At 61.1% G+C, this 57,671-nt stretch carries 48 protein-coding genes (1 of these 48 running past the window's edge); 24 read left to right on the top strand and 24 right to left on the bottom strand.

From position 1 onward, the window contains the following. The 3 genes in view from gspD to gspF are tightly spaced (at most 1 nt apart) and all read left to right on the top strand, a layout consistent with a single transcriptional unit that may run on beyond the window. On the top strand, positions 1–641 hold the 3' end of the coding sequence (gene gspD / locus DVS29_RS29220; protein WP_118184019.1) for a type II secretion system secretin GspD. Its footprint begins 1,762 nt before the window's first position; the window shows 641 of its 2,403 coding nt (coding positions 1,763–2,403); its start codon lies off the left edge, out of view; the stop codon is at positions 639–641. Then, complete coding sequence (gene gspE / locus DVS29_RS29215) at positions 638–2,125, top strand: type II secretion system ATPase GspE (RefSeq protein WP_118184018.1); 1,488 nt, start codon at positions 638–640, stop codon at positions 2,123–2,125. The genes gspD and gspE overlap by 4 nt, the downstream gene beginning before the upstream one ends. A 1-nt stretch (position 2,126) precedes the next feature. Next, positions 2,127–3,344 carry a type II secretion system inner membrane protein GspF gene (gene gspF / locus DVS29_RS29210; RefSeq protein WP_118184017.1) on the top strand — a complete coding sequence of 406 codons (1,218 nt, stop codon included), beginning with the start codon at positions 2,127–2,129 and terminating at the stop codon, positions 3,342–3,344. Positions 3,345–3,365: 21 nt separating this feature from the next. Here gspF and DVS29_RS29205 read toward each other — a convergent pair whose 3' ends face one another. After that, positions 3,366–3,788: a general secretion pathway protein GspC gene (locus DVS29_RS29205; protein ID WP_205962536.1), complete on the bottom strand. Its 423-nt coding sequence runs from the start codon at positions 3,786–3,788 to the stop codon at positions 3,366–3,368. Between the two features lie 183 nt (positions 3,789–3,971). On the opposite strand from DVS29_RS29205, the gene gspG reads away from it, so the two are divergent. The 8 genes from gspG to DVS29_RS29165 all read left to right on the top strand — a co-directional run bounded on the left by gspG (position 3,972) and on the right by DVS29_RS29165 (position 10,233). Then, positions 3,972–4,433 (top strand): type II secretion system major pseudopilin GspG, encoded by a 462-nt coding sequence (gspG, locus tag DVS29_RS29200; protein WP_118184016.1) that lies wholly within the window; start codon positions 3,972–3,974, stop codon positions 4,431–4,433. Between the two features lie 86 nt (positions 4,434–4,519). After that, positions 4,520–5,104 (top strand): GspH/FimT family pseudopilin, encoded by a 585-nt coding sequence (locus tag DVS29_RS29195; protein ID WP_118184015.1) that lies wholly within the window; start codon positions 4,520–4,522, stop codon positions 5,102–5,104. A gap of 1 nt (position 5,105) precedes the next feature. Beyond that, positions 5,106–5,501 carry a type II secretion system minor pseudopilin GspI gene (gene gspI / locus DVS29_RS29190; protein ID WP_118184014.1) on the top strand — a complete coding sequence of 132 codons (396 nt, stop codon included), beginning with the start codon at positions 5,106–5,108 and terminating at the stop codon, positions 5,499–5,501. Continuing rightward, the gene (locus tag DVS29_RS29185) at positions 5,479–6,234 is read left to right on the top strand and encodes a PulJ/GspJ family protein (RefSeq protein WP_118184013.1); all 756 of its coding nucleotides are present in this window, start codon (positions 5,479–5,481) and stop codon (positions 6,232–6,234) included. The genes gspI and DVS29_RS29185 overlap by 23 nt, the downstream gene beginning before the upstream one ends. A 183-nt stretch (positions 6,235–6,417) precedes the next feature. Beyond that, complete coding sequence (gene gspK / locus DVS29_RS29180) at positions 6,418–7,527, top strand: type II secretion system minor pseudopilin GspK (RefSeq protein ID WP_118184027.1); 1,110 nt, start codon at positions 6,418–6,420, stop codon at positions 7,525–7,527. A gap of 27 nt (positions 7,528–7,554) precedes the next feature. After that, positions 7,555–8,925, top strand: coding sequence for a type II secretion system protein GspL (gene gspL, locus DVS29_RS29175; RefSeq protein ID WP_118184012.1), 1,371 nt, complete (start codon positions 7,555–7,557; stop codon positions 8,923–8,925). Beyond that, a complete protein-coding gene (gspM, locus tag DVS29_RS29170; RefSeq protein WP_118184011.1) occupies positions 8,922–9,428 on the top strand; it encodes a type II secretion system protein GspM in 507 nt (168 codons plus the stop codon). Before gspL ends, gspM begins: the two co-directional genes overlap by 4 nt. 25 nt (positions 9,429–9,453) lie before the next feature. Next, on the top strand, positions 9,454–10,233 hold the full coding sequence (locus tag DVS29_RS29165; protein WP_118184010.1) for a type II secretion system protein N: 780 nt from the start codon (positions 9,454–9,456) through the stop codon (positions 10,231–10,233). Positions 10,234–10,245: 12 nt separating this feature from the next. Here DVS29_RS29165 and DVS29_RS29160 read toward each other — a convergent pair whose 3' ends face one another. Both DVS29_RS29160 and DVS29_RS29155 read right to left on the bottom strand, forming a co-directional pair. Next, positions 10,246–11,892 carry an efflux transporter outer membrane subunit gene (locus DVS29_RS29160; protein ID WP_118184009.1) on the bottom strand — a complete coding sequence of 549 codons (1,647 nt, stop codon included), beginning with the start codon at positions 11,890–11,892 and terminating at the stop codon, positions 10,246–10,248. A gap of 182 nt (positions 11,893–12,074) precedes the next feature. Beyond that, positions 12,075–12,332, bottom strand: coding sequence for a hypothetical protein (locus DVS29_RS29155; protein ID WP_118184008.1), 258 nt, complete (start codon positions 12,330–12,332; stop codon positions 12,075–12,077). A 290-nt stretch (positions 12,333–12,622) separates the two neighbouring features. Between DVS29_RS29155 and DVS29_RS29150 the strand changes: the two genes are divergently transcribed. Next, positions 12,623–13,147, top strand: coding sequence for a MarR family winged helix-turn-helix transcriptional regulator (locus DVS29_RS29150; RefSeq protein ID WP_118184007.1), 525 nt, complete (start codon positions 12,623–12,625; stop codon positions 13,145–13,147). Positions 13,148–13,314: 167 nt separating this feature from the next. Continuing rightward, positions 13,315–14,919 (top strand): DHA2 family efflux MFS transporter permease subunit, encoded by a 1,605-nt coding sequence (locus DVS29_RS29145; RefSeq protein ID WP_118184006.1) that lies wholly within the window; start codon positions 13,315–13,317, stop codon positions 14,917–14,919. Between the two features lie 42 nt (positions 14,920–14,961). Here DVS29_RS29145 and DVS29_RS29140 read toward each other — a convergent pair whose 3' ends face one another. The 5 genes from DVS29_RS29140 to ada all read right to left on the bottom strand — a co-directional run bounded on the left by DVS29_RS29140 (position 14,962) and on the right by ada (position 20,394). Continuing rightward, the gene (locus tag DVS29_RS29140) at positions 14,962–15,669 is read right to left on the bottom strand and encodes an OmpA family protein (protein ID WP_118184005.1); all 708 of its coding nucleotides are present in this window, start codon (positions 15,667–15,669) and stop codon (positions 14,962–14,964) included. A gap of 130 nt (positions 15,670–15,799) precedes the next feature. Further along, complete coding sequence (locus DVS29_RS29135) at positions 15,800–16,270, bottom strand: hypothetical protein (protein ID WP_118184004.1); 471 nt, start codon at positions 16,268–16,270, stop codon at positions 15,800–15,802. A gap of 196 nt (positions 16,271–16,466) precedes the next feature. Beyond that, positions 16,467–18,083, bottom strand: a complete 1,617-nt coding sequence (gene gshA, locus DVS29_RS29130) for a glutamate--cysteine ligase (RefSeq protein ID WP_118184003.1) — start codon at positions 18,081–18,083, stop codon at positions 16,467–16,469. A 260-nt stretch (positions 18,084–18,343) separates the two neighbouring features. Continuing rightward, a complete protein-coding gene (locus DVS29_RS29125; RefSeq protein WP_118184002.1) occupies positions 18,344–19,270 on the bottom strand; it encodes a DNA-3-methyladenine glycosylase family protein in 927 nt (308 codons plus the stop codon). Continuing rightward, positions 19,267–20,394 (bottom strand): bifunctional DNA-binding transcriptional regulator/O6-methylguanine-DNA methyltransferase Ada, encoded by a 1,128-nt coding sequence (gene ada / locus DVS29_RS29120; protein ID WP_118184001.1) that lies wholly within the window; start codon positions 20,392–20,394, stop codon positions 19,267–19,269. The genes DVS29_RS29125 and ada overlap by 4 nt, the downstream gene beginning before the upstream one ends. Before the next feature lie 443 nt (positions 20,395–20,837). On the opposite strand from ada, the gene DVS29_RS29115 reads away from it, so the two are divergent. Continuing rightward, positions 20,838–21,263, top strand: a complete 426-nt coding sequence (locus DVS29_RS29115; protein ID WP_118184000.1) for a VOC family protein — start codon at positions 20,838–20,840, stop codon at positions 21,261–21,263. A 70-nt stretch (positions 21,264–21,333) separates the two neighbouring features. Here DVS29_RS29115 and DVS29_RS29110 read toward each other — a convergent pair whose 3' ends face one another. Both DVS29_RS29110 and sap1 read right to left on the bottom strand, forming a co-directional pair. Further along, entirely contained in the window at positions 21,334–21,888 is a 555-nt protein-coding gene (locus tag DVS29_RS29110) for a YaeQ family protein (protein WP_118183999.1), read from the bottom strand. 354 nt (positions 21,889–22,242) lie between these two features. Continuing rightward, positions 22,243–22,584 (bottom strand): surface attachment protein Sap1, encoded by a 342-nt coding sequence (gene sap1, locus DVS29_RS29105; RefSeq protein ID WP_118183998.1) that lies wholly within the window; start codon positions 22,582–22,584, stop codon positions 22,243–22,245. A 522-nt stretch (positions 22,585–23,106) separates the two neighbouring features. Here sap1 and DVS29_RS37460 point away from each other — a divergent pair. Beyond that, complete coding sequence (locus tag DVS29_RS37460) at positions 23,107–23,277, top strand: hypothetical protein (protein WP_164708014.1); 171 nt, start codon at positions 23,107–23,109, stop codon at positions 23,275–23,277. A 196-nt stretch (positions 23,278–23,473) separates the two neighbouring features. Here the strand turns inward: DVS29_RS37460 and DVS29_RS29095 are convergent, their stop codons facing one another. Both DVS29_RS29095 and mnmE read right to left on the bottom strand, forming a co-directional pair. Continuing rightward, the gene (locus DVS29_RS29095; RefSeq protein WP_118183996.1) at positions 23,474–24,679 is read right to left on the bottom strand and encodes a tyrosine-type recombinase/integrase; all 1,206 of its coding nucleotides are present in this window, start codon (positions 24,677–24,679) and stop codon (positions 23,474–23,476) included. 162 nt (positions 24,680–24,841) lie between these two features. After that, the gene (mnmE, locus tag DVS29_RS29090; protein ID WP_118183995.1) at positions 24,842–26,248 is read right to left on the bottom strand and encodes a tRNA uridine-5-carboxymethylaminomethyl(34) synthesis GTPase MnmE; all 1,407 of its coding nucleotides are present in this window, start codon (positions 26,246–26,248) and stop codon (positions 24,842–24,844) included. Between the two features lie 364 nt (positions 26,249–26,612). On the opposite strand from mnmE, the gene DVS29_RS29085 reads away from it, so the two are divergent. Then, entirely contained in the window at positions 26,613–27,035 is a 423-nt protein-coding gene (locus DVS29_RS29085) for a transcriptional regulator (RefSeq protein ID WP_118184026.1), read from the top strand. 99 nt (positions 27,036–27,134) lie between these two features. Here the strand turns inward: DVS29_RS29085 and yidC are convergent, their stop codons facing one another. From yidC to rpmH, 4 genes are all read right to left on the bottom strand, one after another. Next, on the bottom strand, positions 27,135–28,808 hold the full coding sequence (gene yidC / locus DVS29_RS29080) for a membrane protein insertase YidC (protein ID WP_118183994.1): 1,674 nt from the start codon (positions 28,806–28,808) through the stop codon (positions 27,135–27,137). 30 nt (positions 28,809–28,838) lie between these two features. Continuing rightward, positions 28,839–29,069 (bottom strand): membrane protein insertion efficiency factor YidD, encoded by a 231-nt coding sequence (gene yidD, locus DVS29_RS29075; RefSeq protein ID WP_118184025.1) that lies wholly within the window; start codon positions 29,067–29,069, stop codon positions 28,839–28,841. 80 nt (positions 29,070–29,149) lie between these two features. After that, positions 29,150–29,629: a ribonuclease P protein component gene (rnpA, locus tag DVS29_RS29070; RefSeq protein WP_118183993.1), complete on the bottom strand. Its 480-nt coding sequence runs from the start codon at positions 29,627–29,629 to the stop codon at positions 29,150–29,152. 52 nt (positions 29,630–29,681) lie between these two features. Continuing rightward, positions 29,682–29,816, bottom strand: a complete 135-nt coding sequence (gene rpmH / locus DVS29_RS29065; protein ID WP_026120950.1) for a 50S ribosomal protein L34 — start codon at positions 29,814–29,816, stop codon at positions 29,682–29,684. A gap of 395 nt (positions 29,817–30,211) precedes the next feature. On the opposite strand from rpmH, the gene dnaA reads away from it, so the two are divergent. From dnaA to DVS29_RS37050, 7 genes are all read left to right on the top strand, one after another. Then, positions 30,212–31,810 carry a chromosomal replication initiator protein DnaA gene (dnaA, locus tag DVS29_RS29055; RefSeq protein WP_240655835.1) on the top strand — a complete coding sequence of 533 codons (1,599 nt, stop codon included), beginning with the start codon at positions 30,212–30,214 and terminating at the stop codon, positions 31,808–31,810. A gap of 324 nt (positions 31,811–32,134) precedes the next feature. Continuing rightward, complete coding sequence (dnaN, locus tag DVS29_RS29050; RefSeq protein ID WP_118183991.1) at positions 32,135–33,238, top strand: DNA polymerase III subunit beta; 1,104 nt, start codon at positions 32,135–32,137, stop codon at positions 33,236–33,238. A gap of 115 nt (positions 33,239–33,353) precedes the next feature. Then, positions 33,354–35,825 (top strand): DNA topoisomerase (ATP-hydrolyzing) subunit B, encoded by a 2,472-nt coding sequence (gene gyrB, locus DVS29_RS29045; RefSeq protein WP_118183990.1) that lies wholly within the window; start codon positions 33,354–33,356, stop codon positions 35,823–35,825. A gap of 1,242 nt (positions 35,826–37,067) precedes the next feature. After that, a complete protein-coding gene (locus tag DVS29_RS29040; RefSeq protein ID WP_118183989.1) occupies positions 37,068–37,877 on the top strand; it encodes a DNA adenine methylase in 810 nt (269 codons plus the stop codon). After that, positions 37,849–39,075, top strand: coding sequence for a metallophosphoesterase family protein (locus tag DVS29_RS29035; protein ID WP_164708013.1), 1,227 nt, complete (start codon positions 37,849–37,851; stop codon positions 39,073–39,075). Before DVS29_RS29040 ends, DVS29_RS29035 begins: the two co-directional genes overlap by 29 nt. Continuing rightward, on the top strand, positions 39,072–40,940 hold the full coding sequence (locus DVS29_RS29030; protein WP_124800729.1) for an ORC-CDC6 family AAA ATPase: 1,869 nt from the start codon (positions 39,072–39,074) through the stop codon (positions 40,938–40,940). Before DVS29_RS29035 ends, DVS29_RS29030 begins: the two co-directional genes overlap by 4 nt. Before the next feature lies 1 nt (position 40,941). Then, positions 40,942–41,904, top strand: coding sequence for a hypothetical protein (locus DVS29_RS37050; protein WP_124800728.1), 963 nt, complete (start codon positions 40,942–40,944; stop codon positions 41,902–41,904). Positions 41,905–42,346: 442 nt separating this feature from the next. On the opposite strand, the gene DVS29_RS29020 is transcribed toward DVS29_RS37050, so the two are convergent. From DVS29_RS29020 to DVS29_RS29010, 3 genes are all read right to left on the bottom strand, one after another. Further along, positions 42,347–43,510 (bottom strand): SIR2 family protein, encoded by a 1,164-nt coding sequence (locus DVS29_RS29020; RefSeq protein WP_118183985.1) that lies wholly within the window; start codon positions 43,508–43,510, stop codon positions 42,347–42,349. Positions 43,511–43,613: 103 nt separating this feature from the next. Continuing rightward, entirely contained in the window at positions 43,614–44,150 is a 537-nt protein-coding gene (locus DVS29_RS29015) for an H-NS family nucleoid-associated regulatory protein (RefSeq protein ID WP_338069350.1), read from the bottom strand. Positions 44,151–44,599: 449 nt separating this feature from the next. Beyond that, the gene (locus DVS29_RS29010) at positions 44,600–48,214 is read right to left on the bottom strand and encodes an NACHT domain-containing protein (RefSeq protein ID WP_164708012.1); all 3,615 of its coding nucleotides are present in this window, start codon (positions 48,212–48,214) and stop codon (positions 44,600–44,602) included. A gap of 729 nt (positions 48,215–48,943) precedes the next feature. Between DVS29_RS29010 and DVS29_RS38365 the strand changes: the two genes are divergently transcribed. Next, positions 48,944–49,402, top strand: a complete 459-nt coding sequence (locus DVS29_RS38365) for a RusA family crossover junction endodeoxyribonuclease (RefSeq protein WP_118183982.1) — start codon at positions 48,944–48,946, stop codon at positions 49,400–49,402. A 743-nt stretch (positions 49,403–50,145) separates the two neighbouring features. On the opposite strand, the gene DVS29_RS37045 is transcribed toward DVS29_RS38365, so the two are convergent. From DVS29_RS37045 to DVS29_RS37980, 5 genes are all read right to left on the bottom strand, one after another. Further along, on the bottom strand, positions 50,146–50,388 hold the full coding sequence (locus DVS29_RS37045; RefSeq protein ID WP_124800727.1) for a hypothetical protein: 243 nt from the start codon (positions 50,386–50,388) through the stop codon (positions 50,146–50,148). Between the two features lie 488 nt (positions 50,389–50,876). Continuing rightward, positions 50,877–54,263, bottom strand: a complete 3,387-nt coding sequence (locus DVS29_RS29000; protein WP_118183981.1) for a DEAD/DEAH box helicase family protein — start codon at positions 54,261–54,263, stop codon at positions 50,877–50,879. Continuing rightward, the gene (locus DVS29_RS28995; protein ID WP_118183980.1) at positions 54,260–55,465 is read right to left on the bottom strand and encodes a restriction endonuclease subunit S; all 1,206 of its coding nucleotides are present in this window, start codon (positions 55,463–55,465) and stop codon (positions 54,260–54,262) included. Before DVS29_RS28995 ends, DVS29_RS29000 begins: the two co-directional genes overlap by 4 nt. After that, a complete protein-coding gene (locus tag DVS29_RS28990) occupies positions 55,465–57,003 on the bottom strand; it encodes a type I restriction-modification system subunit M (RefSeq protein ID WP_118183979.1) in 1,539 nt (512 codons plus the stop codon). The genes DVS29_RS28995 and DVS29_RS28990 overlap by 1 nt, the downstream gene beginning before the upstream one ends. Continuing rightward, a complete protein-coding gene (locus DVS29_RS37980) occupies positions 56,997–57,194 on the bottom strand; it encodes a type I restriction-modification system subunit M N-terminal domain-containing protein (RefSeq protein WP_240655834.1) in 198 nt (65 codons plus the stop codon). Before DVS29_RS37980 ends, DVS29_RS28990 begins: the two co-directional genes overlap by 7 nt. Positions 57,195–57,671: the final 477 nt, after the last annotated feature.

Here is a 57,671-nt window from a genome sequence, read left to right as displayed (position 1 = left end):
CCGTCGATGCGACCACCGTGAACAACCCGGGCGGCGTGACGATCGACAAACAGGCACTGCAATCCACGATTCTCGCGGATAACGGCGAGATCATCGTGCTCGGCGGCCTGATGCAGGACAACTACTCGGGCGGCAACAGCAAGGTGCCGCTGCTCGGCGACATTCCGTGGATCGGCCAGCTGTTCCGTTCGGAAAACAAGGCGCGCACCAAGACCAACCTGATGGTGTTCCTGCGGCCGGTGATCGTGCGCGATCGTGGCGATGCCGCGGCGATCGCGCAGAGCCGCTACGATTACATGCGTTCCGAGCAGAACCAGTTCCGCACGGATAACCGCGTGATCAAGGACAGCGACACGCCGCAGATTCCGCCCGCGCCGCTCGGACCGGCCGAAGGCGGCGGCGCGCCGGCGCAGAATTTGCTGAACTACAACGACATGACGCGCGATCCGAATGCGCCGCCGATCCCGGCGCAGACCAATCCCGCGGTCAATGGATTCGCGCTGCCGAACACCGCGCCGTCGGCGGCACCGTTGCAGCAGGAACCGGCGCAGCCGAACCAGCCGCAACAGCAGCAATACGTGCCGCAGCAAACCGCGCCGGCCACGCAAGGTACGACCGCATCACCAGGAGCCAAGCCGTGAGCACGCCGTCACTGGCATCGACCGCAGCAGTCCGCGACGCGCCCTCGCCGCTCGCGGCGCGGCTCGTGCCGTACGGTTTCGCGCGCAACGGCCAGGTGCTGGTCGCGCATCAGCACGCCGACACGATCGAAGTCTGGATCAGCGAACGCACGAGCGATGCGGCGCTGGCGGAAATCGCGCGCAATTTCGGCGCGCTGTCGGTGGTGCGACTGCCGGCCGACGAACTCGCGCTCGCGATCAACCAGGCGTACGCGCGCCAGGACGGCACCGCGGCGCAGGTGGTGGGCGAACTCGAAGGCGAAGTCGATCTGTCGAGGTTGATGCAGGAGATCCCCGAGGTCGAGGATCTGCTCGAGTCGGAAGACGATGCGCCGATCATCCGGATGATCAACGCGCTGCTGACGCAAGCGGCACGCGAGCAGGCTTCCGATATTCACATCGAGCCGTTCGAGAATGCATCGGTGGTGCGCTTTCGCGTGGACGGCACGCTGCGCGACGTCGTGCGGCCGAAGAAAGCGCTGCACGGCGCGCTGATCTCGCGGATCAAGATCATGGCGCAGCTCGACATCGCGGAGAAACGTCTGCCGCAGGATGGCCGGATCACGCTGCGCGTGGGCGGCCGGCCGGTGGACGTGCGGGTGTCGACGCTGCCGACGGGTCACGGCGAACGCGCCGTGCTGCGTCTGCTCGAAAAAGATGCGCAGCGACTGAACCTCGAAGCGCTCGGCATGGGCGCCGATACGCTCGCGAAATTCGACCGCCTGATCGCCAGGCCGCACGGCATCGTGCTCGTCACCGGTCCGACGGGTTCGGGCAAGACGACCACGCTCTACGCGTCGATGTCGCGACTCGAAACGCAGACGACCAACATCATGACGGTCGAAGACCCGATCGAATACGATCTGTCCGGCATCGGCCAGACGCAGGTCAACGAACGGATCGGCATGACGTTCGCCCGTGCGCTGCGCTCCATTCTTCGTCAGGATCCGGACATCATCATGATCGGTGAAATCCGCGACCTCGAAACCGCGCAGATCGCCGTGCAGGCGTCGCTCACGGGTCACCTCGTGCTCGCGACGCTGCACACGAACGACGCGGCATCCGCCGTCACGCGTCTCACCGACATGGGCGTCGAACCGTATCTGCTCGCGTCGTCGCTGCTGGGCGTGCTCGCGCAGCGTCTCGTGCGGCAGCTGTGTCCGCACTGCAAGCAGCAGCGAGTGGAAGACGGCCACGTGCAGTGGCATCCGGTCGGCTGCGACAAATGCGGGCAGACCGGTTATATCGGCCGTCGCGGCGTGTACGAACTCCTGACCATCGACGACCAGATCCGCTCGCTCGTTCACCGCAACGCAGCCGACGCGGAGATTCTCGGAGCCGGCCGCGCGCAGGGCATGCGGACGTTGCGCGAGGACGGCGATCGCTGGCTCGCCGCGGGCATCACCTCGCTCGAGGAAGTGATCCGCGTGACGGGCGGGGTCTGAAATGCCGGCTTTCCGGTTCGAAGCGATCGATGCGGCGGGCAAGCCGCAGAAAGGCGTGCTCGATGCGGACAGCGCGCGCAACGCGCGCACGCAGCTGCGCACCCAGGGACTGACACCGCTTGTCGTCGAACCTGCTGCAAGCCGCACGCGCGGCGAGCGGCAGCAGCGGCTCGCGCTCGGGCGCCGGCTGTCGCAGCGCGAACAGGCGATCCTCACGCGCCAGCTCGCCAGCCTGCTGATCGCGGGCCTGCCGCTCGGCGAGGCACTGTCCGTGCTGACCGAACAGGCGGAGCGCGACTACATCCGCGAACTGATGGCGGCGATCCGCGCGGAAGTGCTGGGCGGCCATTCGCTCGCCAACGCGCTCGCCGAACATCCGCGCGATTTTCCGGACATCTATCGCGCGCTGGTCGCCGCCGGCGAGCACACCGGCAAGCTGGGTCTTGTGCTGTCGCGTCTCGCGGACTACATCGAGCAGCGCAACGCGCTGAAGCAGAAGATCGTGCTGGCCTTCACCTATCCGGCCATCGTCACGCTGATCGCGTTCGGCATCGTCACGTTCCTGCTGAGCTATGTGGTGCCGCAGGTGGTGAACGTGTTCGTCAGCACCAAGCAGCAGCTGCCGTTTCTCACCATCATGATGATGGCGCTGTCGGGATTCGTGCGGCACTGGTGGTGGGCGATGCTGATCGCGCTGCTCGTGGTGATCTACGTGGTGCGCGGCATTCTTTCGCAGACCGGGCCGCGTTTCGCGTTCGACCGCTGGGTGCTGACCGCGCCGCTCGTCGGCAAGCTGGTGCGCGGCTACAACACGGTGCGTTTCGCGAGCACGCTCGGCATTCTGACCGCTGCCGGCGTGCCGATCCTGCGCGCGCTGCAGGCGGCGAGCGAAACGCTCAGCAACCGCGCGATGCAGGGCAACGTGGACGATGCGATCGTGCGGGTGCGCGAAGGCACGTCGCTGTCGCGCGCGCTCGGCAACACAAAGACATTTCCGCCGGTGCTCGTGCACCTGATCCGTTCGGGCGAAGCGACTGGCGACGTGACGACGATGCTCGACCGCGCCGCCGAAGGCGAATCGCGCGAGCTCGAACGCCGCACGATGTTCCTCACGAGCCTGCTCGAGCCGCTGCTGATTCTCGCGATGGGCGGCGTCGTGCTGGTGATCGTGCTGGCGGTGATGATGCCGATCATCGAGCTGAACAACCTCGTGCAGTGACGACGGTTGTCAGCGGGACGATCAGCGAACGTAGATGGTGGGGCCGGCGCCGTTAGCCGGCAGAAAGATTTCGGAATGCACGCCGTGGCGGTCGATGACGATCGAGCGGGCGCGCACTTCGGAGAGTGTCGTACCCTGCATGATCGAGCCGCCCAGCGAGACGGCATGCGGCGGTTCGCCGCCGGTGCTGATGATCGCGGCAGCGCCGCCCTGCAATGCGAGCACGCCGAACAGGTGGATGTCCTGATTCGCGGCACGCTGCAGCTGGCCACCGAACAGCGTCGAGGCCTGGTCGGTGGGCAGTTCGGAATGCGCGGCGGCGGCGGGCAGTGGCCCGCGCGGTGTCGAGGACAATGTGACCGCCCAGTAGGCGACAGTCACGCAGAACACGACGAAGAGCGCAAGGGAGAGGAGGCGGACTTGGAGTGCGTTCATACGCAGCATTGTACGGACTATTGTGAAATTTGCGATCGATCGAAAACGGTCCATCCAACAACATTAAAATGGCCGGCCGGGCGTAAGCCGCGCGTCAGCGCCTGGATCGAAAAAGCAAGGCAGAACCGGCTCGTATCGATGCAGGATGTCACGGCATCCATCGCCAAACTCAATTCAAAGAGGTAGCAAGTTATGCAGATGTGGACGAATCGCCGCGCGGCAGCCGAAGTGGCTCGCCGCCGTCAACGTGGCTTCACGCTGATCGAAATCATGGTGGTGATCGCGATCCTCGGCATTCTCGCCGCGTTGATCGTACCGAAGATCATGAGTCGTCCCGATGAAGCTCGTCGTGTCGCCGCGAAACAGGACATCGGCACCATCATGCAGGCGCTCAAACTGTACCGGCTCGACAACGGCCGCTATCCGACCCAGGAGCAGGGCCTGCACGCGCTGATCGAAAAACCCTCCACCGATCCGGTGCCGAACGACTGGAAAGAAGGCGGCTATCTTGAACGCCTGCCGAACGATCCGTGGGGCAACTCCTACCAGTATCTGAATCCGGGCGTGCACGGCGAGATCGACGTGTTCAGCTATGGTGCCGACGGCAAACCGGGCGGCGAAGGGAACGACGCCGACATCGGGTCGTGGCAGTAGCCGTGCGTCGCGACGCGTGTCGCTGCTGCCTGAGTGCCAAACGAGTGCCAAATGAGTGCTACATGAGCGCTACCTGAGCCGTCGTCATGCACCTGTCCCTGCCCCGCCCGGTTGACATCGTCCGCGCGATCCGCTCGCATGGCGTGACGGCGCGTCCGCGTTTATCGCGGCCGCGCGGTCTCGCGCCGTCCGCGCGTGGATCGTTGCGGCGGCGCGGGCACACGCAAGCGGGCTTCACGCTGCTCGAGATGCTCGTGGTGCTGGTGATCGCGGGGCTGCTGGTGTCGCTCGCGTCGCTCGCGCTCACGCGCAATCCGCGCACGGACCTGAATGAGGAGGCGCAGCGGCTCGCGCTGCTGTTCGAGTCCGCGAACGATGAAGCCCAGGTGCGCGACCGGCCGATCGCGTGGCTGCCGGTGAACGGCGGTTTTCGCTTCGACCTGCATACCGACGACGGCTGGCGGCCGATGCGCGACGACCTGCTCGGACCACGCCGCTGGGAAGGCGGCGTGACGGGCGTCGCGATCAGCTATCCGGGTTCGGATTCGAGCCCCGATCGCATCGTGTTCGGCACCGAGGCGATCGATGCGCCCGTGCAGATCACGCTCTACTCGGCAGTCGGCCGCGCGACCATCGTCAGCAACGGCAGCGGCCGCTTCGAGGTGCACTGACATGCCGCGTGCATCTTCCGCCGCGCGCATGCGTGGCTTCACGATGATCGAAGTGTTGGTGGCGCTCGCGATCATCGCGATCGCGCTGGCGGCGTCGCTGCGAGCGGTCGGCAGTCTTGCCGCGAGCGAATCGGAACTGCACGGACGGCTGCTCGCCGGCTGGAGCGCGGACAACGCGCTCGCGCGGCTGCATCTGGATCACGCGTGGCCGGACGTCGGCTCGCAGAGTTTCGACTGCTCGCAGGGCAACCTGCAACTGACCTGTACGGAAAACGTGACGTCGACGCCGAACCCGGTGTTCCGCCGCGTCGAGGTAACGGTTTCGACGCCCGGCCGCACCGGCAATCTGGCGCAGATGGTGACGGTGGTGGCGAATGAAACGAGCCGTTCGCTGTGACCGTCGTGCGGCATCGGCGCCGTGCGCGGGGACGCGGGTGACCCCGCGCCCGCAGCGCCCGAAGTACGGCGCGCGCCGCCGGCTCGCGGCGGCCGGCTCGCGCGGCTTCACGCTGATCGAGCTGCTGGTCGCGATCGCGATCCTCGCGGTGATCGCCGTGCTGGCGTGGCGCGGCCTCGACCAGATCATCCGCGGCCGCCAGACGATCACGAACGCGATGGAAGACGAGCGCGTGTTCGCGCAGACGTTCGACCAGATGCGCATCGACGCACGGTCCGCCACGTCCGACGACGAATCCGGCTCGTCCGCGGTATCGATCAGCAGCAACATGCTGCAGATCGTGCGGCGCTGGGATATTCCGGGCTCGGCGCCGCGGCTGATGGTGGTGCGCTACCGGATCTCGGGCGGCCACATCGTGCGTTATGCATCGCCGCCGGTGTCCAACGTCGGCGAGCTGCGCCGCGCGGTGAACGGCGGCATGACGGCCGACTGGAGCTCGGTGACGCTGATGGGCGGCGTCGGCTCGATCTCGGCGCGGCTCTACGTGCCGAAGGTCGGCTGGACGACGAATATGCAGGACGTGCGCAACGCGGTGACGGAGAACATCAACAACCTGAAAGTGCCGCAGCTCGGCAATGTGCCGATGCCGCGGTCGGTGACCGGCGTCGAGGTGTCGATCGGCGCGACGTCGCTGGCGCGACCGGTCGTGCGCGTATTCCTCGTCGGAGAGTGACGCGATGCGCGCGTATCGGGTGATGAAGTCCGTAAGCATGGCGGCGTGGCGGATACATGGGTGCGGCGTGCAGGCGAGTACGATGAAGACCGCGGCACCGGTGGTTCATGCGCGAGGAAGGATGACGGCATGATGGGCGACGGCAACAGGCGGCAGGCGGTCGGTGCGGTTCGGACGCGCAGGATGCGTGGCGCACCGGGTCGCCGCAACGCGCGCCGCGAACGCGAACGGCAGTCCGGCGCCGCGATCATCACCGCGCTGCTGGTCGTCGCGCTGTCGGCCATTCTCGTGTCCGGCATCCTGTGGCGCGAGCAGGTGCAGATCCGCCGCATCGAAAACCAGCGCCTGATGTCGCAGGCATTGTGGGTCTCGCGCGGCGCACTCGACTGGACGCGTCTGATCCTGCGTTCGGAGGGCGATACGTCGGGCGGTGTCACGTGGCTCGGCGGTGTGTGGGGCGTGCCGATCGCGCGCACGCGGCTCTCCGATTTCCTCGGACGGATCGGCGAAGTGCGCGCGCAGGAAGGCGCCGAAACGTACCTGTCCGGCTCGATCGAAGACGCGCAGGCGCGCTTCAATCTGCATGACCTCGTGTCGAGCCCGGCCCCCGGCTCGCTGCAGCTGAATCTGCAGGAGATCGAGGCGTTCCAGCGGCTGCTGCAGCTGCTCGGCATCAACGGCCAGCTCGCGAAAAACACGGCGGTGGCTGTGCGCGCAAGTCTTGCGCAGTCGGCGACACGTTTTCAGTCCACGGTGAACACCGCGACGTCGGGCACCAACGCACCGGTGCTCGGCGGCGGCGCAGTCGGCGGCGGCAATTTCACGGACAACCCGGGTCTCGAAGATGGCGACGACAACGCCGCCGTCGCGCCGCTCCAGTTCACCTCCGTCGACTCGCTGCTCGACGTGCCCGGCTACTCGCCGGAGACCGTCGCGCGGCTGCGCCCGTTCGTGACGATGCTGCCCACGGTGACGCCGGTGAACATGAACACGGCGCCGGCCGAAGTGGTCGCGGCGATCGTGCCGGGCATGAGCCTGTCGGCGGCGCAGGCGTTCGTCGCGCGGCGCGAGACGGTGTTCTTCCACAACACGGGCGACGTGCAGCTCGCGCTGACCGGAGCGGGCGTCCAGGAAACCGCGGTCAACCCGAACGAGATGGATGTGACGACGAGTTATTTTTTCGTGCATGGCCGCGTGCAGCACGAACGCGCGGAAGTGGACCGGACCACGCTCGTGTATCGCGATGCGCTGACGCATACGACGCGTATCGTCCGGGTGCTGGACCAATCCTGACAACCTCTGAACGAAAGAGAGTGGCCTTTGAGCACGCTGATCGTCCTACTGCCCCCGCGTGATCCGGCGGTGCCTTCGCAGGAATGGCAACTGCCGGACATGCCGTTCCTGCTGCTCGACAAATCCGGTCGCACGCAGCGCGCTGGACGGTCGGCGCTCGGGCTGTTGCCGCGCGCGAGTTCGACCGTGCTGATGGTCGCCGCGCGCGATCTCCTGACGCTCGCCACCACGCTGCCGCCGCTCAAGGGGCCGCGGCTGCGCCAGGCGTTGCCGAACGTCGTCGAGGACCAGCTGATCCAGGATCCGCAGACCTGCCACATCGCGGTCGACCCAAAGCCGCTTGACGGCGGCCGGCAGCTGCTCGCGGTGATCGATCGCGGCTGGTTCCGGTTTCTCGTCGAGGCGTTCACGACCGCCGGGCATCGCGGCGTGCGCGCGGTGCCGGTCACGCGCTGTCTGCCGACGGCCACGATCGCGCTGACCGAACCGGTGGCGGAGCCCGCGCTGGTCGGCGCGGACGGCGAGACCGCTGAGCCCGTGTCCGCCGATATCGACGCGGTGCCGCACACCACGCCGCTCGTCGCGGCCGTGCTCGGCAACGTCACGATGACCGCGCCCGCGCTGCTGCTGGAAGGCGCACTCCAGGTGGGACCGCCGCGCGTCGAACTCGCGATCGCGCGCGGCCCGCAAGGCGAAGGCCTTGCGGTGCCGGCGGAGGCGGTCGCGTCGACACTCGCCGCGCTCGCGATGGACGCGCCCGTCGCGCTGTACGTGCTGAGCGACCTGCCGGGCAACGAGCCGCGTCTCGCCGGCGCGGGCCAGCCGGCGGCGATCCCGGGCGCGCATCCGCTGCCGTTCGAGACGCTCGCGCGGCGCGCGCTCGAATGCCGCTTCGACCTGTGCCAGTTCGAGTTCGCCGTGCAGCCGTGGCGTCTCGACCGTGCGACGCTGCGGCGTCTGCGGCTGCCGATCCTGCTCGCGATCGGCGCGGTCGTCGTCGCGATCATCGGTGCGAACGTGCAGTGGCTGATGCTGTCGCGGCAGCGCGACGCGATCGAAGCGCAGATGACCGAAATGCTCCTCAACGCGTTCCCGAAGACCACGGTCGTGCTCGACGCGCCCGGCCAGATGGCGCGCCAGGTCCAGCAATTGCGGGTCGCGGCAGGCGAGCTTTCGCCCGACGACTTCCTGCCGCTCGCCGACGGCCTCGCGCGTTCGCTCGGGCCGATCCCGGTGAACGGCATCGCGGCGCTCGACTATCACGACCGCCGGCTCGACGTGACCTTCAAGCCGGAAACGAAGGTCGACCCCGATCTGACCCAGCGGCTCGCGCGCAACGGGCTGTCGGGCGCGATCGACAGCAACACCGGCAAATGGACCATCAGGAACGGACAATGAAGACAGCACTCGGTGAAACCTGGGGCGTGTTCTGGGGCGCCCGCAACGAGCGCGAGAAGGCGCTGCTGACCTGGGGCGGGGCGGCGGTCGCGGTGGTGGTCGCGTGGTCGGTGCTGTGGGCGCCCGCGCAGCAGGGCCGCGCGACGCTGCGCGCGGAGTTGCCCGCGCTGCAGAAGCAGCTCGCGCAGATGACCGCGGAGGCGAACGAAGCCCGTACGCTGTCGGCGTCGGTGCAAGGCGTCGCGCCGACTGGCGGCGCGCTGCGCGACGCGTTGACGGCGTCGCTGAACGACCATGGCCTCACGCCCACGCAGGTGCAGGTGATCGGCAACGCGATCCAGATCACGCTGAAGAACGCGTCGTTCCCGGAGTGGACCGTGTGGCTCAACGATGCGCGGCGCCAGTTGAAGGTGCAGGTGGTCGAAGTGCACGCCACCGCGTTGAAGGCCGACGGCCAGGTCGACCTGACGGCGTCGCTGCAACCTTCGACGGCAACGCGATGACCGTGTATCGACAGGACCACCACGCATGAACAACTGGATGCGGCGGATCCGCGCCGCGCTGCCGTGGGTGCTGCTGGGTACGGTATCGGTCGTGGTGACGCTGCTCGTGATGCTGCCCGCGGCCTGGATCGCGCCGCAGTTCGCGAAGACGACGGGCGGTCACGTCAACATGGTCGACCCGCAAGGCTCGCTGTGGAAAGGCTCCGCGATGCTGATGCTCGCCGCGGGCTCCGATCCGGCCGGCGCGACGCTACTGCCTGGCCGCATCGAATGGACGACGGCGTTCTGGCCGCTCTTCACTGGCCACGTGCGGATGACGATGCGCGAGAGCGACGCGATGCCGGACCCGGTGAATGTGGACGCGACACTGCGGGCGGCGACGCTTACCTCCGGCACGATCAAGGTGCCGGCATCGCTTTTGACCGGCCTCGGCGCGCCCTTCAATACGCTCGATCTGGATGGCCGCGTCGAACTGTCATGGACCGACTGGCGCACCTTCGGCCGCGAGGCGTTCGGCCAGCTGACCGTGACGCTCAGCGACATGAGTTCGCGCGTGTCGCAGGTGAAGCCGCTCGGATCGTACCGGGTGCAGATGCAGGCGCAGGGGCCGAATGCGACCTTCGATCTGTCGACGCTCAAAGGACCGTTGCTGCTCAACGGCCATGGGATGTCGCAGGGCGGGTCGATGTCGTTTCAGGGTACCGCGAGCTCGACGCCCGAGGCGCACGACAATCTAGCGGGACTGCTGAATCTGCTCGGGCGGCCGAGCGGGCCGAATACGATCGCGTTGACGTTCTTTCGATAAGCGCTCAGCGCGCTATTTGACCGCGACGGTGCTGCTGGCGGAGGCGGATCCTGCCTTGGCGCTCGAGGCGCTGTCTGACGCCGGCACGGGCGCGGCTGCCGGCGCCGCGATGTCACCGGTTTCGCGACTCATCTGGGAGACGTCCCATCCTCCGCCGAGCGCTTTCACCAGTCCCACCGACGACACCATCCGGTTACCCGCGATGCTCGCGAGCTTCTGCTCGGCGGTGAAGGCCGTGGTCTGCGCGGTCAGCACGTTCAGATAGCCGACGGTGCCCTGCCTGTACTCGTTGGTGACGATGTCGAGCGCCTGCTTTGCCGAATCGACGGCCTGCCGCTGCACGACGATTTCCTGCTCGAGGATGCGCAGCGACGCGAGGTTGTCTTCGACGTCCTGGAACGCGGACAGCACGGTCTGCCGATAGGTGGCGACCTGCTGGTCGTAGGCGGCGCGCGCGGCGTCGACCTGCGCGCTGCGCAGACCGGCGTCGAAGATCGTGCCGGCCAGCGACGGACCGAGCGTCCAGAAGCGCGACGGCATCTGCAGCAGCTGCGAGAACACCGAGCTTTCGAAGCCGCCGCTCGCGGACAGCGTGAGCGACGGGAAGAACGCCGACATCGCGACGCCGATCTGCTCGTTTGCCGCCGCCGCCTTGCGTTCCGCCGATGCGATGTCGGGCCGCCGTTCGAGCAGCGCCGACGGCAACTGCGTCGGGACCACGGGCGGCGTGGCGGCCAGCGGCGACGGCGGGAGCGTGAATGTGGATGCCGGTTCGCCGATCAGCACGGCGATCGCGTGTTCGTCCTGCGCGCGCTGCACGCCGTTGTCGATCGCGGCCGCCTGCGCCGACTGCAGCTGCGATTGCGCCTGGATCACGTCCGAGCGCGCGGCCACGCCCTGTGCGTACTGGTTCTGCGTGAGTTGCAGCGAGCGCCTGTACGACTCGACGGTGTCGTCGAGCAGCTTCTGCATCGCGTCGAGCGAGCGCAGCGAGAAGTACGTCTGCGCGAGCGTGGCCTGCGCGGACAGGCGCGCGTTCGCGAGATCCGCCGCGGCGCCCTGCTGGCCGGCCTGCTCGGCAGCCACCGTGCGGCTCACCTTGCCCCACAGATCCGGTTCCCAGGTTGCGTCGAGCGACAGGTCGTAGCTGTTGCCGATCACGCCCGACCCGCCGGCGCCGGACGACGATGCCGACGTCGAGCCCGAGCGGAACGGCGTGCGCGAACGCGTTATCGAGGCCGAGCCGCTGACCACCGGGAAGTACGCCGCCCTCGCCTCGCCGACCAGCGCCCGCGCCTGCCGGTACGCGGCCGCGTACTGCGCGATGCTCTGGTTCGAGGCGTTCAGGCGGTCTTCGAGCGTGTTCAGCTGCGCGTCGTCGTAGATCGCCCACCACGCGCCGCGATCCTGCTGGTCGCCCGGCTGCGCGACCTTCCAGCCGGCCGGCGCTTCCTTGTAGGCGGCAGGCACGGCGGCGTCCGGCCGCTTGTAGTCGGGGCCGACGGCGCAGCCCGTGAGCGCGACGGCAAACGCGGCGACGACCGCAACGGTAGCCGCGACGGAAGCCGCGACGGAAGCCGCACTGCGTAGCGGGGACGGCGGGAGCGACGTGGAGAAGGACGCCCGCTTCGACGCGCGCGAAGTTCGATCAAGCAGCATGCAAGTGGATTCCTGTCGGGCCGTCGCGAGTGGTGGGCGAACCGTCTGAGGATGAAAAGCGACGGGACCTGCAACGGTCCCGGAATGGTAGCGCAGCCGGTTGCCCGGTGTGCCGGATTGAAAGGGTAATGCGGCTCGCGTGCGCGAAGCGATACCCGTTGCGGCGTGGTGATTACGCGATGTTACGAGGAGCGTGTGACCCGCCCCGCTGCGCCGCGGCTCGCCGCGATTTCCGTGCGCGACGCGCAGGCCGACTGGGCTTTACCGCGACGACCGTCGAACCACGCGATCAGCAACACACCGAGCGATCCGCCGGGCAGGATGAACATTGCCACGTACAGCGCGAGCTTCCACCAGCGATGTGGGCCCTGGAAGGCCTGGACGGCGGATTCGGTCAATGAACGGCCCAGGCCGCCAAAGGTGTTTTTCAGGTACAGCATCGCGTGATTCCTCGACACGCCGGCTTGGCGCGGCGTGCTGCAAAGCGGTCAGAACATCATCTCCGGGTGCGCACAGCGCGTAACTCGTTGCCTGTCATAATATTGACTATGCAATTAACTTGCAACATACTTTGCGACGAGTCTGATGGACTGTTGTTTTTGGGTTGAGCTACGGCGCAGTTCGCGGCGGGTTATCCAGTTTTCCGGCTATCCGGGCGGATAGAATTTCCGCGCTGAACCGTTGTCCCGCCGTTGTTCCGCCGTTGTACCGATTTCCTGGCGCCATTCCCATGACCGACGCTCCCTGCAATTCCGGCAAGCTGCCCATCGAGCCAAGCTTCGGCTATTACCTGTCGAAGGCTCGCAACGTGTTGATGGAACGGATGGATCGCGCCGTCGAGCCCCTTGGGCTCACGGCCTCGCAGATCGGCGTGATCATGATGCTGAACTACGGGTACGCGAACACGCCGTTCGACCTGTCGCGCAAGCTGTCGTACGACAGCGGTTCGATGACGCGGATGCTCGACCGGCTGGAGAAGAAGGGCTTCATCGTGCGCTCGCGCAGTGCGGCGGATCGCCGGATGATCGAGCTGATGCTGACCGACCGCGGGAAAGAGGCTGCGCAACAGTTGCCGGCCGTCACGACGGTCGTGCTGCAGGATCAGCTGCGCGGCTTTTCCGCGGACGACGTGGCGACGCTGATCGGCCTGCTGTCGCGATTCATCGCGAACGGGACGGAGTTCGGCGATCCGGCCAGTTGCGCGAGCGGTGAGCAAGGCGGCAAAGAAGAAATTCGCCCGGAAGACGACGACTGATGCAATAAACGGCAGTAGTTGAACGTCATCACTTCAGGGCGATGTTTCAAGTATTTATCTGTCTGGGCAGAAGGTGTAGCGGCATACAAGTGGAGTGCCCGAGACAGCGGATTTCCATGTTCAGACAAGTTTTCCGAATTTTTCTGAAAGAGACGAGCGACCTAGACATGAGTGCTACTGCTTCCGCCGACACGCCGGTGGTGCCGCCTCCCCCTTCTCCCGACGCGGCGCCTGTGCCCTCACCCGCTGCCCCCGCGCCGCTTGCCGGCGGCACGCTCGCGCTGCTGACGGTCGGTCTCGCGTTGGGCACTTTCATGGAAGTGCTCGACACGTCGATCGCGAACGTCGCGGTACCGACGATCTCCGGCAGTCTCGGCGTTGCGAACAGCCAGGGTACCTGGGTGATCTCGTCGTATTCGGTGGCGTCCGCGATCGCGGTGCCGCTGACGGGCTGGCTTGCGCGGCGGGTCGGCGAGGTGCGGCTCTTTACGCTGTCCGTGCTGCTGTTTTCGGTGGCATCCGCGGCGTGCGGGTTCGCGCAGAACTTCGAAACCTTGATCGCGTTCCGGCTCTTGCAGGGTCTGGTGTCGGGCCCGATGGTGCCGCTGTCGCAGACGATCCTGATGCGCTCCTATCCGCCGGACAAGCGCGGTCTCGCGCTCGGCCTGTGGGCGATGACCGTGATCGTCGCGCCGATCTTCGGGCCGGTGATGGGCGGCTATATTACGGATAACTACACATGGCCGTGGATCTTCTACATCAACGTGCCGATCGGCGTGTTCTCGGCGGCCTGCGCGTTCTTCCTGCTGCGCGGACGCGAGACGCAAACCACGCGGCAGCGCATCGATGCGATCGGGCTCGCGTTGCTCGTGATCGGCGTTTCGTGTCTTCAGATGATGCTCGACCTCGGCAAGGACCGCGACTGGTTCAACTCGAGCTTCATTCTCGCGCTCGCGATCATCGCCGTGGTGGCGATCGCGTTCATGCTCGCGTGGGAGTTGACCGAGAAGGAGCCAATCGTCGATCTCTCGCTGTTCAAGGATCGCAACTTCGCGCTGGGCGCGCTGATCGTCTCGTTCGGCTTTATGGCCTTCTTCGGATCGGTGGTGATCTTTCCGCTCTGGCTGCAGACGGTGATGGGCTACACGGCCGGCAAGGCCGGGCTCGCGACGGCGCCGGTCGGGTTGCTTGCACTGGTGCTGTCGCCGATGATCGGGCGCAACATGCATCGGCTGAATCTGCGGGTGGTCGCGAGTTTTGCGTTCTGCGTGTTCGCGATCGTGTCGCTCTGGAACTCGACGTTTACGCTCGACGTGCCGTTCAATCACGTCATTCTGCCGCGCCTCGTGCAGGGCATCGGCGTTGCGTGCTTCTTCGTGCCGATGACGACGATCACGTTATCAAGCGTGTCCGATGAACGGCTGGCGAGTGCGTCGGGATTGTCGAACTTCCTGCGTACGCTGTCGGGCGCGATCGGCACAGCGATCAGCACGACGTACTGGGAAAACGACGCGATCTATCACCATGCGGTGCTTGCGGAATCGGTGAGTTCGTACGCGCCGAATACGACGGCGTACAGCAATGCGCTGGCGGGACTGGGTTACGCGGGACAAGGCCTTACGGCGCAGATCAACGAGATCGTCACGCAGCAGGGCTACATGATGGCGACCAACGATTTCTTCCGGATCTCGTGCGTGGGATTTGTGGTGCTGGCTGGCCTCGTATGGATCACGAAGCCGAAGAAGGGCGCGGGGCCTGCAATGGGTCATTGAGGCCCCGCGCGACCGGCGACGGGTGTCGCCGGTTGGGGACTGTTACTGCTGACCAACCGCCTGGATTTCGACGCGGCGGTTTTGCGAGCGGCCTTCGGCCGTGGCGTTCGAAGCAACCGGTTGCGCGCTGCCCATGCCGCTCACGTCGTATTGCTGCGCCGTGACGCCCTGCGACATCAGGTAGTTCTGGACGCTCGCGGCACGTGCCTGCGGCAGATGCTGGTTCAGCGTGGCCGAGCCGGTCGAGTCGGTATGGCCAGTGATGGCCAGGCGCTGGAGTTTCACGCCTTGCTCACCCTGCACGAACTGATTGAGGCTCGACTTCGCGGCCGGCGTCAGCACGGCGCTGCCGGTTGCGAAATTCGCGTCGCCTTGCAGCGTGACCTTGCGGACGACCGGCGCGGGCGCCGGAACCGAGGCCATTGCCGGAGCCGGCTGTGCCGCCGGTTGTTGCGCCGCACGCGGCGTGCCGCAGATGAACGTCAGTTCGCGCGGATCGCCATTCGGCTTGAATCCATCAGCGGCATGTTCCGCGGACATCACACGCATCGGCTGCCTGTCGCGGCAGATTTTCTGCGCTTGCGCGAGACAGGCGTTCGAGCTTTCGAACAGGCCTTGACGCATCACGCGATAGCCTTGCGTGCCATCGGAGAGCGTGACGACGCCGGTGTTGACCGTGGGCGTGCAATAGCTGGTGCAGCCTGCCGCCAGGGCGGCAAATGCTGCTGCGAGGAGCAGGCGGAACTTCATGACGGTTTTTCATCAAGGGAGTGAAGTGGCATAACGACAGGTTTCCGCCACTTCCGGTCCAATCAGAAAAACCTTAAATGCCCAACAGTTGCCTGCTCCGTAGCGCGATCAGATAAGACAACAAACCGGCCTACTGAGATACCGCCGGCGTGGCCGGCGCGTTGCTCATATCCGTCGACGCAGGCGCCGTTGCGGGTTCGCCGGGCAGCTTGCTCGCGGTGCCGCTGCGAACGAACTGCTTGAAGTTCGCGCCGGCTTCCCACGGGTTGGGTTTGCAGCCGAGCGAGCTGTCGCAGTGCGCCGCGAAGCCGATCGTTGCGGTGCCGTCGCTGTTCGCCGTTTTCGTGATCTGGTACGCGAGCGCGCGCTTGCCGCCTTCGGGGCCGGCGGTCTGGATCAGCGTGTCGTTGGCGGACTCGACCGGATAGGCCGAGTGCGACGTGACCCACGTTTGCGCGCGTTGCCACCACAGCGTGCATTCGGACGGGTTCGCGCAGGTGAGCGGTGCGGTCGCGATCTGCATCACGTCCGGGTTGACCTGGCCGCGAGTCGAGCATCCGGCGGCCAGCACGCACAGGATGACCAGCAGACTTTGCTTCATTTCGTGAAACCTCCCTGAAGGCGTCGCTGATGATGGTAATGATCTATTGGACCGCGGCGCGCGGCCGGTGTTTCCACGACGAACATCGCGGCGCCTCGGCGCGTACATGTCGCACGAATTCGCACGAATGACTGCGTGCGACTGCGAATCACACGCAACGTTCGTGCACGGTCGAAGGAAGAAAAACGCGCTGCCCTCACACGCTGAAGCGGTTGAGCGTGTACGCGCGATAGGCGGCGACGAATGCGTCGAACGAACCGACCTCGTCGCGTTCGAGCTTGTCCTGCTCGGCGAGCGACTGCCCGGCCAGCTTCGAAAAGGCCGCGCTGACGTCGGGATCGAGCGGTTGCGAGCGAAAGTGGCGCGCGTGTTCTTCGCTCTTCGCGAGCGCGAACGAGAGAAACCCTTGCTGCTGGTCGCGCATGGTCTGCAGCACCCGCGCCGACGGCGTGAGCGCCGGGTCGTCGAGTTTCGCGCGCTGCCGCTCCAGCGACCGCATATGCACGTCGTCGCCGCGCAACGCGTCGAGGGTCGCGGCGGTGCGTTCGATCTTCGCAAGCAGTTCGAGCGCCCAGTCGCGCATCGCGACAGGCTGCCCGTCGCGGGTCAGCTCAAGGCCGGGCTTGCGCCCTTCCATCGTGACGAGGCCGAAGTTGACGTTCGCCTCGCAATACGCGTCGGGCGGCAGCGGCGCGCTGTCGTCGAGCGCGCACATCAGCAGATAGGCGTCGAGGAAGCGCGCCGTTTCGAGCGAGATGCCGTTCGGTTCGAACGGGTCGATATCCATGCAACGCACTTCGACGTACTGCACGCCGCGGGCCGCGAGCGCATGCAGCGGCCGTTCGCCGGGATACGTGACGCGCTTCGGGCGGATCGTCGAATAGAACTCGTTTTCGATCTGCAGCACGTTGGTGTTGATCTGCACCCACTCGCCGTCGCGCTGCGTGCCGATCGCTTCGTATGCCGGATAAGGCTGGCTGACCGCCTTCGCGAGCGCGTCGAGGTAGCCCTGCAGCGTGTTGTAGTCCGCATGCAGCGCGGCTTGCGCGGTGGTGTTCGAGTAGCCGAGATCGCTCATGCGCAGGCTCGTCGCGTACGGGCGGAACAGCGTGTCGGCATCGAACGTATCGAGCTTGTGCGGACGGCCGCGCAGAAAGCGCCGATCGATCGCCGGCGACGCGCCGAACAGGTACATCAGCAGCCAGTTCGTGCGGCGGAAGTTGCGGATCAGCGCGAGATAGCGGTCGGATTGATAGTCGACCGCGCTTGCCGTGGACTGCTGATCGGCGTGCAGCAGGCGCCACACTTCCTCGTTCAGCGAGTAGTTGTAGTGGATGCCGGCGATGCACTGCATCGTGCGGCCATAGCGCAGCGCGAGACCGACGCGATACACGTATTTCAGCTGTCCGATGTTCGAGCTGCCGTAGCGCGCGATCGGAATATCGCTGTCTTCCGCCGGCAGCAGACCCGGCATCGAGTTGTTCCAGAGCAGCTCGTCGCCGATCGACGCATAGACGAAGCGATGCAGTTCGTCGAGACGCTCGAGCGTGATCGACGCGTCGTGTTCCGCCGGCGTGATGAGCTCGAGCAGGGCCTCCGAGTAGTCCGTCGTCAACGACGGATGCGTGAGCGCCGAGCCCAGCGCGCGCGGATGCGGCGTCATGGCCAGCGTGCCGTCGTGCGTGACGCGCAGGCTTTCCTTTTCGATGCCGCGCAGGCCGTGCAGCAGCGCATCGCGCTGCGGGCCGGACGTCAGCACGGACAGACGGTGAGTGAGCGCGTCGGTCGTGCGTAGTGTGGTCGAGTGTGGCATGGATGGATTCGGTCGGGCGCCCGCGGTCGTGCACTGCAGCTCGGGCGGCGGTCGGATTTCAGTAGCGGGCACTTTAACATCTCGCCGAAACCCCTGCTTGACGTGCCTTCGGCGCGTTTGGCGAAGGCACGGACCGGTGCCTGGCACGCCTCGTCGACGCGCCCGCGGGTTGCAGGAATATGTAACCGGCGATATTACGATTGCGCCGGTTTCGTTGTGGCGTGTCGGCCGCGATCAGCCGCCGCGATCAGCCGCCGCGATCAGCCGCCGCGCGCGGCGCCCGCCTTGTCGGCGATCTCGTTCCACAGATGCATCGCCGCGTACGCGCGCCATGGGCGCCACGCGTCGCTGCGTTGCCGCTGCTGCGTCGCACGCACCAGCGACGGGTCGCGCGCCGTGATCGACTGCATCAGCACGAGGTCGAGCGCGGGCCATGCGTCCGTGTCGCGCCACGCGCGCATCGCGACATACTCGACCGTCCACGGCCCCACGCCCGGCAGCGCGAGCAGCGCCGCGCGCAGCGCGGTCGCGTCGACCGTGGGATCGTCGAGCGGCACCGCGCCCGTTGCGACCGCCTGCGCGAAACCCTGGATCGCCGCGACGCGTTTGCCGGGCATGCCGATGTTCGCGAGGTCGGCGGCGGCAAGCGCGGCGGGCGTCGGGAAGCGCCAGGCGGTGCCATCGTGCGCGTGCCCTTCGATGCGCTCACCGACCCGCTGCACGATCCGGCCGATGATCGTCGTCGCGGCTTTCACGCTGACCTGCTGCCCGACGATCGCGCGCACCACCAGCTCGAAGCCCGACCATGCGCCGGGCACGCGCAGCCCCGGCGCGGCTTCGATCAATGGCGCGAGCCACGGGTCGTCGGCGAAGTGCGCGCGGATCGCGGCAGGGTTCGCGCGCAGATCGAACATGCGCGCGATCGGCGCGGCCAGCGCATCGGCATGCGCGGCCGCGTCGCCATCGATCGTCGCGACGATGCAGCGGCGACGCGGATGCAGACGCACGCATAACGTGCCGCCGTCGCCGTGCCAGTCGATTGCCCGGCGATACGCGCCGTCTTCGACGGCTTCGACGCCGGGCGTTGCCCTGCCCGCAAAGAAACGCAAGAGACGCGGCCAGTCGAACGGCGCCTTGAAAGGCAGTTCGAGCGTGGCCGCCTGAAGAGTGGAAAGTGGTTGACTCAAGCGGCGTGGTCCAGATCGGTGATTGTCGCCGTGCCGGCCGGGCGGCGCGTCGTATCCGCGGCGTGCTGCGCTTCGGTATCGAGCAACACGGTCTTGCGCGGCAGCCCCCAGCGATAGCCGGCGAGCGAACCGCCCTTGTGAATGACGCGGTGACAAGGAATCGCGAGCGCGACCGGGTTGGACGCGCAGGCGCTCGCGACGGCCCGCACCGCGCGCGGCGACCCGACCGACTCGGCGATCTCCGAGTAGCTGCGCGTCTCGCCGTACGGGATGCGGCGCAGCGCATCCCACACGCGTTGCTGGAAGGCCGTCGCGGCGATATCGAGCGGCAGATCGAAACGCTCGCGCTCGCCGTGCAGGTAGGCCCTGATCTGGCCGATGAACGGTGCGAGCGCTGCGGTGTCCGCGATCAGCTCGGCGTTCGCGAATTCGTCGCGCATTTCGTCGACGAGCGCGGTTTCGTCGTCGCCGAATGCGATCCGGCAGATGCCCTTCTCGGTTGCCGCGACGAGCACGATGCCGAGATTCGTCGGCGCGCTCGCGTAGCGCACGGTGAGTCCGGCACCCTTGCGGCGGTACGCGGACGGCGCCATGCCGAGCTCGGCCGGCGCCGTGTCGTACATCCGCGACGGCGAGCTGAAGCCGGCGTCGGCGCTTGCGCGCGTCACGTCCGCGCCGCGCGAGAGTGCGTCACGCAGTGCCGCCCCGCGTTGTGCCGCCTGGTATTGCCGCGGCGATACGCCGACGACCCGCTTGAACAGCCGCTGCAGATGGAACGGGCTGACGTGCACGGCGTCGCTCAGCTGCGCGAGCGTGAGGCGCTGCTGCGGATCGGCATCGAGCGCAGCACACGCACGACGCACGATTTCGAGTTCCCGCGGCAGACCGCCCGGCTGACAGCGCTTGCAGTCGCGAAAGCCGGCTGCGCGCGCATCGTCGGTTGTGTTGAAGAACGCGACGTTTTCGCGCCGCGGCAGCCGCGACGCGCACGACGGGCGGCAGAACACGCCAGTCGTCTTGACGGCGTAGAAGAACTCACCGTCGGCGTCCTTGTCGCGGCGGTTGACCGCGGTCCAGCGCGCGTCGTCGGTGGACCAGTCTTGCGTGGTGTGTGAGGTTTTCATCGTGTGCCCCGAATGGCGGTTTCGATGTCACCAATTTAGTGGGCAGGTTCGTACAGTACGCTCCAGATCTTGCTCTGTCATTGGCAGCAAGATCCCTGCCGATTCGTCCCGAATTTTCCACCCGCCCAGCCCTGGTGTGATACCGACATGAGTCACCTTTACCGATTTTTCGCGCCGGTTCAGAACTTGCCGAATTCGAGGGTTTTCCCCTAAAAAATTATTGCACCGCACTAGCTCGTTGTGTATAGTGGTCTCTGTCTCCTCCATGTCTCCTCCTGATATGGATTAAGCCCGCTCCCTAGTGAGCGGGTTTTTTTTCGCCCAGCGTTCTGTCCGCTGGCGCCCCGGGCAGCTACGGTCTTCCTGGCACCTGCGCTCTGCTCCCATCTCCTAAACTGCCCTCAGTCACCGCGTTTTCAATCGAGTGAAAAAGGGATGCATCCATGAAATTCCACATCCGCGAGATCGATCACATCGTGCTGCGCTCCGCCGACGTGCCCGCGCTCACCCGCTTCTATTGCGACGTGCTGGGTTGCACGCTCGAAAAGGAACAGGCCGATCTGGGTCTGGTGCAACTGCGTGCGGGACGGTCGTTGATCGATCTGCTGGCGGTCGGCGGCAAGCTGGACCGGAAGGAATGCGGCACGCCGGGCACCGGCTGCAATCTGGATCACCTGTGCCTGCGGATCGATCCGTTCGATGCCGACGCGTTGACCGCAGATCTGACCGCCGCGGGCGTGCGGCTCGGCGAGCACGGTGTGCGCTATGGCGCGGATGGCTTCGGGCCGTCGCTCTATCTGTTCGACCCGGACGGCAACATGGTCGAACTCAAGGGGCCGCCCGACGCCGCCCGAATGACGTCCCTTTGAGGTTGCGGAGCGGTTCGCGGTTAGCGTGATGCGCGGGCGGCGCCTGAAGGTATTGGCGCGCGGCGATTCCTTAGACGCTCGCCGGCGGCTTGAGCACGGTCCATTCGATCGGTACCGGGTCCGCGTCCGCGCTGCCAAGCCAGGCGGAGCCGTCCTGCACGGTGCACTGCAGACGCATCGTCCGCTCGGCGAGCGCGCCGAGCGCCTCGGCGACGCCCTCGCCCAGCGTCCACACGGTCACGTTGCGCAGACGCTCGATCTTGTTGCGCACGCCCTGCCACCAGATATCCGAGCCGCGGCCGCCGTACGCGATCACGATGACGTCGTTCGCGCGGCCGCTCGCCTTCGCGATGCGCCGTTCGTCGGGCTGACCGACGTCGATCCAGGTTTCGATCGCGCCCGTCAAATCCTTTTGCCACAGATCGGGTTCGTCGGTATCCGACAAACCTTTGCAGAACTCGAGTCGTTCGTGCGCAAACAGTGCGAAGGCCGCGACGCGCACCATCATCCGCTCGTCGGTTTCGGACGGATGACGCGCGATCGTCAGCCCGTGATCGCCGTAGTAGTGCCGATCCATGTCGGCAATCTGCAGATCGGCTTTGTAAATGGTGGATTTGAGCGCCATACTGTACCCGAGGTCCGCCGAGCGGACCGCAGCTGAAAACAGAAGAGGATTGCGAGAGCGCGGCATGCGCAAACTCACGCAAGAATCATGCGGGGCGAGTCATGGTCGATTGATTAACCGCGACCACCGCCCCTGAAGGGGTGTGATGATACCGAATGTTGGTGTCGATGGCGGAACCGGCAAGCGGTACGGTGGGTCGCCGGCTGAATCCGCGCCTGAAAATGAAAATGGCCGGACTTTCGTCAGGCCATTTTCGAAATGAGTGCGCGAGACCGACGTCAGATCCGGCTGCTACCAGATCCGGCGATACGCAGTTCGCCGCGCTCGGGCGGCGAACGATAAAGCTTCAGGGGGCTATTGCTTGATGAACTTGTCGTTGGTCCAGAGTCCTTCGGTATCCGAATTACCGGCATTCACGAATTCGACATCGTGACCGACGACGCGCACCACGCGGAATTTCGCGTTTTCAGGCGTCGACAGACATTCGTAGCCGGAGAAAAACTCCTGCATCTGTTGCTGTTCGCCAGACTGTGCGTGCTGGTACGCGGAGTCGAATTTGTCCTTTGACAGACAGCCGTAGGCGTTGGCCTGGAACTGGATCGTCTGCTGCGGCGCAATCACGGTATCCTGAGCCTGAGCGGCCGAGGCGGCGAATAAACCCGCTGCTGCGAAAAGAACGGCGAGCTGCTTTTTCATGTTCTGCCTCCTGCGGGTTATTACTAAGGTTAGCTATGTATTTAACTCCAACAGCGCACCCGCAACTTTCACTCTAGAAGAATCGCGCAAGACCACAAGCACATCTTGTGTGCGCTCGCAACAGCGGCGAATTGTCGCAGTGTCGCGTGCGACGATTTGCTGCGACGCATTGAGGGTTTTCGTGGATTCCTTTTCCTGTTCGCAGAATCTGTTTGATCGTGGCAAAACCTTATCCAGCAAGGCTTTTAACCATCAATTCAAATCGCAGCCGATGTAGTTAAGTTCCTTAATAAAAATGCATCACGCACTATTGCGCCGCACATAAAGTCATCTGAAACAGAGCGCAGCGACGAACGCCGAATGTGCGAAGCGTAGGACAAAAACAATGCCAGAACAGTCGTATGAAGGTTAGGGTTCCAGAGGGTCTGTATGCCGGCCCACGTTGCGGATTCTGGCGCGCGTGCAGGGTGCTGGCGGCGTCGTTAGAATGGACTGACTGGCTGTCCGCGAGTGGAGGTTATCGTGATCGAGAATCTGATCCTTGGCGCTTTTCTGGTCGTGCCGCTGGTGATCGTGGCATTCCTCTTTTCCGATGAGCTCTGGCAGGAACACCGGCACCAGGCCGATATCCGGGGTGGCGAACGTCATATCGACTGGCGGCATCCGTTACGCAGCCTGTTGCATCACCGTTGAGACAGGGCCGGGTAGCAGGCTTGCACGCGAGAACATCCATGTGCGACGAGGACTCGCGGCCTGACCAGCGCGCGAAACGCTTTGGAATGTAGTGGGATTGGGTAAAAATGATTAAAAATCAATCACATGTATTCATTGCGGAAAGTGCTGTGTACCAATAGGCTGTCACGTGTGCGGCATTCCAGCAGCGTCCCGATCAGTTGATGCCCAGCGTCCCAATCTGCATTTCGACGAAATCTGCCCACCGCTGCGCGGCTTCGCGCGGATCGATGGCATGCTGCGCGCCGACTTCGGTTCCACCTGCTTCCATCCGCCCGTCATCCGCCTGGCCTCGCGTGACCTGGCCGGCCGCTTCTCCTATTCCGCGAAGGTGCGTCGATGCCGTGCGTCGAAAATCGTGCAGCACGAAATGTTCGACCTCGAGCCCGAGCGCCTTCACCGCCTGATTGAGGGTGCTGTGTGCGATCGGACGATCGAAGCCGCGGACGGTTGGGAACACATAAGTCCTGCTCGCGCGTCCTTCGCGCAGTTCGGCGAGCATCGCGACCGCCTGTCGGGACAGATGGACGGCGAGCTGCCCATCCGCGCGACCGCGCGCAGCAGGGACGTTCCAGACCGCCGACGCGAGGTCGAATTCGCTCCATCGCGCCTCGATCAGCTCGGACTTGCGGACCATGGTCAGCACCAGTAGATGAAGCGCGAGCTTGAGCGGCCTGCGGATGTTCGACGCGTAGATCGCGCGCATCGTTACGCCGATTTCCTGCGCGCTCAACACCCGCGTGCGGCTCTCCGACGTCGCGATGAAGCGGGCCGGCACGGCCTGCGCCGGATTGCCGGAGACCAGTTGCCGCTCGTTCAGATGCTCGTACAGTCGCTTGATCACGTTGCGCGTATGCAGCGCCATCTTCGGCGACCCGCGTTCGCTGATCCGGGTGCAGATCGCGGCGACGTCGTCGGCCGTGACTTCGCCGACAGGCTTGCCGCCAAGCACGGGCAGCACGTCCTTCTCGAGCACCCGGCGGTTCGTGCGTCGATAGTCGTCCGATTTGCCGTTCAGACCGCTTGCCAGGTAGAGTTCGGCGCCGTCGCGCAGCGTTTCGACGCGCTTTTCGGCGCCGCGATCCTGGCGAGCCGCGGCCACCGGCGACTGGCCGTCTGCCACCATGTCCGCGTACTTTTGCGCCCGCGCCCGCGCTACCCGCAGCGAGATCTTCCGGTAGTCGCCGATCGTGACGAGCGGCTGTCGCGCGCCGTTCAGCGAGTAGCGGAACCGCCAGATCTTGCTGCCGGTGGACATCACTTCGAGCACGAGCCCGTTGCCGTCCGCGATCGAGTAGCGCGTTGCACGCGGCTCAAGCGTGCGGATTTGAGGATCGGTCAGCGGGACAGCGGCGCGGGGCATGATGAGCGTTGGTACACAGAGAATAGCGTGAGCCGAAGTGTACCATTCTGTGTACCAAATTAAAGTGGCCTGGAAGTGGCCTTCTGGTTACCTTCAGCGAGGAAAGGTTTCGCGAAAATAGCGTAAATCGCATGCACGCAATGCCACGCCTCGGGCCAGGCATTACTTGCCAATACAAAATCGGCTGAAAATCACTCCGAGCAGATCGTCCGACGTAAACTCGCCGGTAATGGAATTCAGCTGCTCCTGCGCGAGCCGCAGTTCCTCGGCGAACAGATCCAGCGCCTGGGCGTTCTGCCCGGCGTGCTGCGCGGCGAACTGCAGGTGCTCTTCGGCCGCGCGCAGCGCAATCAGGTGGCGCTCGCGGGCGAGATACACGCTCTCGGCGCCCGCCTGCCAGCCTGCGATTCGCAGCAGTTCGGCGCGCAGCAGCGCGATGCCGTCGCCTTTCTTCGCCGACAGTCGGATCTCGCGCACATCCTTGCCCGTCGCACTCGCGTCGCCGAGCGTGTTCACCACGGGTCCCTGGTCGGTCAGGTCCGTCTTGTTGAGGATTCGCACCACCGGCACGTTCGCGGGGAAGCGGGCGGCGATGACGTCGTCTTCCGCGGTCTGGCCGCTTCGCGCGTCGAGCAGATGCAGCACGACGTCGGCCTTCTCGATTTCGCCCCACGTCCGTTCGATGCCGATCTTCTCGACCTCGTCTTCGGTGTCGCGCAGGCCGGCCGTATCGATCACGTGCAGCGGGATGCCCTCGATCTGGATCGTCTGCGCGACCTTGTCGCGTGTCGTACCGGCAATCGGGGTGACAATCGCGAGTTCGGCGCCGGCGAGCGCGTTGAGCAGCGACGACTTGCCGACGTTCGGCTGTCCCGCCAGCACGACGGAGAGTCCTTCCCGCAACAGCGCGCCCTGGCGGGCCTCGCGCAGCACGTCCGCGAGGCGTTCCTGGATGCGGCGCAATTTGCCCCGCGCATCGGCGGCCTCGAGGAAGTCGATTTCCTCTTCGGGGAAGTCGAGCGTCGCCTCGACGAGCATCCGCAGCGTGATCACCTCTTCGACCAGCGCGTGAATATCGCGCGAGAACACGCCTTCCAGCGAGCGGCCGGCCGAACGCGCCGCGGCCTCGGTGCTGGCCTCGATCAGATCGGCGACGGCTTCGGCCTGCGCGAGATCCAGCTTGTCGGTCAGGAACGCGCGTCGGGTGAATTCGCCGGGTTCCGCGAGACGAAGGCCGAACGCGCGACCCGCATCGACGCATCGCTGCAGCACCAGTTGCAGCACGATCGGGCCACCGTGTCCCTGAAGTTCGAGCACGTGCTCGCCGGTGTAGGAATTTGGCGCCGGGAAGTACAGCGCGATGCCGTGGTCCAGCGCGTTGCCTCCTTCGTCGAAGAAGGGCGTGTAGCTCGCGTGTCGTGCCTTGAGCACCTGGCCCGTCAACTCGCTCATCAGCGTCTCCGCGGCGGGCGCGCCAGCGCGTCCGAACGAGATCCGGACGACGCCGATCCCCCCACGACCAGGAGCGGTGGCGATGGCGACGATCGGATCGGAATCGGAAGAGGGCATGGCAGGAGGCGGCGACAGGAGCAGAAAAAACAGGGCGGGGCGCGCGAAACGCCTGATTGTATCGCGGGCAAGGTGACGACCCGGGTGGCCGGCCGAGAACCGGGAGCATTCGGACGTCGCCCTGGGAAGTTTTGGATTTATCTCATTCAGGATAGCGCGATTGTCTCAGTAATCGTGCAGAATCTTGAGAATCATCTCTGTTTGGTGAGCAAAAATCCCGGTTCTACATGAGGATTCCGAAAGACGGAGTGGGTGGCGCACCATTAGTCCACAACGGGGGCTGCAGGATATTGATAAACTACATGAGTTACTATTATCTTGATTGGTTGTCGACGGCGAAAGGCTGAAATTGCACAATGCGCGCATGCCAACCGTTGACGAAAAAGCGGCCTTCGCTGAGCGCCTGAAGCTTGCGATGCGCCGCGCCCCCGAGAAGCTCAAGGGCGCCACCGACCTTGCCCGTGGATTCAATCTCCGCCACTACGGCGCCGAGCCCGTTTCCACGCAGACCGCCCACAAGTGGCTGTCCGGCCGCACGATCCCGACGAACGACAAACTGCAGACGCTCGCCGACTGGTTCAGTGTCGAGGTGCACTGGCTGCACTACGGACCACCGCCCGGCGGCGCACAGCAGTCGACGCCGAAGCCCGTGACGCCCGGCGAGAAATATCCGCTGTCGTCGGAGACGCTCGAGCTTGCGTCGAAGATCGAATCCCTCGACCCGCACCGGCGCTATCTGGTGCAGGAACTGGTCGCGCAATTCTACGGCGCGGCGGACAAGAACTAGCCGCCGCGCGTTCCGAACCTGCGATAAGAAAAGGCCGCCTGGATTGAACCAGGCGGCCTTCTCATGTGCGGAACTGTCGGAATTACAGCGGCGCGGAATTTACTTCGCGACCGCCGCCTTCTTCCTGTTCTTGCCCATCATCCGTGTGATGTAGTACTGCTGCGCGATCGACAGCACGTTGTTCACGACGTAGTACAGCACGAGACCTGCCGGGAAGAAGAAGAACATGACCGAGAACGCGATCGGCATGAACATCATCATCTTGGCCTGCACCGGATCCGGCGGCGTGGGGTTCAGACGCGTCTGCAGGAACATCGAGACAGCCATCAGCACCGGCAGGATGAAGAACGGGTCCTGCTGCGACAGATCGTGAATCCACAGAATCCACGGCGCGCCACGCATTTCCACCGACGACAGCAGCACCCAGTACAGCGAGATGAACACCGGAATCTGGATCACCACCGGCAGACAGCCGCCGAACGGATTCACCTTCTCGGTCTTGTACAGCTCCATCAACGCCGCGTTCATCTTCTGCGGGTCGCTCTTGAAGCGCTCGCGCAGCGCCTGCATGCGCGGCGTGATCTCCTTCATGCGCGCCATCGACTTGTAGCTCGCCGCCGACAGCGGGAAGAACACCGCCTTGATCAGCAGCGTGAGCAGCACGATCGCCCAGCCCCAGTTGCCGACCAGACCGTGGATCTTCTCGAGCAGCCAGAAGAGCGGCTTCGCGATGATCGTGACCCAGCCGTAGTCCTTCACGAGATCGAGCCCCGGCGCGATGCCCTGGAGCATGCGCTCTTCGTCCGGACCCGCGAAGAGACGCGCGGTCACATCTTCAGACTGGCCCGGCTGGATCGTCGCCATCGGCTCTTTCACGCCGACGCGATACAGGTTCGGGTCGATCTTCTCGACGTAGATGTCGCGCTTCGCGCCTTCCTGCGGAATCCATGCCGACGCGAAGTAGTGCTGGACCATCGCGATCCAGCCGTTGTTGGCGCTGGTGGCGTAGTCCTGCTTGTTCTTGTCGATGTCCGGGAAGGTGATCTTCTGGAAGTGATGCTCGTTCGTGTAGACCGCCGGTCCGATGAACGTGTGCGAGAAGCGCGGCGTTTCGACCGGCTGGCTGTCGCGCACGAGCTCCATGTACGCGGTCGGCGTGACGGGCGCCGTACCGACGTTCTCGACCTTCGTGCTGACGCCGATCACGTAGCTGCCGCGCGTGAACGTGTACGTCTTCACGACCTTCACGCCGCCCTTGACCGGCGAATCGAGGCTGATCGAGAACGAGTTCGCGCCGTCCTGAAGCTCACGCGGACCGTCGGTGGCCGTGAAGATGTCGGTGTGGTTCGGGAAGTCGCCGCCGAGCAGGCCCGTGCGCGCGAGGTACGTGTGCGTCGCGGTGTGATCGAACAGCGTGATCACGAGGTTGGGCTGCTTGCCGTTGCCTTGCGTGACGAGCGACAGCTTCGACAGCGTGCCGCCGCGGGTGTCGATCTCGCCGTCAAACACGTCCGTGTGGAAGTGGACGAGCTGCCCCTGGGCCGCCGGCGCGGTCGAGCCGGGCGCGGCCGCAGTGGAGGCGTTGGTGGCCGGCAGGTCGGCCGGCTGGGTTCCCGGCGTCGTCGTGCCCGGCGCGGCGGTCGACGCGGTATGCGTCGGCGTCACGTTCGGGAAGAACATCGACTGGCGTCCATGGTCGCGTTGCCAGTTGTCGAACAGCATGACAGCTGACACGAAGAAGATGACCCATAGGACGGTGCGTTTGATATCCATGCGTTGTCTCAGTGTCGATGGAGCGGCGCGTCAGCGCTTGTCAGAAGTGGGTGTCGGGACCAGATCGATGCCGCCCGCGGAAAACGGGTGGCAGCGGCACAGACGCTTCGCGGCGAGGTAAGTCCCGCGCGCGGCGCCATGATACTGGATTGCCTCGCGCGCGTAGTCGGAACAGGAAGGATAAAAACGGCACCGGCTGCCGAGCAGGGGGCTCACCGCAACCTTGTAGAACCGCAGTAACGCGATAAGTACCGTCTGCATGGCTTGGGCGGCCGGCAAGGGCCGCGCTACGTACGCTTTCCGTAAGAACGGGCGATGCCTTCCTTCGGACCGCGCCGACATCATGGCGCTTCCTGCGCCGAAGCAACCCCGGGCGGCGTCGGCGTCGGCGCCTGGGCGGCGGCCGGGCTTTCGCGCCGCCGGATTTCGCGCGCCGCCTTGTTCAGCAGCTCGTCGATTTCGCTACGGCACAGCATTTTCAGCGACGCCGACGACGCGGCCGGCAACGCCTTGCGATCGAAGCGCGTATGCAGACGCAGCAGCACGTCCCAACCGCCGAACTCCGCGCGCCGTTGCCGGAAGGCTTCGCGCGCGAGCCTGCGCACCAGATTGCGGGTGACCGCGCGCGGCGCATATTTCTTGCCGATCACGAGACCGAGACGCGCCTCGTTGCCGGTTGGCCGGCCGTACACGACGAAATGCGCGGTACGGCGCCATGGGCGCAAACGAAAAACGGATGAGAATTCATCCGTTTTCAGCAGCCTTGCGGCTTTGGGGAAGGCAGCTTGCGCTTGCAACGGAACCGGGCCTTGCTGCGGCACGCGAACCGTTCCCGCGACAGCGCGGGCTCCGGCTTCAGCGCATCGCGCAGCCTTAGACTGCGAGGCGCTTGCGGCCCTTCGCGCGACGGGCGTTGATCACTTTGCGGCCGCCGGCGGTCTTCATGCGAACGCGGAAGCCATGGGTGCGCTTACGGCGCGTCACGGAAGGTTGGAAGGTACGTTTCATGTTGCTCTCACTCGATTGACGATGGACCGCACGGCACCGCGGGAGGCTGCGGAAAGTACCACACGCCGACGGCTGGTAAACTGGTTTTCGCGGAACCCGCTATTTAAGCCGGTTTTCTCTTGGCCGTCAATAGTTTAGAGCATGGCGCGCGGTCGGCAAGCGCTCGCGACCCATTGATCGGGCCCTGTGGATAACTCCCTTTGCGGTCCGTTTTGGCGTTAGAATCTCGCCTTACTTCCCAAAAAACCTGCGCGTCGCTCCGGCCCGCCTGTGCCCGTCAAAGCCTTGTGGCACAAGCGTCGGGGCTGTTTCGCCTGGCCGCTCCGGGCTGTTTGACCCGTCCGCGGCAAGAGCGCCGGCGAACCATCGCGCACTCAATAAAACGACCGCATTCGATGAACGATTTCTGGCAACACTGTTCCGCATTGCTGGAGCGCGAGCTGACGCCCCAGCAATACGTGACGTGGATCAAACCGTTGGCTCCGGTCGGCTTCGACGAGGCGGCGAACACGCTGCGGATCGCGGCGCCCAACCGCTTCAAGCTCGACTGGGTCAAAAGCCAGTTTTCCGGTCGTATCTCCGACATGGCGCGTGATTTCTGGCATGCGCCGATCGACGTCCAGTTCGTGCTCGATCCGAAGGCTGGCCTGCGCGCGGCCGCTGCGCCGTCGCAGGTGGTAACGGGCATGGGCTCGGCCGCGGCGGTGGATGCCGCGGTGGCGGCCGTGCAGGCGGCGTCGGCCGCGCACGTCGCGAATGCGGCGCGTGGCGGCAATGGCGCAGCGCCTTCGTCGGCGGTGAACGGCCACGGCATGGCTGCGGCGCGCCAGAATGCCGCATCGTCGGACGCCGACGATGCGGCCGACCTCGATCTTCCCAGCCTCGACGCCCACGAAGCTGCGGCCGCGCGCCGCACGTGGCGGCCGGGCTCGGGTGCGGCATCCGCGGGCGGCGAGAACGACTCGATGTACGAGCGCTCGAAGCTGAACCCCGTGCTCACCTTCGACAACTTCGTGACCGGCAAGGCGAACCAGCTCGCGCGCGCCGCCGCGATCCAGGTTGCCGACAATCCCGGCGTGTCGTACAACCCGCTCTTCCTGTACGGTGGCGTGGGCCTCGGCAAGACCCACCTGATTCACGCGATCGGCAACCAGCTGCTGATGGACAAGCCCGGCGCGCGGATCCGCTACATCCACGCGGAGCAGTACGTGTCCGACGTGGTGAAGGCATACCAGCGCAAGGCGTTCGACGATTTCAAGCGCTACTACCATTCGCTCGACCTGCTGCTGATCGACGATATCCAGTTCTTCTCGGGCAAATCGCGCACGCAGGAAGAGTTCTTCTACGCGTTCGAGGCGCTCGTCGCGAACAAGGCGCAGGTCATCATCACGAGCGACACGTATCCGAAGGAAATCTCCGGCATCGACGACCGTCTGATCTCGCGCTTCGACTCCGGCCTGACGGTCGCGATCGAGCCGCCCGAGCTCGAGATGCGCGTCGCGATCCTGATGCGCAAGGCGCAGTCGGAATTCGTGAACCTGAACGAAGACGTCGCGTTCTTCGTCGCGAAGCATCTGCGTTCGAACGTGCGCGAGCTCGAAGGCGCGCTGCGCAAGATCCTCGCGTACTCGAAATTCCATGGCCGCGAGATTTCGATCGAGCTCACCAAGGAAGCGCTCAAGGATCTGCTGACCGTCCAGAACCGCCAGATTTCGGTGGAGAACATCCAGAAGACGGTGGCGGATTTCTACAGCATCAAGGTGGCGGACATGTACTCGAAGAAGCGGCCGGCGAACATCGCGCGGCCGCGGCAGATCGCGATGTACCTGGCGAAGGAGCTGACGCAGAAAAGCCTGCCGGAAATCGGCGAGCTGTTCGGCGGCCGCGACCACACCACCGTGCTGCACGCGGTGCGCAAGATCGCCGACGAACGGGGCAAGGACGCGCAGCTGAACCACGAGCTGCACGTGCTGGAACAGACGCTGAAGGGCTGATGGCCCGAAACGGGCCGAAAGCCACGGCTGGCGGGGCGCCGGAGGCATTCGCCGGAACCGCGGTCAGCACCGGCGGCGGTGGGCCCGCGGGGCGATGCAATAACCACGGAAAATTCGACCTGTTTATTGCTCCAGTCGCCCCCAAATCAGGGAAGTGGTCCCTTTTTCAGGCACAATACAGGTTTAACCGCCCAGCGGCGTGGGCGGGTCAGGCAGGTCTGGCGCAGCGGTGGCGCCGGCAGGAGGCCGAGGCCACATGGCGGGCAGCTTTTACCGAAGGCTGTCCGGCGGGTGGGCAGGCCGTCACATCAACGAAGGAACCCTATGCAACTGGTCAAGACCGAACGCGATAACCTCCTCAGGCCGCTGCAAACCGTGAGCGGCATCGTCGAACGCCGCCATACGTTGCCGATCCTCGCCAATCTGCTGATCACCAAGAACGGTCCCGATGTGTCGTTCCTGTCGACCGACCTCGAACTGCAAATCACCACGCGCGCCGACTTCGGCGTCGGCAACGAGTCCGTCGCCACCACGGTCGCCGCCCGCAAGCTGCTCGACATCCTGCGCGCCATGCCGGACGGCCAGGTCACGCTGACGCTGTCGGACAAGCGCCTCACCGTGCAGTCGGGCAAGAGCCGCTTCGCGCTGCAGACGCTCGCGGCGGACGAATTCCCCACGGTCAACCAGGCCAAGGACTTCGGCGCGAACCTGACGGTGCCGCAAAAGACCTTCCGCCAGCTGCTCGGCATGGTGTACTTCGCGATGGCCCAGCAGGACATCCGCTACTACCTGAACGGCATGCTGCTGGTGGTGGACGGCGACCAGCTGATGGCTGTGGCAACGGACGGCCACCGCCTCGCGTATTCGTCGATGAAGATCGAAGGGTCGTTCGCGCGCCAGGAAGTGATCATCCCGCGCAAGACGATTCTCGAGCTGCAGCGCCTGCTCGAAGACATCGACGACACGCTCAGCATCGACATCGCGCAGACCCAGGTGAAGTTCACCTTCGGTCAGGTCGAACTGGTGTCGAAGCTGGTCGAGGGCAAGTTCCCCGACTTCCAGCGCGTGATCCCGAAGGCGCACAAGAACAGCTTCCTGATCGGTCGCGAAGAGCTGCAACGTTCGTTGCAGCGCGCGGCCATCCTGACCTCGGACAAGTTCAAGGGCGTGCGCTGCATCATCGAGCCGGGCCAGCTGAAGATCATGTCCACCAACGCCGACCAGGAAGAAGCGCAGGAAGAACTGGAAATCGCGTACCAGGGCGACAGCGTCGATATCGGGTTCAACGTCACGTATCTGCTCGACGTGCTCGCGAACCTGAAGGTCGACATGCTGCAGGTGAGCCTCGGCGACGCGAGTTCGAGCGCGCTGATCACCATTCCCGAGAACGAGGAATTCAAATACGTCGTGATGCCGATGCGTATCTGACGCGGCCATCAATCAAAAGAACACCAGGGGGCGCTTTGCCCCTTTGGCGTTTTTATGGCGATTTAAAAAGCTCCCGAGCGGTAACGAAGCAGTAACGCAGAACCGGAAAAAATCCATGACTGAACTGAACAATTCGCAACCCGACAACAGCTACGGCGCCTCGTCCATCCAGATCCTCGAAGGTCTGGAGGCCGTTCGCAAGCGCCCCGGGATGTACATTGGCGACACTTCCGACGGAACCGGTCTGCATCATCTGGTGTTCGAAGTTCTCGACAACTCGATCGACGAAGCGCTGGCAGGGCACTGCAACGACATCCAGGTCATCATCCACGCCGACAACTCGATCTCCGTGACCGACAACGGCCGCGGCATTCCGACCGACGTGAAGCTGGACGACAAGCACGATCCGAAGCGCAGCGCTGCCGAGATCGTGATGACCGAGCTGCACGCCGGCGGCAAGTTCGACCAGAACAGCTACAAGGTGTCGGGCGGTCTGCACGGCGTGGGCGTGTCGTGCGTGAACGCGCTGTCCAGCTGGCTGCGCCTCACCGTGCGCCGCAACGGCAAGAAGCATTTCATGGAGTTCCACCGCGGCGTCGCGCAGAACCGCGTGATCGAAGACGTGGACGGCGTCGCGACCTCGCCGATGCAGTTCGTCGGCGATACGGAAAACCGCGGCACCGAAGTGCACTTCATGGCCGACGAGACGATCTTCGGCACGGTCGAATATCACTACGACATTCTCGCGAAGCGTATCCGCGAGCTGTCGTTCCTGAATAACGGCGTGCGCATCCGTCTGACCGACCAGCGCAGCGGCAAGGAAGACGATTTCGCGTTCGTCGGCGGCGTGAAGGGCTTCGTCGAGTACATCAACAAGACGAAGGCCGTCCTGCACCCCACCATTTTCCACATCAACGGCGAGAAGGAAGGTGTGGGCGTCGAAGTCGCGATGCAGTGGAACGACAGCTACAACGAAAACGTGCTGTGCTTCACGAACAACATTCCGCAGCGCGACGGCGGCACGCACCTGACCGGTCTGCGCGCGGCCATGACGCGCGTGATCAACAAGTACATCGTCGATCACGAGATCGCGAAGAAGGCGAAGGTCGAAACCTCCGGTGACGACATGCGCGAAGGTCTTTCGTGCGTGCTGTCGGTGAAGGTGCCCGAGCCGAAGTTCAGCTCGCAGACGAAGGACAAGCTGGTGTCGTCGGAAGTGCGTGCGCCGGTCGAGGAAGTGGTCGCGAAGGCGCTCGAGGAATTCCTGCTCGAAACGCCGGCTGACGCGAAGATCATCTGCGGCAAGATCGTCGACGCGGCGCGCGCGCGTGACGCGGCTCGCAAGGCGCGCGAGATGACGCGCCGCAAGGGTGTGCTCGATGGCGTCGGCCTGCCGGGCAAGCTCGCGGACTGCCAGGAGAAGGACCCGGCGAAGTCGGAAATCTACATCGTCGAGGGCGACTCGGCAGGGGGCTCGGCGAAGCAGGGCCGGGACCGCAAGTTCCAGGCGATCCTGCCGCTGCGCGGCAAGGTGCTGAACGTCGAGAAGGCGCGTTACGACAAGCTGCTGTCGTCGGAGCAGATCGTCACGCTGATCACCGCGCTCGGTTGCGGCATCGGCAAGGATGACTACAACCTCGACAAGCTGCGTTATCACCGCATCATCATCATGACGGACGCGGACGTCGACGGCGCACACATCCGTACGCTGCTGCTCACGTTCTTCTATCGCCAGATGCCGGAGATGATCGAGCGCGGCTACATCTACATCGCGCAACCGCCGCTCTACAAGGTGAAGGCGGGCAAGGACGAGCGCTATCTGAAGGACGGCGCCGAGCTGAACGCGCACATGCTGCGGCTGGCGCTGCAGGGCTCGGAGCTGATCCCGTCGGAGAGCGCGACGCCGATCGCCGGCGATGCGCTCGGCGAGCTCGCACGCTCGTATCTGCTGGCGCAGGCGGTGGTCGATCGTCTGAGCCGGTTGTATGACGAACGCGCGCTCGAAGCGGTGATGGATGGTGTGGCGATCGATCTGTCGTCGGAGGCGTCGACGGAAGCGTCGGCCAGCGCGCTCCAGGCGCGTCTGCGCGATGATCCGCTGAAGCCGGAAGTGTCGGTATTCCCGATGTACGACCCGGTGCGCGAGCTGCGATCGCTGCGCGTCGAGCGGCGCCATCATGGCAACGTGAAGGTGTCGGTGATCGACGAGGAGTTCCAGCTCACCGCCGACTACCAGCAGCTCGTGAACACGGCGAACACGTTCAAGGGTTTGATCGGCACGGGTGCGTTGATCAAGCGCGGCGAGCGCAGTCTTGCAGTGACCGACTTCAAGAGCGCGATGAAGTGGCTGATCGCCGATGCGGATCGCAACGTGTCGAAGCAGCGCTATAAGGGTCTCGGCGAGATGAACCCCGGGCAGCTGTGGGAAACGACGATGGATCCGAGTGTGCGCCGGCTGCTGCGCGTGCAGATCGAGGATGCGATTGCCGCTGATGGCATTTTCACCACGCTGATGGGTGATGATGTCGAGCCGCGTCGGGCGTTCATCGAGTCGAATGCGTTGCGGGCTGGGAATATTGACGTTTGAGGTGGGTGTAGCGGGAGCCATAACCTGAGATTTTGGGAAGCATCCCTTGAGACATTTATTGATGGATGCGCTCCGATAGCTCACGACGGCACCTGACGTCGCAGCCGCAGGAACGACGGCCACAGCGTCTGAGATGGCCGTCGTTTTCTCGGTCTGAGCGTCAATCATAGGGTTGTTCTTCAGCCTGCCTTCCGCTGCCTTCGCTGCTCCTCGCGTGTGCTCCGGACCAATGTACTGAAAGCGATTCCGCCAGCGACAGCATCGCCAAACTCACGCACAGCGGCTTCGTTTGTCGCCAGAGCATCGTAGTCGGGGTGACTAGGTTTGCTGCTCTTGCGAATGCGCTTCTTTGCAGATAGACGCACGGCGCCCATCGCCTCGGAAGGATTCCAACCGGCGACCGCCGTTAGTGCCCTCCTGTCTGACACCGGCAAAAACGCTGAATCTGGCGAAGTCGGTGCCGGTGGAGTGAGTGGGCGGCTGCCCGTTCTCCATGTGCTAAGTTGCATTAATTCCGGTTACAGCCCCCTCGATTTGATTTCGGTTACGGGGGGCTGACCTAACGCGGAGCCTTGTCCCACAAGGCGTAACCAGAACTATTGTCAAAGGGACGCTGGAGCCATTTCCAGCGTCTTCTTTTTTTTGCGATTGCCTTAAGAATTTTGGAAATTGCATTGCGCGAACATGCGCGACTCCGGCCTCGCCACGACCATCCACTGACCTGAGCCATCAAGACACAGGGGGCGCAGCCACCTCCGAGTCAATGGCCAGCGCCGTTTTGCTCCAGTTGCACTCGTTCCGCCAACTCTTCGTAAAACGGCTTATAAATTTCTTAGAGGTGCGCAGGTAGCGCTGGCCCCAGATAAGGCTTCTCGTTCAGGAGTTCCGAAAGCGAGAGCGGCCCACAAGTTACAAGCTATCAAGTAGCTTTCATTTGCTGTGCCTGGGGCGGCGTCATGGCGTCCGTTTATCCTCGCGCCCCGCGAACACCGCAGTTTCTACTCGCAACATCCCCGACCAAACGGTGCGCGCCCCCCGCTTGTGCCTGCACGTGGGACGCCAGACATCCATTCGATAGCCGCCCCCGGAGCGGCGCGCTGACAAACTCAAGTCTACGCCGGCTACCCTAATCCCGCTGACACTCGGCCACACTTGGCCAACCTGTTGAAGGGGTCAATGGTCTGCAAATACGAAGACGTATAGTCTAAAATCGCGTATCTACACTAACCACAAACGCGCGAGATGACTTCCGACATTGCGATGCGGCCCGTGCTCCGCTGGGCGGGAAGTAAGCGCCAAATTTTGCCGAAACTGACGGGCCTAGCGCCCGAAATCAAGGGGCGATACATCGAACCGTTTTGTGGGTCGGCCTGCTTGTTCTTGGCACTTCATCCGAACAGTGCAGTTTTGGGTGACGTCAATCCTCACCTCATCGCCACCTACACCGCTTTACGTGATGACCCGGACGCGGTTTCGGCCATCCTGTCGCGCTGGCCCGCCGATAAAGAGACATATCTTTCGCTTCGCGCGGACTTCGGTCGTGGCGACGAAGCGCACCAAGCGGCTCGTTTCCTCTATCTGAATCGGTACTGCTTCAACGGTGTCTATCGCGAGAATCTGCGTGGGCAATTCAACGTGCCGTACGGTGGTTATCGCACGGGGCCGATGCCGAACATCGACGAGCTGCGCGATTTTTCAGCGAGGCTGCAATGCGCGGAGCTATATTGCGGCGACTTTGTCGGCGCGATTGAAGACGCGACAGCTGATGATTTCATCTACCTCGACCCGCCCTACTACTACGGCGGGGCGCGCAATCGAGGCGAATACGGCTGGAATGCCTTCGCAGACGCGGACGTCGAACGGCTCATCGACGCTATTGCAGCAGCGTCGGACCGCGGCGCCCGCATCCTCGTTTCGTACAATCGAGCGCATGTTCTCCAGAAGGCGCTTCCAGGTTGGATTTTGACTTACGCTCCTGTGCGTAGAAGCGTCGCGGGGTTCGCGAACGGGCGACGTTCAGTGCGTGAGTATCAGCTTCGCAATTATCAGTAGCCGCAGGGCCGCGACCTTGAAAACCGTCAAATTCGCCATCTTGAGCGACCTACACGCCGCGCCGCGGAGCAGCGACCCGAAGAAAACCGAGGTCAAGCTCTATTCCGACGGCGACGGATTTGGGCGGCACGATAACCCGCTCGCATCGCTGCACGAACTGATTGCGCGGGAGCAGCTTACGGCTGACTTCGTGGTCTGCCCAGGGGACATGACGAATCGCGCGGACCCGGGTGCGCTTCGCTTCGTATGGGCACAGCTGCACAAGCTGCGTGAGATGCTCGGCGCGAAGGAGGTGATTGCGACGGTGGGCAACCACGATGTCGACTCCCGTGGCAACGAAGTCGGCACCATCCCCCGTGAAGCTCTCATGCGGCTCACTCCGCGGTTCCCCATCGCAACCCCTGCACTCGCCGACCACTTCTGGGCGCACGGCTTCTACATCACGACGATTGATGGCGTTCGCTTTCTGGTTCTCAATTCATCGTTCCTGCATGAGCATCGTAACGAACTCGATAAAGGGGCGGTCACCGGATACACGCTGGAGTTGATTGGCCGCGAGTTGGAGCAGATGCCCGAAGCGATGCTCAACGTAGCCGTCTGCCATCACCATCCTCATGTGCACAGCGAGCTCGGACTCGGGCCAGACATCATGATTAACGGGAAAGAGCTGCTGGATGCGCTGTCGAATCATGGCTCTTGGCTCGTCATCCACGGGCATAAGCACCATCCGAAAGTCGAGATTGCGCAAGGCGACTTTCGCCAGCCTGTCGTCCTTGCCTGCGGAAGCTTTTCCGGTCGTATTGAGGGCGAAAATGCGACCATCTCGCACAACTACTTCCACATGCTGGAAGCTGGTGCTTTCGGAGAAGACCACGACTTACGCGGCGTCATCCAATCGTACAGTTGGGCGACCGGCATTGGCTGGCAAGACTACGGCACAGCGAACAAGTTTTTTCCCAGCAGAGTCGGCTTTGGCTGTAGCACGCCACCTCTTCAACTCGCGCGCGAGGTCGACCGAATCATGGGGACGCGCCCCTTCATGTCATGGGCTGATGTCGTAGCATCTGTACCTGATTTGGCGCACTTGTTGCCGCGAGCGTTGAAAGCGGTACACGACCAATTGAGTTCGCGGTATCAAATTAGCATTACTTGCGCTGACAACGGGCTGCCTGCCCAACTTGGCAGGAGGCCGGAATGATGAACACGAATCGCGCTGAATTCTCGTTGAATGCGGAAGCGTTCAACGCAAAATACCTGGCCGCCAGTGAGGTTGCCGATGGTTTTGTTTATTCTTCGCACTTCGAACGTTTGGCTGGTGACTATCACGCGGTACTTGTTGGACCACGTGGTAGTGGAAAGACCACTCTCCTGAAGATGCTTCAGCCAGCAGCCTTAGCTGCATGGACGGGCTCTCACTCAGAGAAATTCCGTCAGGCCATTCGCTACACGGGTGTTTTTATTGCGTCCGATATTAGTTGGTCAAAGCAACTGAATTCGCTCGGCTATGGAAAACTGAGTCAACAGAATCATCGAATTCTTGTACTGGCGTGCTTCACGACACACGTCATACATGCCGTTCTTGAGGCGATGGCTAACCGCCTTCATTCGAAACACGAGTACCGCAAGGTTTCCTTGAGTGGTGACCAGGAAAGCCTTTTGGTCCGCGAGCTTGCCTCTGTTTTGCGCGTTAAGCCAGAAATCTCGAGCTTGCTGTCCGTTCGCCAGTCGATACGCAACAGGCTGTCAGACATCCGTGTGTTGGCAAACGCATGCAGTCTGCTGACCGATGCTCAGTGCTCCGAGCGTCTTTCGACGATTGATTTTCTGCATCTCGACTTTCTCGACGTTGCCTCCAACATTTGCACGATGTTCAATGAGACTGTCGGGGAGACTGGTGCGACATGGAGTTTGCTGTTTGATGAACTAGAGACGGCTCCCGAGTGGATTATCGAACAGCTGTTCTCCGCTGTACGCTCTTCCGACCCGAAGCTGTTTCTAAAATTGGCTATCAGTCCAGTTTCCTCGACTGCTTTCCGCGCGCTTTTCAAGCAGGACGGTGCGGTTCATCGAAATGACCACGAGCAAATTAGGTTGTGGTACTCCGACCGTGCCGACTCGAAGGCATTCTGCCGTGCGCTTTGGAACTCTCTGACTCAGAAGCATGGGTTGAACATCACAGCAGAAGAGGCTCTCGGCCGCTCGGTCTTCGAACCTAGAGACAATCGCTCAGTTCGGCGTCGTAGCCCGTATAGTACGGGAGAGCCGTGGCACGATATTTTTACGAGATTGCAGAAGAAAGATAAGTCGTTTGTGAGCTTTCTCAAATCTAAAAATATTGACCTTGATGCAGCCGAGACTCTTTGGCTCAACAAGCGCGATGACGTATTGCGCAAGGCTGCACCTGTAGCTGCTGTGCGAGACTTCTATATCCACGAGTCTAGGCGAGGAGTGGTAACTGCACGTCAGCGCAAAACGTTGGAGTTGTATGCTGGCGCGGACTCAATCTTCGCAATCACGGAAGGCAATCCACGTTGGTTCATAGGTCTCGCGTCACCATTGATTAACTTCCTGGTGGCGAGCCAAGGACGTAAAAAGGTACCTAATTCCGAGCAGGCCAAAGAAATCGACGCAGCCGCCGACCGTCTTCTCGCACTCATGAAGACTATACCTGTTGAGCGGGAGAATCTTCGTGGCGACGAAGTTGCTCTTGATGCGTTGCTTGAAGACATCGGCACGAAGCTGCATGCTGAGCTAGTCGAAGAACCGTTTAGCATCGACCCGGCACTGACCTTCGTTGTCGACGAAGACACTCCACCAGGAACCCGCGAGTTGCTGGCATCTGCAGTCAACCGAGGAGCAGTTGTGCTTGTCGACGAGTCTTCAACGAAGGCAATTCTCGATGGGATGCTCAACGCAAAATTGAGATTGAGTTTCCTTCTTGCTGCGAAGTACGGACTCTTGCTGCGAAAGGGAAAAGCAGTGAGGCTCTCGAATATTTTAAGACCGCGGCGCCCGTCATCAGCGCAGGCGGAACAGGGAAAACTTTCCTTTGACGCGGACTGAAATGCTGAAGCTATCATCTGTCCATGGAGTTGGAGCTCAAAGTGCTTCGTACACGAGTGCGTTAATCGTAGCTTGTGGCTACGAGGGAAGAGCACGTGCGTCGGCTGAGCACTTTACGCGGGGCGATACGACGAAGTTAGCGTTTGGGTTCACCTCTCAGCAAGAGCTTGAGTACGCAGCCAATAAAGACTGGTTTCTTCAGCACGATTTCGACGTCGTCGAAGTCGAGGACACCGGGTTTCGACTGGCACTTGAGGAGAAGCTGACACAACTTTGCTATCCCGAAGGTAGAGCACATTTTGAAATCGACATCTCGTGCTTCAATCGGCTTCGACTTGCGCATATCGTTGATGTATTGCGGTCGCTCCCACTGGAGGAAGTCAGCGCTACGTTTCGCTATTCAATAGCCTGTTTTACAGCGCCGAGTGAAGATGCAATTCCGACCGTTACTGTACAGCCGGTGATTCCACAGTTCGCGGGCTGGACGACGAGGCCGGACCGACCACCAGCAGCAGTGGTTGGGCTCGGTTATGAGCCCAACAAGGCCATCGGAATAGTGGACCTGCTTGAAATCAACAATGCGACGTGGGCTTACTATCCTCTTGGACCTGTCAACGAATACCACGACGAGGTACTTCGTTCGAACGAATCATTGCTGAATATGATTCGCTTGGATGGGCGTTGCTTGCCGTATGACCTGCAGCAACCCGCTCAGCTGTTTCATGAAATGAATTCTCTCGTGGACATGCTGAAGAGGCATTTCAATCCAGTTTTGATTCCGTTTGGTCCCAAGCTTTTCGCTCTTGTATCCCTACTTGTCGCAACCGTCCACGACGATGTTGGAGTCTGGCGAGTAAGCAGTGGAGCTCTAGAGCGCCCTGTGAATCGTATTCCTTCCGGCCATTTCATTTCGATATACGTCGACTTCAAAGCTGAATTGGTTCAGTCAGAACAAGGCGCCTAAGGCATAGCTAGTGTTAGATTCATGAGGAAGTTGTCTTCCATTGAGATAAACAAGCGCGGTCTTGTGCACAAGATTTCCGAGTTCTGCTCTTGAACTCCTATTCCACGTCGTACCGGACGCACCGTATCCGGCAAACGAGCTGTCGCAATGTTTAACTGAAATCAAAAGGAAGCCGCCGAAAGTATCGAGTCAAAAGAGGTTTCAACGCCTGTAGGAGATATCGCAAAATCGTATCGGTTGAGGATGGTGGTGCGTCGAATACTAGAAAAAATTTGCTCGCTATGGTAGGCGCGATTCGAAACGGCCTCGGATGACAAAAGTGGGGCGCGCCGTATCTAGTCGTGCCGGTGATAATGACTCGACCAAATAGTATGCAATCGTTGGCGGTCGCCGCCGAAGACGGGCACCCGCCGCGAAATCGCGTCGTTCGACAATAACCTTGCTATTTCGTTAGAGACTTGTATCGCTTGACAACAAGGCTGCACCAGTCCGCGAATGACCCGCTATAGGGTATAACGCGCAGCCCATGCATTTCTCCTACGTGCGGGAACACACTGTTCACCTTCTGCATCTGCGCTGACTCGTCGCTCTTGTCAACATAGAAGAGAATTTTATCGGACCCGTCGGCCCTATCCTCGGCAAACTGTTTGAGGATAAGCCTGACCAACGCATCCTCTTCAGGCATGCTGTAGCCGACGACTATCAGGATACGTGTCTCCTGGAGCAGACGTACTACTTTGGGAAACAGAGCGTGGAAGTACTTTTGAGTGTAGTCCTGCTCCCGGGACGCTAGCATCAACTGCGGTGGATTGGCTCGCAACTCAACTTTAGACTTGCTATTCCTGTAATCAAACTCGAATTCGTCACCATTCTTGAACACCTCAAATCCGCCGTTGATTTTCAGAAGATTGCTTACCAACCAGTTGTCGTGAATGGTCACGTCCGGTCTTCGTCCGCTGTATCGCGTCGGCGTAATTCCGCGGTAAGTATAAAGCGAGTAGCTGTCGTCATCCCCGAGGTCATTATCGAGTATTGCTTCGAGAACGTAATCATAGTTCGTGGAAACGTAGTTGGCACGGAGACCTTGTGGGATTCCTTGAGAACCATCGCCCGACTGTCTGACTATATTGAACATCTTAAGAATGGCTTTCTGCTCTCTCGTGGGCGGTGCAGAAAGGAGAAGCTTTTGCTCTTCACCTTCATAAAATAGCGGCGACGTAGCTTCGAATTTCTCCCGCACAAGGTATCTCAGATGACGTTCGACCATATCGAGGTTCTGGTCATCAATGTATCGTGGGCGGATGGCAGGATATTTCCGCATCATGCCAATTTGATAAACGATGTCCTTGAACAAAGACGCCGTAATCTCTAGGTCGAACGTCTGGTAGTTGTTTAGCTTGAGATATTCTTCTAGAGCCTCACCATGGCGACTCCACTCATCGTGAGCAAAGGTGAACAGCGCGTCACCCACAGGGAAGCAAGGGTCCCAAGACTTTGAGAAACCCGCGCCCGTGAAGAATGTGAGATTCGTGAGCGGTATGTCGACTTCAGGACTCGGTCTCGCAGCGGCTAGGAGTTGTGCGAACTGCTCGGGTGACTCATGCATATGGCGTTTTCTTCGTTGTTTTGAATTGTCACCATCTTACCTAGACCTGGCTGTCAGTGTCTCGGATACGATGACCTCCGGTTCGAGCGCCTTGGTGCCGTTGTTAGGTGGCGAACTCAGTGGAACCAAACAATCGCTGCTCCACCTGGCACCTGACTACTACGTTTAGGTCGTCAACTTGGCGCCTGACTCGACTGCGGCCACCGGAGCCGGCACGGCCACGCTTTGTCGCCGCGCCTTCTTGGCAACTGCCTTTTTTGGCCGAAGGCTTCGCCTGCGTCGAAGCACTCATATTGGCCGCCGCGCCGGCAGCATCAATCAGAAACTTGCTGCGGTCTTTCGCACCTGCCAACCACGCAGGCGCCGGACCACGTCCGCTCCAGCTCGCACCCGTCTTAGGGTCGCGATATTTGGCCGGCTGCGGACCTTTCGGCGGACCCTTAGTGGAAGTCATACCAACTGCCTCCGAGGTTTTCTTCACCGCAACCTTCGCCTTGCTCACGGCACCTGCATTCGTCGCAACAACAGCTTTAACACCGCTTGCAATCAGAAACTTGGTGCGGTCCTTGACGTTTGCAAGCCACGCCGGCGCGCGGCCACGCCCACTCCATGTCGCGCCCGACTTCGGGTCCTGGTACATCGCCGGTTGCTGCCCACGGACATAGTTGCCAGCAGCCTTCGCATTGCTTGCAGGAGCTGTCTTCCCGGTTGCCGTACTTCCGCCAACCAAGAACTTGTCGCGGTTCTTCGCCGAAGCAATCCAACCTGGCGCACGGCCGTGCCCACGCTGTATCGTTCGACCGAGCCATCGGCAAGCACCGCGGGAAAATGCCGCTTCCGGTTACAACTATCACTGGGAACACTTCTCCGCGTCTCTCCAACTCCAGAATATGGGCGCTGGATATATCTCTTACTCGCAAAACTGGCTTGGCGATAAAAGCTTTCCACGGCGCACCAGTTCGCGCTGCCTCCAACGTACCCGTCAAGCGGAGTTTTGCCGCCAAACGCGGTCTTTGGGCACTGTCCTTGCCATAGCTCCTACGCGATTCGATTTCAGAACGAAGCGTCCCACGCCTCCACTAACTTTCTCTACCCCACCATTGACACCGCCTCCAGAGTCCTAACCTGAAGGTGACCGTCTACGACCTCAACCTTCAAGCCGAATCGACCCGCGAGTGGCTCAAGCAAATCCACGACCGGTCCCGCCAGACTGGAATCTTGGAATAACCCGTGAAGTGAAACTAGCAAATCTACGGCGTCCCTCGTTCCTATGGCAGCAATCATGAATAAAGCTGACCACGCTCCGTTGAAACTGCAACGAGACGCAATTGACTCCAAGACCGACAATTCAAGCAACTGTTGCCGCTCTAGGAGGCTTCTGAGAGCGTTGCCGATGACATCACTCTCTTCCCATTTTTCGGAGGAAGTATCGAGACTTTCGAGTAATTGAGTTATCCGACATCCAAGTTTGAGGATTCCCTCGTCCGTACCTAAATGTAACAAACTCTCACCCAGTCTGACCCGGTCGCACAAGGAGTAGTCGCCCAACTCATCCCAACTTTCGATTAACCGGCGAAGATATGAGATTCCGGGGTGCCACGGCGCTGGGACAACGGCACCGCTGCCGAAGCTCATCATTTCAAACTTTGAGGTCATACCGAGAACGACACCCGATGCGAGATGCACTCGGTCCTTCGGTCCAAGAGCGCGGTTCGTGAGCGCGGACACTGCACGTTGAACTAACACGTCCGACCGATGAAACCCAAATACTGACAAAGCTGCATGAACGATGTCCAAAGGGTAGTTTGAGAATCCATCGACGAGCTCGCTCATGGCGGATTCGTCACCGTGTTGCGCAGCAAATACTTTCGCGACTAGTCGAAGCTCCTCATCGATGGATAGGTCACTACATATTTGCAATAGCACCTGAGGCAATGTTTCATTGTCTGCTCTATTGACGATTGTGGTTATTAGGTCGATTCGTTGATTCTTCGTTAAGTCGTCGCGCAAGAGCAAGCGAAACACCCGCTCGGTCGAATTCTGCATTTTCAGGATGGCGGGGATTGCGTCCGAAAGCAATCTGGGCGTTGCCACTAACGTTTCAACAAGTGGCTCCACGCGCGCGTCCAGTGGCTGTGGCCCAAGACAAAACGCGCTAATTCGAATCCGATGCGGGAGCGCTTCATCCAAGGCAACTGCCAACCTCGCGCTCTCGGATATCTGTGCACCGTCGAGGTGCCCGATTAGGTAGGCGAGCGTCTCTGTGAGTGCGGCGTTCTGCTTTGATTGCTCTTTCTCTTCAACCTCGACGGGTGGAAGATGCTGTATATAGAGGCGCAGAGCGTCATCACCTAGCTCATCGACCGCGCCTTGTAGCTCGCTCAGATTCCAAAGGTGTTCGACGTCACCCGCGAGCAATTGCATTAATACGCTCTTTGTAAGCTCTTTATCGTGGGCACGAGCAACAATCTTCCCCGCGCCATCATGCAGGAGGTTTCTCCTATGTAGCAGCTCTTTCACCGGCGCCGTCAACGGTTGAGAGAATGTGTCTGCAAGCAGTTCCCCGATTTGTCCTCTAAGCCGCCACGAGGAACGAAGCCACGCTGAGGCGAGCCTCTTCACGACCTCGTTCCAAGCGGCTTCGCTGACTGCCATACCGTTGGATATGCAGCGCGCGAGAAGGCGTAGATTCGTGTGGAACACGTCGTCACGAACGGAAAGCAATGAAGAAACGATGCGCGATGGCGAGGGGTGCTGTTCGAGCACGAACTGCAGTGTCTGGGCCCACGGCCTCTTGATTGCCAAAGCGAGTCGCGCGGGCACATCACTTTCCTTTACCGCGAGCATAAAGCACGATGCCAAATACTCTTGAACAATAGGAAACGGAAACACATACTGGCGAACTGTCCTACGGAGGATGCCGCATCTGACAAGCCGTTCAATTGTCGCCTGTACATTGATTGACGAAGATATTCTTCGAATGGTGAGCTGCAGGCCACGGTCACCGACACCGATTTCGTCGCGTTCCAAAGCCTCGAACGCTATCTCCTCCGCGATAGTCCGAACGTCAATCGGGTCGAGCGAATCGACTTCGCCGACCTTAAATTGTTCTGGGTTGAAGAGCAGGCCCAAGTAGGTTTCTAGCAATTGGGTTCTGCGGGAAGGCAACTCATCCGGATTTTTGAGTATCGCGAGAAGGAGTGCCAGAAACAGCGGTATCCGCGTAAGGCGGCGAAAATCGGGCCGAGCCGCCATTTGATGCGAGATGCGTTCTGCCAATCCTTGCGCATCAGGCTTGTAAAAGTGCACGTGTTGAACGACATCATCATCGTCCAATGCAACCAGCTCTATCATGGTTGCCTCTGCCAAAACTGAGAGTGCTGCGGCGTCTCGAACCGTTAGGAGCCGTGACGTAGAGGGGTATCTAAGACTGAACGTTCTCAGTCGCTCCAAAATGACCGTTCGTCGCGAAGAAGAAATCTCGTCCAACCCATCCAGCAACAGGACAAGAAGCCCGCTCTCGGCAGCCCGTAACCAATTGATGTGGACTTCATGCTCAGCATTGATGTCCTCAATAAGATAGTTTGAGATTGTCTTATCCAGTCTGGACAACTCAGGAATCGAAACGACGACGGGCAACTGCCCGGCAGATGCAATCCGTGCAGCAAGTGCCTTTGTGAGCACGCTCTTGCCAAAACCTGGACCGGCGACTATGACGACGCGATGGAAGCCGTCGGTTGGAAATAAGCTGACATCCACATTCTCCGCGAGTTGTGTGGAGGTATAAGTCGCGATGTCGTCGTCAAAATCCGAGCGCCTCGTCCTCTCGTAGCGTGTTGCCCTCGGCCAGACAAAATTTTCGTTTATCGGTACGACAACATCAGTTCCTGGTATCTCGATTACCGCTCTGCCTTTGACGATACCTCGGTAAATTTCCGCACCCCAATCAGCAGGCTCGTCGATTATTACCCCAAGGTCGAGCAAGCGAGCTCGGAGGGTCGTAGCATGAAAGCGCTCTCGAAAGCGAGACCCGCCGCCTACCAGGTCCCGTAGCCTGCCAAGGAGAGAGTCTGCCGGAGCGGAGGCCAGTGGCATCCAGAGCGGAGCGTAGTCGCGCTCGACGGTGTCCTGCGGAATGACCTCGACGTCAGTGCGCGAAAAGATGCGACGGCAGAGTTCATCGGCATCCTCCACAGCGTCTTCTGTTTGTGCTGAGAGTACCTCGACGATGGAATCGAAAATTTCTCTTTGCCGCACTGTGAGGCGACCGACATACTCTTCATGGGTCGCCGCACTGTTCGTCCGTTCACAACACGCGCGCAAATTCTCCGAAAGTGCCGAGTAGGTGCCCAGAACCAATCGAAGCCTGTCTTCAGGACCGAACTCCGGCGCGCGGAGCTCTGCGGCGAAGCTCTGCCACACTCCGTCCCACGTCAATGTCCCGACTTGAATTGTGAGTTTGGCTTGAATGAACCGTTGGCTACCGTCCCCCAACTGGACGACGATGTCGTCGACGTGCTCAGGCGCCTCGACGCGCACGCTGGTGACACGCTCTCCCGCTGGCCGCTCACGCAAATCGAGCAAACGGCCAAGGTGAAGCGCCGCTATCGTGTTCTGGTAGAAGATGCCGGCCTGCGTAGTCGGACCACCTGGCTCTGCCATTGATGCCTCTCGGAAATCTAAATTTTGAAAGTCGAGCCACATCATAAAATCCGGACCCGACCTGCGTCCAGCTTGCGAAAACTGAAATTGGACTATGATGGGTGCAGTGCCCGCCGAAGATGCCCGCTGTGGCCCGCGAGTTGGAGCCAATCAGCGACAGTGTGAGCGTCGTCTTGGTCGCCGGTCATGTTTGGCGGCTTTACACGTCCAAGCCTCCACATCGACGGATGTGGCACCGATGCCTTACAGGAAAGCACCTCGGAAGGAACAACGGCCACCTCATCTGACGTGGCCGTTGCTTGTTCATTCTAGGCAATAATGCCCTGTGCCTGGACGACGGTCGGTACCCATCTACAATTGCAGGCGCGGACTCTTGAGCACCTTATTATGTCGACTGAGCTTACGCATCAGGAAACACAGGGGAAGAGATATGGTCCCCATCTCTGCCTGCATACTCAAAATGAAATGAATGTGCATGAGGCCAACATATGAGGCAACGCGCACCCCCGTCACATTATCCGCAAGCCATCGGGGCAATCTGGACCACAGGCTCGACGCCCTCAAAGGTAAATCCATTGGTCAGGCGCCGCTGAATCAGCCTGAGCAGCTCGGCCTTCAGCACATGACCTTCATGAGAAGCGATGTAGCCGATTTGCAAGAGGACCCAGGTCTCGAATCAGCGGACCAACGAGGGTAGCTCTGTAACTGCAGAGTGTTCTGCTTGACTTCTTTGCATCTCCACTCATATCAACGAAAGAAGGCCATCCATCGATGCAGCTTCCATTCGAAATTCTAGTTTTAGGACGCCCCGCGTCAGTGAACGATTCAAGCAAGAAAAGAGCTTGGAAGCGGAACGTGCGTAAAACGGCACGACTAGAGAAACTGCTCAACCGACCGATTGCTGACATAGGAAAGGTAGTGACTGGTGAAACCATGGCAAAAATATTTTGGTTTCCTCCGAGCAATTCGTACGCCGACGTCGACAATGGCGTGAAGTGGACCATAGACGCCTTAAATAAAGTTGTCTTCGACAACGACAAGCATATTCAGCGCGTGGTTGCACATCGCCTCAAGGACACTCCAGGGTCATCCTTCGTCGTCCAAGGGTCCAACGCGGCGGTACTTCTTGAAGCAATACGACACCAAACGGGTCTAGTAAACGGAACTCGTGAATTCGCAACGGCCATAAAGATTGAGTCATATTCTCCGACCGGAGGTGTCTGGTGGTAACTCGAGCGTTAAGTGAACGAGCTCAGCTTGAACTGATTAGGCTGGAGTATGAAAGCAAAGGATATGATGTTCGCCTGGAAGAGCGTCTCCAATTTAGGGGACGCACATTCATTCCGGACGGTATTGCGCGACGCAGAGCTCTTCCGGATGAGCCCGCAAGACGCATAGCTCAGGATGAGGCCGCAAAGCGTGGCGATGAAGAGACCATTGTCATCGAGCTCGTAAACTCTTCGTCAAACGTATATGACAGGGATGCCAGGACCAGCTTTTTAGCAGCCTTTTTCGCCGCAGAACCGTCTTGGAAGCTCGATATCCGCTATATAGATAACCCGTCGATTGTGGAAGAAAGAGCGACTCTAGGCGTCGAACGTAGCTGGAAATCGTCGGGAGAAATTGTACGGGGTCAACCAACCCCCTCGTTGAAGGACCTAAAGACGAGAAAACGAGCAATCGACAAGCCTACTTCCGTTGCGCCCGAATACCTGCGGATTTGGTCGTATCTCACGCAAACGCTTCGCTTTTGGGAACGGAAGTACTATCGGGAGGGGTACTCAGAGTCCCCTCTCTCCGCAATCTGGCTCGCGTTCGTAGAAGGCCCTGGACGCCGCATTCAGGAGAAGGGGCCTCAACCCGACTTTCCGCAATTCGAGGACTATGCCCAAATCGCATTACAGGGAGGGATTCTGGATAAGGATGTAGTCGCTGAGATATGGACCTTTTATCTCGCCGTACATAGAGCCGTCTCATCGATACGTGTCGGCTAGTAATAATTTCGACGGAAAGTTTGTGACGTCGCGCATCATGGAAGGGCTGTGACTATCGCCTGCCACGATTTTGTCGCACAGATTTACTGCGAAGGTGACGAGGTCATCATCGCCAAAGTGCAGCATTTCTTCGGCAAGCAGGCCCGCCATACCGACGAGGACCTTCCAATCTTCAGATAGCGCCGGCGCGAGACATCCACTCGCTATCTTCGGGCCGAGCATTTTCGTCGGGCAGACGCGTGGTTTGAAATGCCCGAGCCATGCACGCTCTGCTGCGTTCCCACTATCGTTTTTCTACACGGCGGCATCACCAGCCCCCTGAAGTGCTCGTAAATAGTCTTATGGCCCGATTCATGATAAGCCGACGCACGCAATTCTAATGAGGCTAACGTGAGAAATTTATGGTTCTGCGCCTCCCGATAGCGTTGGCTAATGCGTTTGTTGTACAAGCCGCCTAAAACGAACAACGGCCACCTCAGTTGAGGCGGCCGTTGTTCTCTCAGCTTTTGCAACAATTATAGGTCGGGCCATCGACCAGTTCCTCGCATCGTTCCGTGTTCCGGTCGGGCCAATAAAAATTCCCAGCGAAACCTTTTTCCGCAGCAGCGCTTCTTGCTGAATGCCGCGTTTATGGCGCTCAATATGGCGGCCGCAAATCGGGCTGGCTACGGCTCACCAGCAGCATGCGCGCTAGTGTGCACGTTGTCGATTTAAGCAACTGCTCGTTCTCGAATTTCCGCCAGAACGCGCACTATTTGCGTCACCGTTGCTTCGGGAAACACCCCGAACGGCCCCTGTGCATTGATGTCAGTGAACGGCGATTCGAAGAGTCGACCGGCCTCCATGACGCCGTTCTGCATCAGCTCCTGAACAATCAGGTCGATGAATTCGATTTGGTCCGCTGTTGCTGTGGTTCTCTGAATAAAGGTGCTGAAAGCGGCAGCGGCCGCTTCACGGTCAAGACCGACCAGGGAGCGGATAAAGATACCAAGACCATGGCTCTTCGCTTTGGCCTCGTTGATGAGCGCAGGCGTGCCGCCCGCTTCGACCAGCATGCGCTCCAGCTCCTCCAGGTCAGACGGCGTCAACGGCTGGTTTCGTCGCAGACGTTGCAACGACAGATGGGATTCATGCTCTCGGAGAAACTGACGCGCTTTCTCCCGGAACTTTTGCATGTTTAGTCCCGCCATCACTTGGGGCAACTCGATGAAGCCGATGTCTCCGAGTTCGTCCTCGAAGCTGGTGTAAACAATCCGCTTCTGCCCTTTCGGAATCAACCTGACCAGGGCCCGGAGACGTCGCCGGACAGTCTCCAGCATCGGGACCGTCACATCTTGCCACCACTCTTCGCCAGCAACTGCCTGGATGAGTTCAGCTTCTGCCTTGATAGCGGGAATCGCCATCTGCTCCTCGAGCGCGCTGGCAATGGCCTGAATCTTTTCCCGAAGGCCAGGGAACGACGGCGCAGCCTGCAGAACGGCCAACTGGGTTCGTAAAACCAGAATATCAAAACGCTTTGCCTCTTCATCCTCGTCGGCCTGCTCGGACGGAAGTGCAGCTACATGGGCATTCAGCTCATGAACCTGCTCGTCACCGAGCGAGCTCCAAGCTTCGCCGACAGCATATCGCTCGACGTATTGCCGATGTGGACGGACTACAAAATTATCCAGATTCATCGCAGCAACACGCTCCTGCAGCAGCGTAGCCGTGTCGCCACGGAGCTTTTCGACGGTCAGCTCACCATCTGCAGCATCGTCCGTCTCATCTTTAAGCCGCTTATCAAGCTCCACTAGCATTTCGACCCGCGACCTGAACAGTCGAGTGGTGAGAGATTCGGCAGTCGCCCCTTCCGAGACCTTCGGGTTCTGGCTGAAGAATTCGAGGTTCTGGCAGAAATCGAAAACGAAAAAATCCTTCTTGTCCTGCCCGGGGCCAAACAGGTCCTTGCACAGGCGGGTGCCGCGTCCCAGCATTTGCCAGAACTTGGTATTCGAGCGCACGACCTTGAAGAACACCAGATTCACGACCTCCGGCACATCGATACCCGTATCCAGCATGTCGACGGAAATAGCGATATGAGGCGCCTTGTCCTTGTCTGAGAAATCGTCGATGAGCGACTGTGCGTACTCGGTTTTGTAAGTCACCACACGGGCAAACTTCCCCTTGTAGTGGGGATAGTTCACGTTGAAACGCTCGGCGATGAAATCGGCGTGGTCGTTGTTCTTGGCGAAGATGATGGTCTTGCCAAGACGGTCACCACCCGCAACCTTGTGACCCAGTTGCATCAACACCTCGAGCGCCTTGTCGACAGTATCGGTGTTGAACAGCCATTTGTTCAGGTCTTCCGAGCCGACTTCATCAGGCGCTGTGCCTTCGTCGTTCCAGTCCTTTTCGTCCCATTCCTCTTTTTCTTCCTCCGACAGGTCGTTATATTTGATGCCCTGGCGCTGGAATTTGAGCGGAACAGATACGGCAACGGGTGGGACGAGATAACCCTCAGTCACGGCATCATCCAGGCCATAGGCATCGGTTGGAACACCGGGTTCGAGGTCAAAGAGGCCATAGGTATTCTTGTCGATTTCGTCGCGCGGGGTGGCAGTCAGTCCCACGAGCATCGAATCGAAGTATCGGAAAATCGCGCGGTACTTCTGGTACACCGAACGGTGCGCCTCATCGATGATGACTAGGTCGAAGTAGCCCACTCCGAAGCGACGGTTGCCGTCAAAGGCCTCGTCAATGAGCTTCATCATCGTGGGGTACGTGGACACGTACACACGGCCATCCGTGTTCTTCTCGGTCACCAGGTTGACAGGCGACGATGACGGAAGATGTGTCTTGAACGCGTTCACTGCCTGGTTGACCAGCGCCACGCGGTCGGCCAGGAAGAGAATCCGCTTTGCCCAGTTCGCCCGCATCAGCACGTCTGCGAGGGCAATTACCGTTCTCGTTTTGCCCGAGCCGGTTGCCATAACGAGAAGGGATTTGCGCAGGTTTTCTTTCTCGAATGTCTCCCCGACGCGCCGGACCGCGCGGGTCTGGTAATGGCGCTCGATGATGTCTCCATCAATCAGCGTCTCGCCCAGCTTCTTGCGACTGGACCGGCGCTGGACCAGAAGTTCCAGCTCATCCTTCTTGTAGAAACCCTGCACCTCGCGTGGCGGATAGAAGTGGTCATCCCACATCCAGTGCTCGTAGCCATTCGAGTAAAAAATGACGGGGCGTTGCCCATACATCTTCTCAAGGCAGTCGGCATAGTGCTTCACCTGCTGCTGGCCGAGCGTGGCGCTCTTCGTGGTCCGCTTGGCCTCGATGACCATGAGGGGCTTGCCGTCATCGCTCCAGAGCACGTAATCGGCATAGCCCACGCCTTGTCCGTTCGGCATGCCGGTAACCTCGACCTCGAAATTTTTGACCGGGTCGAGAGTCCATCCGGCTTCCTTTAGTAGGAGGTCGATATAAGCCTTGCGGGTCTCGGCTTCAGAGTAGTCGTGGGTGTCTGGCTGGACGGTATTGGCAGCCTTGGCGGCAGCTATCTCAGCACGCAGCCGCTCCAGTTCGTCCTTGGTCTGCTCGTGGTCGGCACGCAGCGCGGACAGGTTGTCGTCGCGCTGCTGGAGCTCCTGAGTCAGCTTCTGGAGCTGGGCCTGCGTTTGCTGGGGCGCGGCCGAAGCGGCAGGAATCAGGTCAATGGAAAAGGACTTGCCCGGCTCTGGCCGGGAACGGCGCCCGTAGGTGCGTGCAACCCAATAGCAGAAATGGAAGAGCTCGCGAATTGCGTTCAGCGCATCCGATTGCGAAAGTTTCTTTTGGCTGTGGGCGGCCTCGTTGCCAAGGTCCTTGATGAGCTGGGCCTTGATGAACACCGCCTGCCCAACGCCGTTGCGGAACGTGGCCTCGTAAATGTAGGCACTGAGCGTGTGTTGGTACGGTTGCTTCAGGGTGCTGTCGTGGGAATACAGCCAGGCGACCGCGAGCTCTAGGCATCTGCGAGCATAGATGCAGGCGACCCGCGGGTCGCCATTGACTGCGCCTTCCGCCTTGCGTGCATCTTCATAGAGGAAGGACCACTCGGGTTGGAGGAAGGCGAAGTTGCTCAATTACATTGCCCCCAAAATGCTTTTGCCTGAAGCGAGGAAAATAGATTGTCAGCTTCTTTGCGCGCCTCGTTATGAAGCTCAATGACGCTCCCCAACTGCGTCACTCGCTCCTGAAACCTCTTCTGCAATTCGAGCTCTGGAACTTGAATTTCGAGTCCCTTCAATTTCGTTACATTTATTCCCGGCATTACAGCACCGCTACTAACCATCGAAATTTGTCGTTCGACATCCCGGCTGTGGTGGAGCTGATGAGCAATAAACTCCGGAAGGCATTTTTTGGGGTCGACGCGAATACGCAACAAATCTGAGTGCATCACCCCTGACTCGAAATGCTCTGGGTAGACAGCACAATTTCCAATTGTTCCTTTTCGTGTCATGACTATATCGCGGGGCTCAATGGAATACTGAGCCAACCGTTTTGCGGTTTCCGGAGTGAGAAATTCTACGGTTGGGCGCTCAAATTTTGCGTTAACATTTCGAATTCCCCAAAGCGGAACCCCCTCCTCGCGGAATTCACTCGCAGAGAGTTGAGTACCAAAAGGACCACATCGAATATCATCCGCCTTGGCACATAGGTCAATAAGCGATTTTTTTAGCCAACGCCCAGAATTTGTAGCTGGGTCCCCAAACATATCGACGAAAATCGACTGCGCCATGCTATCCAGCAGCGCAAGTACTTCCTTCCGCTTCGCGCGCAACTCGTCGGCCTTATCGAGAATGGCAGCGATGCGTCTTTGTTGCGCAAGTGGGGGGATTCGGATTGAAAGTGACTCCAAAAATGTACGGGGAACGCGCCGCTGACCCGCACTCCCGGTCATCCTCTTTTCGCCTTCAAGTAAAACCTCTTTTGTGCGGAGGAAGTGAGCGAGATAGCGGGCGTCAAGCTTTTCCGCATTGGGACGAATTACATGAAACTCGGTGGACCCAAATCCAAACTTCTGGCGGAGCTTGACTTGTGCAATTTTCCCATTTTCAAAGCAAGGGGTAATTTTGGCGACCAACACGTCGCCGTCCACGAAATTTGTATACCCTTTTTGCACTTCAAAATATGGGTAGGCCTCTCCCGGAATAGCCACCGATGCTTCCGCGTCGATTCCCGCCATCGGAAGAAAATCAACCAATTCATTCGGCAGTGGCAAGCTCTTTCCGATTCTGGGATTCAGGGCGGCAACGTCGCCAAGCGCGACCACAAGGGACTGCATCACTTGAGCATCTCCTCAAGCTCAGCCATTCCGGCCTGAATGTCGGCCTCAAGTGCTTTCAGCTTTGCCAGAATTTCGTGTGGTGGCAGGTGCTCAACTTCCTCGTGTACCACTTCCTTGTATCGGTTAATGGACAGGTCGTGGCCTTGCGCAGCGATTTCGGCCTTGGGTACCACGAAGCTCTGGGATGTACGTGACCGCTCCCGTTCTGTTCCATTCCTCTGTTGCCAGCGCGCTAGCACATCGGGGAGATTGTTTTTGGCGTGCTCCGCCTCGGTTAGCGCCTGAGTTGGCATCACACCCAGTTTGTCCTCGTCGAGAAGCGGCTGGCGCTTGTCATCGAGACTCCAGCCGTCGGCTTCCATGTCATAGAACCAGACGTTATCTGTGCCACCGGAATCAGTCTTCGTGAACAACAGGACGGCGGTGGATACACCCGCGTAGGGCTTGAATGCCCCCGCCGGCAGCGAAATCACGCCATCGAGTTTCTGGTCTTCGACGATGGTCCGACGTAGTTCCTTGTGGGCTTTCGATGAGCCGAACAGCACGCCGTCCGGCACGATGACGGCGGCACGGCCACCTGGCTTCAGAAGTCGCAGGAACAGCGCCAAGAAAAGCAGTTCCGTTTTCTTTGTCTTGACGATGGCCAGCAGGTCTTTGGCCGTGTTCTCGTAGTCAAGAGAGCCGGCGAACGGGGGATTGGCCAGGATGAGCGAATACTTCTGCTCGTCATCGGCATGGTCCTGCGCCAGCGAGTCCTTGTACTGGATGTCTGGATTCTCAACCCCATGCAGCACCATGTTCATGTTGCCGATGCGAAGCATGGTGTTGTCGAAGTCGTAGCCGTGGAACATGCCGTTGTGGAAATGCTCGCGACGGCCCGCATTGCTTAGGAGTTTCGGATACGTTTTCCGCAGGTACTCACTGGCTGCGGCCAGGAAACCGCAGGTGCCACTGGCCGGGTCGCAGATGACATCATCTGCATTCGGCTCGGTCAGCGCGACCATCAGCTTGATGATATGGCGCGGCGTGCGGAACTGGCCATTTTGGCCGGCGCTCGCAATCTTGCCGAGCATGTACTCGTAGACATCGCCTTTGGTATCCAGGTCGTCCATCTGGACATGGTCGAGCATGTCGACGACCTTGGCGAGCAGGCCCGGCGTCGGGATGGTGAAGCGCGCATCCTTCATGTGATGGGCATAGGTCGTGTCCTGACCACCCAGCACGCGCAGGAATGGAAACACGTGCTCGCCGACAACCCTGTACATCTCCGGCGCCGCAAAATTCTTGAACCGCGACCACCGAAGGTCACTGTATTTCCGGCCTTTCTCGTCCTTGCCGTGCGGAAAAATTCGGGTGACCTGAGGCCTACCTGTGACGACGGCTTTCTGCTCTTCCAGCGTATGCATCTCGTCGAGACGGCGGATAAACAGGAGGTAGGTGATTTGTTCCATCACCTCCAGCGGATTTGAAATTCCACCGGACCAGAACGAGTCCCAGATGGCGTTGATTTGGCTTCGGATTTCGCCGGTCAGCATGCTCGATTACCTTGAAATTTGTTTATTGCTGTGTGCGACGCGACGGAGATTTTTGCGCAGAAGAAGCGTTTGAGGAAGAGGAGGCCAAGGTTGTAATTCTTGAAATCGGAGGAGTCAATGAAGCCGCGCAGGACGTTCGCGGATTGCCAGAGCCAACTTTGCAGGGTTTCGGGTATCAATTGATTGGCCATCGGAGTAGTTCAGTTCTGAAGATGCGGCTCGTTCGACCATAAAAATTGCGCCAGAATCTCGTGGTCGTGCTTCTTTCGCATGACCTCGACGCCTGGCGCCAGTGGACATTCGTATATCGCTCATTGAGCAAACTGCGAACTAGTAGTCTTTGGGCTGAATTTTACCTGCGGCGCCGCGATAGACGACGAAATTCGCGTGGGATGGGACGACGTGACAGGGACGTCGCATCATTTGCTCACCCAGCTTGAAAATCCTCCGTGCGTCCACTGGGGGAGGTGGGCGTCGGTGCGAGGCCAGCGTGCTATTTAATGTACGACCTGTCGATGCTTTACGAATCACTTTCGGTGCCCGACCCTATTTATGAGAGGGTTCGACGTGGGGTAAGCGCTAAATCTGCCACACGTCGTAAGGTCCGACGTTACCGGGTAACATGTTTCGAATCGATTGTTACCGGGTAACGAAGGAGATGCGAGATG

The sequence above is a fragment of the Paraburkholderia phosphatilytica genome, from assembly GCF_003443895.1.
GTDB classification, from domain to species: domain Bacteria; phylum Pseudomonadota; class Gammaproteobacteria; order Burkholderiales; family Burkholderiaceae; genus Paraburkholderia; species Paraburkholderia phosphatilytica.
Note: the sequence above shows the minus strand (reverse complement) of the source record. Positions and strands in the feature narration are given on the sequence as shown.

What these genes read in the sequence shown, in the direction of transcription:
- gspF (WP_118184017.1), top strand. Translation starts at nt 2,127, where the DNA reads ATGCCGGCTTTCCGGTTCGAAGCGATCGATGCGGCGGGCAAGCCGCAG.
- DVS29_RS29205 (WP_205962536.1), bottom strand. Translation starts at nt 3,788, where the DNA reads ATGCTGCGTATGAACGCACTCCAAGTCCGCCTCCTCTCCCTTGCGCTC.
- gspG (WP_118184016.1), top strand. Translation starts at nt 3,972, where the DNA reads ATGCAGATGTGGACGAATCGCCGCGCGGCAGCCGAAGTGGCTCGCCGC.
- DVS29_RS29195 (WP_118184015.1), top strand. Translation starts at nt 4,520, where the DNA reads ATGCACCTGTCCCTGCCCCGCCCGGTTGACATCGTCCGCGCGATCCGC.
- gspI (WP_118184014.1), top strand. Translation starts at nt 5,106, where the DNA reads ATGCCGCGTGCATCTTCCGCCGCGCGCATGCGTGGCTTCACGATGATC.
- DVS29_RS29185 (WP_118184013.1), top strand. Translation starts at nt 5,479, where the DNA reads ATGAAACGAGCCGTTCGCTGTGACCGTCGTGCGGCATCGGCGCCGTGC.
- gspK (WP_118184027.1), top strand. Translation starts at nt 6,418, where the DNA reads ATGCGTGGCGCACCGGGTCGCCGCAACGCGCGCCGCGAACGCGAACGG.
- gspM (WP_118184011.1), top strand. Translation starts at nt 8,922, where the DNA reads ATGAAGACAGCACTCGGTGAAACCTGGGGCGTGTTCTGGGGCGCCCGC.
- DVS29_RS29165 (WP_118184010.1), top strand. Translation starts at nt 9,454, where the DNA reads ATGAACAACTGGATGCGGCGGATCCGCGCCGCGCTGCCGTGGGTGCTG.
- DVS29_RS29160 (WP_118184009.1), bottom strand. Translation starts at nt 11,892, where the DNA reads ATGCTGCTTGATCGAACTTCGCGCGCGTCGAAGCGGGCGTCCTTCTCC.
- DVS29_RS29155 (WP_118184008.1), bottom strand. Translation starts at nt 12,332, where the DNA reads ATGCTGTACCTGAAAAACACCTTTGGCGGCCTGGGCCGTTCATTGACC.
- DVS29_RS29150 (WP_118184007.1), top strand. Translation starts at nt 12,623, where the DNA reads ATGACCGACGCTCCCTGCAATTCCGGCAAGCTGCCCATCGAGCCAAGC.
- DVS29_RS29145 (WP_118184006.1), top strand. Translation starts at nt 13,315, where the DNA reads ATGAGTGCTACTGCTTCCGCCGACACGCCGGTGGTGCCGCCTCCCCCT.
- DVS29_RS29140 (WP_118184005.1), bottom strand. Translation starts at nt 15,669, where the DNA reads ATGAAGTTCCGCCTGCTCCTCGCAGCAGCATTTGCCGCCCTGGCGGCA.
- DVS29_RS29135 (WP_118184004.1), bottom strand. Translation starts at nt 16,270, where the DNA reads ATGAAGCAAAGTCTGCTGGTCATCCTGTGCGTGCTGGCCGCCGGATGC.
- gshA (WP_118184003.1), bottom strand. Translation starts at nt 18,083, where the DNA reads ATGCCACACTCGACCACACTACGCACGACCGACGCGCTCACTCACCGT.
- ada (WP_118184001.1), bottom strand. Translation starts at nt 20,394, where the DNA reads ATGAAAACCTCACACACCACGCAAGACTGGTCCACCGACGACGCGCGC.
- DVS29_RS29115 (WP_118184000.1), top strand. Translation starts at nt 20,838, where the DNA reads ATGAAATTCCACATCCGCGAGATCGATCACATCGTGCTGCGCTCCGCC.
- DVS29_RS29110 (WP_118183999.1), bottom strand. Translation starts at nt 21,888, where the DNA reads ATGGCGCTCAAATCCACCATTTACAAAGCCGATCTGCAGATTGCCGAC.
- sap1 (WP_118183998.1), bottom strand. Translation starts at nt 22,584, where the DNA reads ATGAAAAAGCAGCTCGCCGTTCTTTTCGCAGCAGCGGGTTTATTCGCC.
- DVS29_RS29095 (WP_118183996.1), bottom strand. Translation starts at nt 24,679, where the DNA reads ATGCCCCGCGCCGCTGTCCCGCTGACCGATCCTCAAATCCGCACGCTT.
- mnmE (WP_118183995.1), bottom strand. Translation starts at nt 26,248, where the DNA reads ATGCCCTCTTCCGATTCCGATCCGATCGTCGCCATCGCCACCGCTCCT.
- DVS29_RS29085 (WP_118184026.1), top strand. Translation starts at nt 26,613, where the DNA reads ATGCCAACCGTTGACGAAAAAGCGGCCTTCGCTGAGCGCCTGAAGCTT.
- yidC (WP_118183994.1), bottom strand. Translation starts at nt 28,808, where the DNA reads ATGGATATCAAACGCACCGTCCTATGGGTCATCTTCTTCGTGTCAGCT.
- yidD (WP_118184025.1), bottom strand. Translation starts at nt 29,069, where the DNA reads ATGCAGACGGTACTTATCGCGTTACTGCGGTTCTACAAGGTTGCGGTG.
- rpmH (WP_026120950.1), bottom strand. Translation starts at nt 29,816, where the DNA reads ATGAAACGTACCTTCCAACCTTCCGTGACGCGCCGTAAGCGCACCCAT.
- dnaA (WP_240655835.1), top strand. Translation starts at nt 30,212, where the DNA reads ATGAACGATTTCTGGCAACACTGTTCCGCATTGCTGGAGCGCGAGCTG.
- dnaN (WP_118183991.1), top strand. Translation starts at nt 32,135, where the DNA reads ATGCAACTGGTCAAGACCGAACGCGATAACCTCCTCAGGCCGCTGCAA.
- gyrB (WP_118183990.1), top strand. Translation starts at nt 33,354, where the DNA reads ATGACTGAACTGAACAATTCGCAACCCGACAACAGCTACGGCGCCTCG.
- DVS29_RS29040 (WP_118183989.1), top strand. Translation starts at nt 37,068, where the DNA reads ATGACTTCCGACATTGCGATGCGGCCCGTGCTCCGCTGGGCGGGAAGT.
- DVS29_RS29030 (WP_124800729.1), top strand. Translation starts at nt 39,072, where the DNA reads ATGATGAACACGAATCGCGCTGAATTCTCGTTGAATGCGGAAGCGTTC.
- DVS29_RS37050 (WP_124800728.1), top strand. Translation starts at nt 40,942, where the DNA reads ATGCTGAAGCTATCATCTGTCCATGGAGTTGGAGCTCAAAGTGCTTCG.
- DVS29_RS29020 (WP_118183985.1), bottom strand. Translation starts at nt 43,510, where the DNA reads ATGCATGAGTCACCCGAGCAGTTCGCACAACTCCTAGCCGCTGCGAGA.
- DVS29_RS29015 (WP_338069350.1), bottom strand. Translation starts at nt 44,150, where the DNA reads ATGTACCAGGACCCGAAGTCGGGCGCGACATGGAGTGGGCGTGGCCGC.
- DVS29_RS29010 (WP_164708012.1), bottom strand. Translation starts at nt 48,214, where the DNA reads ATGTGGCTCGACTTTCAAAATTTAGATTTCCGAGAGGCATCAATGGCA.
- DVS29_RS38365 (WP_118183982.1), top strand. Translation starts at nt 48,944, where the DNA reads ATGCAGCTTCCATTCGAAATTCTAGTTTTAGGACGCCCCGCGTCAGTG.
- DVS29_RS37045 (WP_124800727.1), bottom strand. Translation starts at nt 50,388, where the DNA reads ATGCTCGGCCCGAAGATAGCGAGTGGATGTCTCGCGCCGGCGCTATCT.
- DVS29_RS28995 (WP_118183980.1), bottom strand. Translation starts at nt 55,465, where the DNA reads ATGCAGTCCCTTGTGGTCGCGCTTGGCGACGTTGCCGCCCTGAATCCC.
- DVS29_RS28990 (WP_118183979.1), bottom strand. Translation starts at nt 57,003, where the DNA reads ATGCTGACCGGCGAAATCCGAAGCCAAATCAACGCCATCTGGGACTCG.
- DVS29_RS37980 (WP_240655834.1), bottom strand. Translation starts at nt 57,194, where the DNA reads ATGGCCAATCAATTGATACCCGAAACCCTGCAAAGTTGGCTCTGGCAA.